This is a genomic window from Oricola sp. (assembly GCF_022763245.1).
Classification (GTDB): domain Bacteria; phylum Pseudomonadota; class Alphaproteobacteria; order Rhizobiales; family Rhizobiaceae; genus Oricola.
In genome coordinates this window covers 280,460-337,850 of the sequence record NZ_JALEGV010000043.1, presented here as the reverse complement: position 1 = coordinate 337,850, position 57,391 = coordinate 280,460, and the positions used below count along the sequence as shown (strand labels likewise).

Sequence of the window (57,391 nt, the reverse complement as noted above, 5' to 3'; positions counted from 1 at the left end):
CGTGACCGTCTTCTCCGTTTTCGCGAAGAGTGCGTAGAACTGATAGAGTTCGTTGGCGGTCAGGCCGGTCAGCGCCGCCACTTCCGGCACATGCAGGTCGAGCGTCCGTTCCACAGCATCGACGAAGCCGGTCGTGTGCTTGACCATGTAGTCCATGTCGACCGCGCCGACTTCGGCCAGATAGGCCAGAAGGCCGGCAAACAGGGCAATGTCGCCGTCGGGGGCGATTGCGAGGTGCATGTCGGCGATGTCGGCGGTCATGGTGCGGCGCGGGTCGATCAGCACCACCTTCATTTCGGGCCGCTTCGCCTTGGCGGCGGCGATGCGCTGGTAGAGAACCGGGTGGCACCAGGCGAGATTGGTGCCGGTGAGGACGATGAGATCGGCCAACTCCAGATCTTCATAGGTGCCGGGCACCGTGTCCGTGCCGAAGGCGCGGCGGTGGCCGGCGACCGACGACGCCATGCAGAGTCGGGAGTTGGTGTCGATGTTGGCCGACCCGATGAAGCCCTTCATCAGCTTGTTGGCGGCGTAATAGTCCTCCGTCAGGATCTGTCCCGAGACATAGAAGGCGACGCTGTCGGGCCCGTATTCGGCAATAGCATCGGAGAAGCGGGACGCGACGAGGTCGAGCGCCTCGTCCCAGCCGGCCTGGCGGCCGCCGATCTCGGGATGCAGCAGGCGGCCGTCGAGATCGACCGTCTCGCCGAGCGCCGAGCCCTTGGAGCAGAGCCGGCCGAAATTGGCCGGATGCGCCTTGTCGCCCTTCACGGTCACGGCGCCGTCATCCTTGCGGGCGACGACGACGCCGCAGCCGACGCCGCAATAGGGACAGGTCGTGCGCACCCCCTCCGACATCACCGGATTCCGATCGCCAGAAGCACGGCATCGCCGTCTAGCTTCACCGGAAAGGTCGCCGTCGATCCTTCGTCGGCGCCCTGCGCCTCGCCGGTTTCCAGCGAGATCACCCAGTTGTGCAGGGGGCATGTGACACATCCGTCATGGACAATGCCCTGGCTGAGCGGGCCCTGCCGGTGCGGGCACTTGTCCTCAAGCGCGAAGACCTTGTCATTGGCGGTGCGGAAGATGGCGATCGTCATCTCGCCGTTGCGGACGCAGCGCGCCCCGCGTCGGGGGATGTCGGCCAGCGTGCCGACCTTCACCCAATCCTGAACCTGAACATTCATTCGGCCGCCTCCAGCGAAAGCGTCGCCATCGGCTTGAACTCGTGCTTGTCCTTGCCGGAGACGCGCTCCGACCACGGATCGACCTGGGCGAATTTCTGGGAGAAGACGAAACGGTCGAAATAGGCCTTGCGGCGCTCCGGATCGTCGACGATCTGGCGGCGCACCTCGTCATAGCCGATGCGTTTCGCCCATTTGTAGATGCGCTCGAGATAGCGGGCCTGCTCGCGATACATCTGGGTCAGAGCCACGATGTATTCGAGCGCCTCGTCCTCCGTGCGGACCTGGCACAGGACCTCGGTTCCCTTGATCTCGAGGCCCGCGGCTCCGGCGAAATGGATCTCGAAGCCGGAATCGACGCAGACGACGCCGACATCCTTGCAGGTCGCCTCGGCGCAGTTCCTCGGGCAGCCCGAGACGGCAAGCTTGACCTTGGCCGGCGTCCACGAGCCCCACATGAACTTCTCCAGCCGAACGCCGAGGCCGGTGGAATCCTGCGTGCCGAAGCGGCACCAGTCAGTCCCGACGCAGGTTTTCACCGTGCGCAGGCCCTTGGCGTAGGCATGGCCGGACACGAAGCCGGCCTTGCCGAGATCGGCCCAGACCGCCGGCAGGTCTTCCTTCTTGATGCCCAGCATGTCGATGCGCTGGCCGCCGGTGCATTTGACCGTCGGGATGTCGAACTTGTCGACGACGTCGGCGATGGCGCGCAGTTCGGTCGAAGAGGTGACGCCGCCCCACATGCGCGGCACGACCGAATAGGTGCCGTCCTTCTGGACGTTGGCGTGCACGCGCTCGTTGATGAAGCGGGACTGGTAGTCGTCGGCATATTCGTCCGGCCAGTCGCAGACGAGGTAGTAGTTGAGCGCCGGGCGGCATTTGGCGCAGCCGCAGGAGGTCTTCCACTCCAGCTCCTGCATGACCGCGTCGATCGACTTCAGTTCCTTGGCGACGATCAGCCGGCGCACGTCGTCATGGCCGAGATCCGTGCAGCCGCACATGGGCTGGACGGCGGCGGGGTTGTATTTGTCACCAAGCGTCAGGACCATGAGCTGCTCGACCAGCCCGGTGCAGGTGCCGCAGGATGACGACGCCTTGGTGTGCGCACGCACGTCGTCGAGCGCCGTCAGGCCCTTGTCGTTGATGACATTGACGATCTTTCCCTTGCAGACGCCGTTGCAGCCGCAGATCTCTGCCTCATCCGGCAAGGCTGCAACGGCCGCCATAGGGTCCAGCGGTTCGCCCCCCTGGTAGGCCTGACCGAAGATCACCGTGTCGCGCATGTCGGAAATGTCCGCGCCCGACTTGATCATGTCGAAGAACCACGGGCCGTCCGCCGTTTCGCCGTACAGGACAGCGCCGACGATGCGATTGTCCTCCAGGACGAGGCGGCGATAGACGCCCGCGGTCGCGTCGCGCAGCACGATTTCCTCGCGGTCGTCGCCCTGGTTGAAGTCGCCCGCCGAATAGAGGTCGACACCGGTCACCTTCAGCTTGGTCGCCAGTTCCTTGGGAACGAAGGAGGCTTCGCCGCCAAGGAGATTCTCCGCCAGCACCGCGGCCTGGTCGTAGAGCGGAGCGACCAGCCCGAACAGCGCGCCCTGAAATTCAACGCATTCGCCGACCGCGAAGACGTCCTTGTCGGAGGTCGCCATTTGGGCATCGACGACGATGGCGCGGCCGACCTCGATCCCGGCCTCCCTGGCCAGTTGCGCGGCCGGACGGATGCCGACGGCCATGACCACCAAGTCCGCCCTGATCGTCGTGCCGTCCTGAAGCTCGATCCCCTCGACGCGTCCATTGCCGACGATGGCCTTGGTCGAGGCCGAGGTCAGCACATCGATGCCGCGGCGTTCGAAGTCCTTCCTGAGCAGGTAGCCCGCCGACTCGTCGAGCTGGCGCTCCATCAGGTGGCCGGCGAGATGAACCACCGTCACGTCCATGCCGCGCAGGCGCAGGCCCGCGGCGGCTTCGAGGCCGAGCAGGCCGCCGCCGATGACTACCGCGCTGGCGCCGGGCTTGCCGGCCGTCTCGATCATGGCGTTGGTGTCTTCCAGATCGCGATAGGTGATGACGCCCGGCAGGTCATGTCCATCGACGGGGATGATGAAGGGCGCGGAGCCGGTCGCGATGATCAGCTTGTCGTAGGGGACCTCGCCGTTCTCGCCGATGACAACCTTGCGGGCGCAGTCGATCGCGGCGACCTTCTCGCCGAAGCGGCAGGTGACGTTGTGCTGCGCGTACCAGGCATCGTCATGGATGACGATTTCCTCGTAGCTCTTCTCGCCCGACAGGACGGGCGACAGCATGATGCGGTTGTAATTGCCGCGAGGCTCCGCGTTGAACAGCGTCACCTCGAAGGCGTCGGGATCGCGTTCGAAAAGATGCTCCAGCACCCGCCCGGAGGCCATGCCCGCACCGATAACCACCAGTTTCTTCATGGTCATTCCCCTCAGCAATACCAGGCGACGACATGGGCGATCGTGTCGCCGTGATAGATCGGCAGGGCGACCACGGTGTCGTAGCCCGGTCCGATGCCGGCACCGCCCTGCTCCACGACCGGCAGCCCCGTTCCGAGGACCTTGCCGATATGGCCCTGCCAGGCGGCGATGCGCTTCGGATTGTCCTCGTCCCAAAGCGGGCCTTCCCTGGCGCAGATGCCGTCAGCCAGGACGGCTTCCTTGTTGACGCCGACCCTGGAGGCGCGCGCGTCCCACAATTCGAAGCGTCGGGCGATCGGCGTCCCGCGCGCGGACAGCAATGTCAGGACGTAGGTCCGGCCGCCCGGAACAGGCACGGGCAGGCCGAGACCCGTCGTCAGGCCGGCGCGTCCGGCGCTGTCGGCGCGGATGAACTTGTAGCCGGATCCGAGGTCGCGCATCAGCATCGGCGTGTTGGCCGCCCAGACGCCGCCGGGCAGGCCCTGACCGCGCGGGAAATGCGTGTGCTGGGACACCCATTCGAAGTGGCGCGCGGCGCCGTAGTAGCCGTCCTCCAGCATCAGCAGGCCGTCGGTTTCCGCCCAGACCTCGATGGCGCCGGTGCGCACGTCGTCGTCCGAGCACAGCAGGACGAGGACCGCCTTGAGCGTCTCGGCGGCGAAGACGGGGATGGCCACGGCGCTGGTCAGGCCGGCGGCACGGGCCGCCTCGGTGCGCTTGAAATAGGAGCCGTCGAACTGCTTGAGCACGACCGGGCGGGCTTCCTGCCACGCCTTGCCGGGCAGGCCCTCGCCCTTGGCGAAGCTCTCGCGGCCGGAGGCGGCGGCGAATTCGCCGTAGCCGCCATAGTTGCCGCCCGCCTGCACCAGCCTGTCGCCTTCCGGCACCCAGATTTCGGAGATTTCGATGAATGTGCGGATCGGTTCCGCCAATGCAACGTCCATCACGCGGCCTCCTTCGCCGGCTTGGGTTCTTCTTTCGCGAGGGCCTTGTCCTTGCCGGCCATGCCCTGCTCGTATTCCTCCAGGAAGTTGAGCAGCTGTTCGCGGTAGAGGTAGTAGTCGGGGTGTTCGAGAAGCGCCTTGCGGCTGCGCGGCCGGGGCAGATCGACGCTGAGGATCTTGCCGATGCGGGCGTTGGGCCCGTTCGACATCATGACCACCCGGTCGGCGAGAAGGATCGCCTCGTCGACGTCGTGCGTGACGCAGATGGCGGTGACCTCGCTTCGCGCCCAGACATCCATCAGCACGTCCTGGAGTTCCCAGCGCGTCAGGCTGTCCAGCATGCCGAAGGGCTCGTCGAGCAACAGAAGCTTCGGCGACAGGGCAAACGCACGGGCGATGCCGACACGCTGCTTCATGCCGTTCGACAGGTCGACGGCCGCCTTGTGCATGGAATCGGCGAGGCCCACGCGTGACAGATAGTATTCGATCACGTCGTTGCGTTCGGCCGCGGACGCATCGGGATAGACTCGGTCGACGCCGAGCGCGACATTCTCGTAGGCCGTGAGCCACGGCATCAACGACGGCGCCTGGAACACGACGGCGCGGTCGGGACCGGCCTGCGTGATGTGCTTGCCGTCGAGGATGATCGTGCCTTCGGAAATCGGGTTGAGCCCGGCTGCCATCGACAGGACCGTCGACTTGCCGCAACCCGAATGACCGATCAGCGTGACGAACTCGCCCTTGTGCATGATCATCTCGAAGCCGTCGACCACGGTCAGCGGGCCCTTCGGCGTCGGATAGATCTTCTTCAACTGGCTGAATTCGAGGTAGCGCTCCTCGGTCACGGTTTCCGACGCGCGGACATAGGCATCCGGCAGATCGCGCTTCTGCGTGATCGGCACGATGTTCGGCAGGACGATGTCGTTTTCGACATCGACGTCGCGCTCGGCCGCGATGTTCATCAGGTACTGGGTGACCGCGCCGCGCAGGCCGATGAACGCCTCGTCATGGTTCATCTCGGCACGATTGCGCGGGCGGGGAATGTCGACCGTGAATTCACGCTCCAGCGTGGCGTTGGGCGCCGGCGTGAGCGGGATGATCCGGTCGGCGAGCAGGATCGCTTCGTCGACGTCGTTGGTGATCAGGATGATGGTCTTCTTTTCCTGCTCGCAGATCGCCGCGAACTCGTCCTGCAGCTTGGCGCGCGTCAGTGCGTCGAGGGCCGAGAGCGGCTCGTCGAGCAACAGCACTTCCGGCTGCATGGCCAGCGCCCGGGCGACGGCGACGCGCTGGCGCATGCCGCCGGAAAGTTCCGCCGGCTTGCGGTCACGCGCATGGGACAGGCCGACCATGTCGATATATTTGTCGACGATGGCCTGGCGCTCCGCCCTCGGCTTGCCGGCGAAGACGCTGTCGACGGCGAGCGCGACATTGCCGGTGACCGACAGCCACGGCATCAGCGAGTAGGACTGGAACACGACGCCGCGTTCCGGCCCGGGTCCCCGGATTTCCTTGCCGCAATAGACGACGCCGCCCGCATCGGGCTCGATCAGCCCGGCGATCGCCGAGATGAGCGTCGTCTTGCCGGAGCCGGAAAACCCGACGATGGCGATGAACTCGCCTTCCGCGACCTTGAGATTGACGTCGCGCAGGACGTCCGTGCGGTCCTTGCCCTCGCCGTAATGCTTGGCGAGGCCGGTGACTTCGAGAACAGGATTGGTCATCGTTCGTCCCTCACCGGTTGGCCGAGAAGGTGAAGGCGCGCTGAAGGGCGTACATCAGACGATCCAGCATGAAGCCGATGATGCCGATGGTCAGAACCGCGACCATGATCTTGGCGAGCGACTGCGAGGAGCCGTTCTGGAACTCGTCCCAGACGAACTTGCCGAGGCCCGGGTTCTGGGCCAGCATTTCGGCGGCGATCAGCACCATCCAGCCCACGCCGAGCGACAGGCGCAGCCCGGTGAAGATCAGCGGCAGCGACGACGGCAGCACGATCTGCGTGACCGTCTTGTGCGTCGGCAATTGCAGGACGCGGCTGACATTCATCAGGTCCTTGTCGACGGAGGCGACGCCGAGCGCCGTGTTGATGAGGGTCGGCCAGAGCGAGCAGAGCGTCACGACGATGGCCGAGATCAGCATCGATTTGGGCAGGGCCTCCCAAGCGTCCACATAGGTCGCGGAAACGACCATCGTGACGATCGGCAGCCAGGCGAGCGGCGAGACCGGCTTGAAGATCTGGATCAGCGGGTTGATCGCGCCGTTGACCGTTTGCGACAGACCCGAGGCAATGCCGAGCGGCACCGCGACGAAGGTCGCAAAGAGGAAGCCGAGACCGACGGTGATCAGCGACGTGCCGATCTGGTCGAGATAGGTGGGCTTGCCGGTGTAGGAACGCCACTTGACCTTGTCGGACTTGCCGGCGGCCTCCAGCTTGGCGTTGCGCTCTTCCTGCCGCTCGTAGAAGGCGTCCGCCTTTTCGCGTTCGCGGGCATGGTCTTCCCACAGATTGACGGTCTGTTCCCAAACCTGGGCCGGGCCGGGCACGGCACCGAGCGAGGTCTGAACCTGGGGAGCGAGGAAGCCCCAGGCGAGCAGGAACGCGATGATGCCCATGAGCGGGATCACCAGGACGCGCTTCAGTTCGCCCAATTGCTCGCGCGGATTGTCGCCGGCGGCGATTTTCAGGAGCGGAACGAGCCAGGAAAAGCCCAGCGCGTCGAGCCAGCCGCTCGCCTTGTTGATGGCGGTGAAGACGCGCTCACGGCGCGGCATGCCGCCTGTTTCGATGACATCCGTGGCGTTGGCCATGGTGGTGATCCTCGATCAGCTTGAATTCGTCTTGGGAAATGGCCGGCGCACGGTCGGCGCCGGCCTGGAGGTCGCGCGCGTCAGCCGCCGACAACCTCGCCATTGTCGACGATCTGCTCGCCCTTCAGGCCGATCTCGAGCGAGTCGAGATAGGCGTTGGGCGTGCGGCCGTCATAGGCGACACCGTCGATGATATCTTCCGCTGGGGTCGGTTCGCGGTAGCCGTCCGTATCCCAGGGGAAGTCGGCTTCATCGACGAGACCTTCCTCGACCAGCATCTTCGCGGCCTGCAGATAGATGTCCGGGCGGTAGACCGACTTGGCAACGTCGTCATACCACGCGTCGTCCTTGGCCTCCGGGATCTGGCCCCAGCGGCGCATCTGGGTCAGGTACCAGACCGCGTCGGAATAGTAGGGGTAGGTCGCGTAGTAGCGGTAGAAGACGTTGAAGTCCGGAACGTCGCGCTTGTCACCCTTCTCATATTCGAAGGTGCCCGTCATCGAGTTGGCGATCACTTCCGCGTCGGCGCCGACATATTCGGAACGCGACAGGATCTCGACGGCTTCCATGCGGTTGGCGTTGTCGTTTTCGTCAAGCCACTTGGCCGCGCGGATCAACGCCTTGGTCAGCGCCAGCGTGGTGTTCGGGTTTTCTTCGGTGAATTCCTTGGTCAGGCCGAACACCTTCTCCGGATTGTTCTTCCAGATCTCGTAGTCGGTGATGACCGGAACGCCGATGCCCTTGAAGACGGCCTGCTGGTTCCAGGGTTCGCCGACGCAGTAACCATAGATCGTGCCGGCCTCCAGCGTCGCCGGCATCTGCGGCGGCGGCGTCACGGACAGGAGCGCGTCGGCCTTGATCTGGCCGGAGACATCGGTCGGCGAATAGAAACCCGGATGGATGCCGCCGGAGGCGAGCCAGTAGCGGAGCTCGTAGTTGTGGGTGGAGACCGGGAAGACCATGCCCATGTTGAAGGGCTTGCCCTCGGACTTGAACTTCTCGACGACCGGCTTCAGGGCGGCCGCGCTGATCGGGTGCTGAACCTTGCCGTCGGCATCGACCGGGATGTTTTCCTTCATCATTTCCCAGATCTCGTTGGAAACGGTGATGCCGTTGCCATTGAGGTCCATGGAGAACGGAGTGACGATGTGGGCCTCGGTGCCGAAGCCGATGGTCGCGGCGAGCGGCTGGCCGGCCAGCATGTGCGCGCCGTCGAGTTCGCCGGTGATGACGCGGTCGAGAAGCACCTTCCAGTTGGCCTGCGGCTCGAGCGTGACGAAGAGGCCCTCGTCTTCGAAGTAGCCGAGCTCATAGGCGACCGCGAGCGGCGCCATGTCGGTCAGCTTGATGAAACCGAATTTCAGTTCGTCTTTTTCGACATCCAGCATTTCGGCCTGCACGGCGCCGATGGCCGTCGTCGTCGAAAGCATCGCGACACCCAGCGCGATGAGGGCGTGCCTGCGGAGAAGGGTCGAGGTCATTTGTGTCACTCCTGTCATGACCGCTTTTCTTGCGGGAGCTTGAAAACAAAAAAGCCGCCAAATCCTGCGCCCGGGAGGTGGACGGTGGATCTGGCGGCTTTGCCTGGAAGTGCGCCCGACATTGGACGCGGAAACTGTAGCCTTCGATGGCTGACGATGAGGAAGCACGAAGCGTGCCAGTTTGATGGCGATCATCCTTTTCTTTGAAATTCAACTACTTAGAAAAAGACGTCTCCTTCAACGCGCGGAGGCGCGTGTTTGCTTGTTGTGCAAATGAGCAGATGGCGTGTCGAAAATTTCAGCAACTCGGCAATACGCTCACCGAGTAGGCAGAGCGAAAATGCCGGATCCACGCGTCAATCCGCGTCTTCGGACAGATAGGCGTCGAGCCTGTCCGGATCGAAGATTCGCCCGTCGAAGAAGCCGTCCGGGCCGAGCCGCAACGCGCCGGCTGTCGCGCCCACCGGTTCGTTGTCCGTGAGCGCGCCTTCGACCTTCGCATTGGCCGCGGGGATGGGGACGCTGAGCGAGCGCAACGCGGCGCGGTAGAGATCCGGGCGGTAGCAACGGCGCGCCTTGTCGGCGTTGGCGGGCGTGTGTTCGATCTGCCCCCAGCGCACCATCTGGCTGTAGAACCAGAGCGCGTGACTTTGCCACGGAAAGGTCGCAGCACGGGCGAAAGGCTCGAAGAACCACGCCTTGTCGGCGACCGAAAGCCCCTCCACGACCTGGCCATCCAGGCCGCGGGCGATGAGCGATGCGGGCTGCCCGACATATTCCGGGCGCGCCAGAATATGGGCGAGAGCGGCGTGATTGGCCGGATCGCCGCACCATTGCGCCGAGCGATAAAGGGCGCGCAGCAGTTTCGACAGACCGTGCGGATTGTTGCGCACCCAGTCGGCGCGCACGCCCAGCACCTTCTCCGGGCTTGATTTCCAGATCGCGGATTTCACGGTGGCGATCCGGCCGGCTCCCTGCGAAACGGCGACCGAGTTCCAGGGTTCGCCGACACAGAAGCCGTCGATCTGGCCGGAGGCGAGCGCATCCGGCATGAAGGGCGGCGGGACGATGACGATGTCGACATCCGTTTCCGGATCGATGCCCGACGCCGCCAACCAGTAGCGCAGTTCGAAATTGTGCCCCGAATGCGGATGGACGACGCCGAATTGCAGCGGCGGGGCTCCCTCGGCCTTCCGGGCGGCGATGACGGCTCTCAGCGCGAGGCCGGAGCCCTGCGGATCCGGGGACACGAAGGGCGCCAGCTCCTTCATCTGCTCGAAGAGGCCCGTGCCGACCGTCACAGCGTTGCCGCCAAGCCCCATGGCCATCGGAGCGACGACCTCCAGCGACAGCGGGGTCAGCCCCAGTTCGAAGGCGATCGGCATCGGCGCGAGCATGTGTGCGGCCTCGAACTGGCCAATCGCCATGCGGTCTCGGATGTTCGCCCAGGACGTCTCGCGCAGAAGCGTCAGCGCGATGCCCTCGTCCTCGGCGAAGCCGCATTCGCGCGCGGCGACGAGGATGGCGCTGTCGGTGAGAGGAATGAAACCCGCTGCGATCTCGATCTCAGCCATCGGAGCCACCCTTTCCCAGCATGTCGGCCGCAAGGACGAGGCCTTGCGCGACCTCACTGATCTTCCGGTTCTGGTTCATCGCCGTCTTGCGCAGGAGCGCATAGGCGTCTTCCTCGCTCATGCCGCGCGACCGCATCAGAAGGCCCTTGGCCTGATCGATCACCTTGCGCGACTGCAGCGCGCTGCGTGCATCCTCCAATTCGCGCTCGAGCCGCGAATAGGCGTTGAAGCGGCTGATCGCCATGTCCAGGATGGGCTTCACCCGCTCGCGGCGCAGGCCGTCGACGACATAGGCCGAGACGCCGGCCTCGATCGCCTGTTCGATGGAATCCCTGTCGGAACGGTCGACGAACATGGCGATCGGCCGCTTCACCGCGCGCGACAGCTGGAACATGTTTTCCAGCATGTCGCGGTTCGGGTTTTCCAGATCGATGACGATGACGTCGGGTTCGAGCGCGGCGATCTTTCCGGCAATGCCGGCGATCTCCGTGATCACCGTGACCCGGTCATGACCCGCCTCTCGCAACCCCGCCTCGATGATGGCGGCGCGAACGGAATTGTCGTCAATGACGAGAACGGAAGGCAGGCGGCCGGACATGCCTCCATTTTGCGCATGCGAAGAAATTGTGCAATGCAAAATCGCTGCAACGCAGACCCGCGCCTGCCGGGACCCGGGACGCTCACCGCTGGCTGGTGACGACGGTGAACACGGCGACCTGAAGGGCGTCAACCTGCGAAATGACATCGGCGATGTCCTCGACGGTCGCGGCCTTGAGCGGTCGCTTGTGGTTGTCGGCCAACAGCGTTTCCAGACGCGGCATGGGGCGGTCGCTCGCCACCGCGACCAGTTTCGACACCCCGAACGGAGCGACGACTTCAACATCGCCGTTCGTCATGAATGACGGAAGACGGTCGAGGGGCAGGAATTCAGAGTCGTCCCCGAAGGTCGCCATGGGGAACATGTGCTCGATCGTTCCGAGGCTCGATATTCCGAAGAGGAACAGGTGCGGATAGTGACGGTTCTCCAGCCTGAAGCGGACCCGAAGGCCATCCGTCCAGCGCTCGGAGGTGTTGAGGGCGTCATCGGCGAGCAGCGTCATGTTGCTCGATGCCGCGACCTCCGTCAGGAAATTCGACAGGCGGATGCCCTGCACCACTTCGGAAAGCTCTGAAGGCTGGCGGAATTCGCGCTTGGAGCGCGGATCGACATAGAGCGCGTCTCCAAGGCCGGAACACAGCGTTCCGGTGGGGCGATGCCAGATGAGATCCGCCGGGACGGAGCGATCGAGACTGAACTCCGCCCAGCGCCCGAGGTCTCCCATCTTGGCTGCCTCGCCCTCCTCGGCGGATGCCAGGAACACGCGGGCCTTGTGCAGCGTCGGGCGGCTTGAAAGGGCTGTGCCGATGATCGGCAGGCGAAACGAGCTGTCGGCGCCGACGGACCGGACGGGGAACTGGCGGCGATGGGTGGTGGCGATGATGTTCGGCGCCAGATAGTCCCAGAGCTCCTGACCGGATACAAAGCCGTCCTCGTCGATGTCCGCCGCGCCTTCCAGCGCCCGGGCGAAATAGAAGGACAGGGCACCGCGATCGCGCCCGCCGATCGCGACCTCGGGCACGCGCTTGTCGGCAGCGACCCCGGCGAACAGCGACACGCGGGCAGCGACGCTCTGTTGCACTTCCTTTTTCTTGGGAAGTTCGACGACGACATCCGCCGGCGGCGTGAAACTGCGCACCTGACCGGTCGCGCCGCAGATCTTGCTGATGGAGCGGGAGAGGCCGCCGGCGTGGCAGTTGTCGGCGATGAAGACGAACTCGACGCCGGCCGCGGACGCGCGGTCCTGGATTTCCCGGAGCCGCGTGTCGGAAATGAGCTCGGTCGGCTCGCGCGGCGGCGCCAAGTTCGACAGGTGGAGAAACTCGTAGTCGACGAACTCGCCGTCGCGGCGCACATGTTTGCGGCTGCCGTGACCGGAATAGGTGAACAGGACGACGTCGCCTTCGCGGGATTCGTCGACATACCGGTCAAGCGTTTCGAGAATGTGCGCCCTGGAGGCCTCTTCGTTCAACAGCATCGACAGTTCGGTGAGCGGCAGTTGCGACAGGACGCCGTGGACGTCATGGGCGTCCTCGACCGCGCCGTAGAGCCTCGGCGCGCCCTCATATACGTCGATGCCAACGACAAGGGCGCGGATGTCGGCGGCCGACGCGGCGCCGATCGCGGCCACGAAACCGGTCAGCGCGATCAGGCAGGCGGCGGCCTTGCGGGCTATTCCACGCATTCTTCCGAATCCCCGTAAAGGTCGAGCACGACGCGCCGGCTCAACTGATGGATCTCGTCTTCCGAAAAGGCGTCGTAATAATCCGGATTGTCCTTGTTGATCGGCGCGATCTCGCCCGCCGACCTCGCCGAAATCGTGCCGCTGAAGCCCTTCTCGTCCCGCAGGATCTGCGCGACTTTCCTGGCCCGTTTCAGCCCGAGCGCACAGTTGTAGCCGTCGCTTCCGATCGGATCCGTGTGACCGACAATGGTAATCTCGGTCAGCCCGGTGGATTTCAGGAAGGCGCCGAGATCCTCGACATATTTGTCGCCGTCGTCGGTCAGGACGTCACTGTCATATTCGAAGGTGATCGGCAGCGGCATCTGCACGGCGGAAGCGTTGCGCGACGCGCCGACATTGAACAGGCCGCCGAACCCGTCGCTTCGCGTGCGCTGAGGCTGGACGTGCTTGCCGGCCAGCGCGGTGTAGGCATAGGAAATAGCCATCACCTGCTCGACATAGCCCTTCTCGGTCTCGCCGAGGTCGTCGAGTGTCTTCTCCCCGTCCAGCCCGTATACCTCCGAGATGTCGTTGACGGCCTTCTGCGCCAGGATCGCGGCCTCTTCCAGCTTGCCGTCCTCGCGCATTTCCTGCGCGAGCGTGATCAGCAACTGCCAGGGCGACGCCCCCAGTTCGTTGGCCTGGTTGAGAAGCCGGCGATACTCGCTCTTGTCCAGACCGGCCTGCTGCTGGGCGACGGCATATTTGTAGTAGACGAGCGCCAGGCTGCGGAACGCCGCGTAGAAGTCGATCGTCGTGCACCGCTCCTTCGTCGCACCGCGCACCAGCATCTGGCGCAGGGCAGGCACCTTGTCTGGAGAGAAATCCTCAAGTGCCGCGAGATAGGTGCGCTCGAGCGCGTCGCATTCGGAGGACGCATAGGCCGCCGAGGCGGGAAGGACGGCCAGAGCCAGTCCGAGAATGCTCTTCGAAACCCAATGCATTGCGCGACTCCGTCTCATTGTTTCCATCATGATCAGTCGATGACCCGGTATTCGAGCGAGGCGATCGACCACTCCGGGTTGCGATGCCTGCCGTCGCCGGTCTCGTCGAGCTGCGTGGTCGTCAACTGGTCGATCAGGAACGCCGTGTAGTCCTTCGGGTTTTCCACGACGACGATGTCTCGACTGTCACCGGACAGCATGTCGCCGAAGTCCTTGAGCGGCTGGTCCGTGACCAGGGCATAGAGCCTCGCCGTCCCCAGCGTATCGGCACGAAAGCCGCAGCCCCAGGCGAGATCCGGCATGGCGACCTTCTGGCCGGCCTGGATCTCCCCGTCGGCATTGCCGCAGGGAAAGAGCCGGGCGAGACTGCCGTCCGGGCGGCTTGTCAGCACGGTCAGGAAGCCCGATTTCTTCGCACTGACATAGATGCGGAAGAAGCCGGCATTGGCCGAGCGGGATATCTCCGTCGTCTTCAGTTCGATGGCGACTTCATGGGCGTTTGGACCGGACAGGATGGTCTCGACCGACGATGGCTCCGGCTCCTCCGCCTGATCCGCCGCCGGCGTCGCCAGCAGGTCGCGAGACGTCTTGTAGAGTTCCGGCGCCTCCAGCGACGGGGCGAGCGACTCGCAGTCGGCCAGCGAGTCGCAGGTCTCCTTGGACACCTGGTCGATATAGGAAATCAGCTCGGCCGGGGTGATCTTTCCGTCGGCGTTGAAATCGGCGAGCCTGTCTTCCAGCCCCTTCTGCAAGGCGTAGGTGAAGACGCCACGCGGTTTCGACTTGTCCTCGCCGAAGGTTGTTTCCCATGCGAGCTGAAAGGGTGCGGCGGCAGTCCACACGGCGACGTTCTCGCCGCCTTTGGCAAGAACGGCGTCGAGCGACATGGAACGCCGGGCGCCTCTCGAGCGCGTCGGCGGCGTCTGGTCCAGAAGGCCGACAGTCCTCGACTGGGCGTAGAGATCGCTTCGCGCACCGTGCCGCTCACCCCCTCGGGTGATCGTCTCGGAATGGCAGGCATCCACCCAGAACGTCACGTCGCGTCCGGCCAGACCTTCCAGCCAGCCATTAATCTGGTCGTCCAGAATGATGCCGGTGAACTCGTAGCGCCCGCCGGTCGGCACAGGCCGTGTCTCATAGGTGGCGATCGCCTCGTCGAGCCCGTCATTATAGGCGTCGTTTGCTTCGTCGCCGTCGATGTCCCTCGTCTGCAGACCGTGGCCCGAGAAATAGACGAAGACGCGATCGCCCGGTTCGGTCCCGGCGATGAGCCAGTCCTCGAAACCTTCCCTGATCGCCTCGGGCGTCGCCTGGCTGTCCTTCAGCACCCGGATCTGGCTCTCCGGAAGATGAAAGACGCTCTGGAGCAGCGTGGTCACGGCGTCGGAATCGAATTCAGGGCCGCGCAGATTCGAGATCTTCTGGGGCTCGAGAAACCGGTCGTCGGTCCCGAACGCGTATTTCGAGACGCCTATGACGAGAGCGCGGTCTTCGGCAGAGGCCTCGTGCGCGCCCATCGCGACGATCGAAGTCGCGATAACCAGCGGCAGGGCGCGCATGTGGCTTGTAATGCGTCTCATTTTCCTCTCTCCCGACGAACCCGCCGCAAACTACTGGATCCTCGCGAGAACCGCGTCATGCACATATCCGATTTCCTTCCCGTCGCGGGCAATGAGGCTCCAGCCGTTTTCAGAACGCAGCAACCGCACGGCGCTGCCGGGCGCAAGCGCGACCACCCTGGCACCCCCCTCCTTCGCCTCGGCGAGAACGTCGGCGGGCTGGATGATGACATGGGTCGGCTCACTGGCGATGACGGGCGCGGCGGCCGCCTCGTCGAGCACCGCGGTGGCCCTGGCCAACGGGAAGGAGTTGCCGACCAGCTTCATCTGCGGGACCTGCGTGAAGCCGAAGGCCGCCTGGCTCAATTCCGGCAGGCGCCGGTCCAGATAGCCGGCCAGTTCGGTGACATCGACGGCGCTGTCGGCGTTGCCGTCGGCATGCGCAATGGCGTCGAGCAGCGTGTAGGTGAAGATGCCGTGGCCGCGAAAGCCCTCCAGCGCCGGCGTCGTGGCGGTCGATGCGGTCAGCGTCGTGCGCCCGACCGCCCGGTTCAGGCGGCCGATGGCGGCAAGCTGCTCCGTACCGCGCGCGGCAAGGGCCCCGTCCCCGGTCAGCGACCCGCTTTCGCAGGTGTCAAACAGCAGAACCGACTTCTGCGCCCGGATGCGCGACAGCCAGTCCTGCAGGGTCGCCTGCCCGATGCCGGCGGTCTCGAAGGAGGTCTCGTCGCGGTACCGGAAATCATGCGGGATGAAGTAGTAGCGCCCGTCTTCGGTCTTGCCGTGTCCGGCGAGGAACAGGACGAAGACGTCCCCCGGACGCACCTTGTCCGACAGGTCCTCGAAAGCAGCCTCCAGCCCGTCGCGGGTGACCTGGCCGTCCAGAAGCGTTTCCACGACGATGTCGGCATAGATGTCGCGGCCGGCCAGTTCGAACGCCGCGCCGATGGCGCGGGCGTCGGACGCGGCATAGGCCAGGTCCAGCCGGCTGTCGAAGTAGTCGTTCACGCCGACGGCCAGCACGAAGAGCTTCGGATCGGAAATCTCCTGCGCGTCATAGGTGACGGTGAAGGTCAGCGGCTCCGACGCGATCAGCCCGGCCGCGTTGTAGGCGATCACCTGGATCGTGTTTTCGCCCGGCGCCAGCGGCAGGCTGGCGGACAGTTTCTCGCTCTCGCCGCTCCCCTTGGCAGGCGCTGCGGCGACCTCCGCGGCGGTGTCGGTGCGGCCGAAACCGCGGCTGTCGAGATCCTGGAGGACGCCGTTCACGAACCATTCGACCTTGCCGACGCCGCCGGAGCCCGCTTCGGCCCCAACCTCGACATCGAGCATGCCGGCCCCCGCCGCATCGCCCTTCAGCGAGGCGCCATCGGACGGCGAGATCAATCTGAGGCGAGGCGGAAAGCCGCTCTCGACGACCTTGTCGAGATCGAGTTCGGCCGCGGCGGCCGCGACCTTGCCGTCGGGATCGCCGGCCAGCGCCTCGCGCACAAGATCGGGCCTGAACAGCGCGTCATAGACCTGGTCGACGGAAATCGCCTCCAGCCCGCGCACGACATTAATGTGCCTGGCGCCATCTTCGGAGGCGTTGAAGAACCCTTCCGGCGTCATGACCACCCAGGAGCCGTCGGAAAACGACACGAACTGCGCCCGCTCGCGGCCCGTCGCGACGTCCCACAGGCGGGTGGTGCCGTCGGTTGACGTGCTCGCGAACACCGCGCCGTCGGGGCGATAATCCAGCGACGTGACGATCCCGCCATGGCCGGCAAAGGTCTTTACTCGCCGATTGTCGGCCCAGTCCCACAAGGATATCGAGTGATCGTCCGCGCCGATCAGCAGATCCGCACTGTCGGGACTGAAACTAACCGCGCGATGCCACCAGCGGGTGTCGCTCGCAAAAAGAGGATCGTTCTTTCCCAGGTTTCCTTCGGTGCTCCAGACATGCGTGCCGTTGTCGCCATGCACGGCGACGTGGGCGCCATCCGGGCTGAATGCCAGATGATACGCCGTATATTCCTTGTCGAAGATGCCGATCGTCCGCGTTCCCACCGGATCCCGGATCGCCTTCGCGAGATCGGTCGTGTCGTGGAGCCAAACGGTGGTGCTCTCGCGGCCAAAAGGCCCCGACCTTTCATACGTCGCGAAGCCACCGGTCTTCGTATCGTAGGTGGGGCCCAGACCCGGCTCGCCCGCCGACTGGGCGAGTTTCTGGCCCGTTGCGGCATCCCACAAAATGATGCCGTTGGCAGCAGATTGGAATGTGACAACCCTGCTGTCGTTCTTGGCGAACACAGCGTTGGTCATCCATTCGTCGGCGATGCCTTCGAAACGGCGGATCGATGTTTGCGCGTCCACGTCCCACAGCATCGCGACACCGCTCCAGGACGCGGTCAGCAGCTTGCTGCCGTCCGAGTTGAAGGCGACGCTGTCAACGAGGTTCCTGTGACCGCTCAGCGGCGGCAGGCGCTCGCCGGTCTGCAGGGTCCAGACATAGGCGTTGCCGTCATCGGCGGCGACCGCCAGCCGCGCGCCATCGGGCGCAAACGACACGTCGCCGTTGCGGATGATGCCCGAGGGGAACGGATTGGGCTCGTCACCATAGATCGTGACGTCCTGCGAACCGGCAGCGAGATCGACCATGAAGTCGTCTCCATAGAAATCCGCGCCGAGCAACAGGTCGCCAGAAGGCGACACGGCAAGCGCCGTGGGCATCTCACCGCCCCTGACGACGGTGCGGATCCTGCGCCCGCTCTCGACCTCGAAGGCCGTCACCGACAGCGAGAAGCTGTCATCGACAAGGAAGACGGCGTCACCGCCGAAGAAGGCCGAATTGCCGTCGAACGGCATGCCGATCTGCTCGCTCCAGAGGAGCTTGCCGTCCCGTACGCGCCACATCTTCGTCACGTTCGAAGACCGGGTGACGACATGCTCGCCGTCGGCGCTCACCGCGATGTCGGCGATGGTTTCCCCATGATCGCCGATCACACGCGTACCGGTTCCGCCCGACGCCGACCAGGCGACGACCCGGCTGTCCTGCGCACCGACGACAACCGCCGCGCCCGCGGAACCGGTGGAGAAGCCTGCTGGAAGCAGGTTTTCGATCGTTCCGACAATGCGTTCCAGGTCGGACGTCCACACGCGGGTCGATCCGCCCTCGAGATGGACGGCGAGCAGCGTTCCGTCTTTCGACGCGAAAACGCGCTGCGGCTGTTCGGCGGACTTCGCGCTGGCGAGTTGCCTGCCCGTCTCCCCTTCCCAGATGCGGATCGTCGAATCCCAGGAGATCGTCGCGACGTTGCTCGACCCCGGCATGAACACGGCGTCGCGCAGCGCGTCGTCATGGCCGGCCAGCGTCCTGATTTCGCGCCCCGCCCGCGCGTTCCAGATCCTGGCCGTGCCGTCCTTCGAGGCGGTGACGACGAGCCGACCGCTGTCGTCGAAGGCGATCGTCGCGATCGTGTCGGTGTGGCCGAACGGTGCGGAGACGGTGATGTCCTGTGCGAAGGACGCGGCGAGTGACGCGATGGAAAAGAGGAACAGGGCTGTGAGCCTGGCGACGTTCTTTCTCATGAAATCACTTCCTTCCCATCTGATGACGCCGTGGCGAGACGGCTTGCGTCTCGAAGACACGGACCCGGCCTGCTGCGGACCTATTTCACCGGTTCCGGCTTCAACGGAGCCGGCTTGGATTGCTGCGCCTGGGTCTGGCGCAGCAGCGCCAGGATATCCAGGATCGCCTCCGACTTGCCCTTGCGCATCGGAACGCGGTCGAGAACGGACCAGAGAGACTGTTCGCCCAGCGTGTCGGCGAGGGTCTTGTTCGACGGCCGTCCGGCGGCGGCCTTGCAGGCCAGAGCATGATAGAAGCGCTCGTTCAGGAAAGACGCGATCTCGACCGACAGGCCGCTTTCGGCCAGGCTGTCCTTGAAGGCTGTCTCGACGAGTTCGATTTCCTGCGGCGTCACGGCGCCGGGTGTGTCGAAGGCCCCGCACGAGATCGCCAGTCCCGCCTGCGCGGGCGGCTGAACGAAGAAAAACGCGACGATGGCCGCGCCGGCCACTCCGAAATTTCGCATCCGACAGAACATGTCCCCTCCCCCACAGCGTTCCTGGCAGCGTCACTTGAACCGTTGCCGGCCCTCGCATGGGAAGGCCGGCATGAATGTCATCGTCAGACGACCTCGCTCAGAAGGCCGAGCGTATAATAGGTCAGATATCCGGTCTGCGGGAGATTGTAGGCTGCCTGGAACGCCCGGATCGCGGCGCGGGTCCGAGACCCGAAGATGCCGTCGGCGACGCCGGGGTTGAAGTTCAGCTTCTGCAGCGCGACCTGCACGCGCCGGCGATCCTCGCGGGTCAGGCCGAGGGCGGCCTCGATGCCTGCGTCGTTGTACCAGACCTGCGGCGGGGTGGTGTCGATCCACAGCACCTTGTTGTAGACGGCCCACTCGCTCTGGCTCGGCACCTGGCCGATCACCGCGGTGGACGGGATCGGCGCCGTCGCCACGACAATGTCCTTGGCGAAGGAACCGGCATTGTCGGACAGAAGGCGGTAGGGCTCGTTGCCGGCGCCGCCGGCCGACCGGTATGGCGGGGTGGCGGCCGTGGAGGCGAAGACCTTGACGAGTTCGACGCCGGCCGGGCCGCTTGCCTCGAAGCGGAAATCCGCATTCGGCGCCGGAATGGCGACGACCTGGCCCGCGCGGACGAAATTGCCGCCGGAATAGGCGTTCGGGTAGATTTCGCTGACACGGCCCGAGGTGCCGACATTGACCATCCAGACATAGGCGTCCTTGGAGGTCTGGACGTAGATCTGGATCGGCTCGCCGGGACGGTAGGTCAGATCCTTCTGGTCGACCCAGGCGGTGACCCGAAGGCCGTTGCGGGCCGGCGTGGAGACGTAGATCCCGCCCTTTTCCTGCAGGGCTCCGGCTTCCGCGACCGCGGCCTGCGCCGGGGTCAGCACGTTTCTGAGGTTGAGATCCTGGGCCTGGGCCGACGGCGCGAGAATTCCGATTGTTGCGCCAACGGTGATTGCCAGTGCGGCGATCGCCCGATTGAGGTGTTTGAGAAACATCGTGATATCCTCACGGTTACGGGTTTGTCGGAGACAAACGTCCTGATTGAGGGTGGCGACGGCGCCCTCTTTGCGGGGCGCCGTCGCGGCATATCGGCTTAGCGATGCAGGATCTGCACGGCGGAGAGCATCTCCGACGGGCCGACAAGGGCCGGATCCATCTGACCCTTGGTGACTTCGCGAACGCGGCGGTCGGTCATGTCGAACACGTCCATCAGGCTGTTGACCTGGCGGTCGGCGAGCGCTTCGACCAGCTGCAGCGTGAAGATGCCGCCATCCTCGCCTTCCAGGGCGTACTGGTTCTCCTGCACGGCGGCGATGACGACGCCCTTCATGCCGTGCGCCCCGCCGCTGTCGAGGCCGCCGCCGATGTCGTTTTCCTGCACGAGGACGTCACGGCTGCCCGTGGACTTCCTTGCGCCCGACACCTTGACGTAGCCCAGCGACTTCGGCTTCGCGCTGAGGACGGTCTGGCCAACGGCCTTTCTCAGTCCGCCGGAGTGGCAAGCGTCGATGAAGCTCATCACATTGTCGGTCGGCAGGCTGTTGACCCATTCGGCGAACAGGTCGTCACGGATGATCGTCTCTTCCGTGATGCCGCCTGCCTCGATGTCCATCGGCACGAAGAACTCGTCGACGCCGTCCTTCTCGTCCCCGTCATCGTCATCCGTGTAGGCGCCATGCCCGGAATAGAAGAACAGAACCTTGTCCTGGCTGGTGACACGCTGGTTCAGCCAGACGAAGGCGTTTTCGAAGTCCTTCTTGTAGGCATCCTCGTCCAGAAGGATGTTGCTGCCCGGGACGTTGTAGAGCTGCTGCATGGTGCTGACGAAGCGCCGCGCGTCGTCGTCGGTCTTGGTCAGTCCGTCGGCATTGGCGGCCATCGCCACGATATAGACCTGACCGCTCGACTGAATGTAGTTGTTGATCGGCGGATAGGTCGTCGTCGCGGGCTGGTTGCTGTCGATGATCGTGTACTGCACGGCCGCGGTCTGCCAGGCATTGCCGCCCTGGTTGGTCTGGACGACCGAGATGTCCCGCGACAGGGCGAACGGATCGTCCGTGACCTTCGGATGCTGCTCCTGCGTGGCCGTCCACACCAGGGCCGAGGATTCGATGCCGGCCGGACCGCTGACGGTCAGGTTGAAGCCGTCATCCGGCCCCGGCACGCAATGCCGCGTGTTCGCCCGGACATATGCGGGGTTCGGCCCCTGGAAGGGATAGATGCGGGCGATGCGACCAGAGGTGCCGCGGTTGTAGAGCGAGACGAAGCCGTCCCGGTCCGAGGTAAAGCAGAAGGCTACGTTCTCGCCGATCCGCGGCGTCTGGTTGCTGATCGTCACATCGAGCTGGGCTGCTTGCGACGAGGTGCTGTGCGGCACGGTGACGACGACATCGCGGATGTCGGCGGCCTGGGCGCCGGCTGCGGAAAGGACCGTGATGGACGCGCTGCCGAGCAGTGCGAGGAGAGTGTTGTGGTGCTTGAACATGATCATTCCAATCGTGAATCTGAAGTCAGTTGGCTTGATTTCGATGGTGACGCCACCGGTCGGCCGATCAGCGGCTCCCCTGGACCTGGATGACGATGTGGGCCTCTTCCGCGTTGTTCTTCGGCGGCGCGAAGATCCGGCTCAGGTCGCCATTGGCGAACATCATCGGCTCGGTCGTCGGAATGATGCGGACCGGCTCCCCGCGGAACGAAAGTCCCGCCGCGATGGGCTCCGACACGTTGGACGGGATCGACGTGATGATCGCCCTCAGATCGACGCTCTCGGTTTCCTGCGAAAGCTCGAGGTAGCCGCTCGCCGGGAAGCGATAGATCTCGCCTTCCTGCACGAAATTGGCTTCCATGCCCTTGGTCGGGAACAGCCGGTCGATCGACCCGTCGGAATTGACGGAGAAGAGCGAGACATAGCCGGAGGCCGTCGCCTTGAAGTTGACCGCGAATTGCGAGCCGTTCGTGAGCGGGCCGCCGTCCTTGACGTCCAGCCACATCTTCAGGTTGAACGGACCGGCTTCGCCGTCCGGGATCGGCATATGGTCTTCCAGGAAGGCCAGAAGCGGAGCTTCCAGCGAGCCGATGTCGGCCGGATCGACGAGCAGCCTGGTCTCGGCGACCTTCTCGCCTTCCTCATCGTAATTGCCTTCGCTGACAAGGCCGAGAAGGGTCAGCTGAACCTCGATCCTGGGGTCGCCGACCAGAGGTACCGACCGCACGAATTCGGGCCCGATGAAGCTGACGAGCCTGTAGGCGGCGCGGACCTTGCTCGGGTCGGCGATGTTGCTGGCTTCGTGAGGCTGCTGTGCCTGGGCGAGCGGGCGGTCCCGGTCGACGAGCGCCAGTCCGTTCTCGGATCCGATGATCCGGGACATCGCGCTCAGCACTTCAAGCTTCATCTCTTCGGGCACGACACCTTCGGCAGCGGCAGCGGCACCGGCTGCGTCCTTGTCGCCGGTGTCTTCGGCACCGGCCGTCGTGTCCTGGGTGTCCGCGGCCGCCCCGTCGCCCTGCGCCGTGTCTTCGGCGGCTGGCGTCTCGGTATCGGGGACCACGATCAGCTTTTCCTTGTTGGCCACGATCTCCATCGGCAGCGCAGGACCGTTGCCCGGCACCTTTTCAGCAGCCGCATAAACGGGCAGCGCACTTGTCATGAGGATGGAACTGGCAAACAATGCGCCGACCAGTCTGTACCCTGTTCGCTTGGTATTCATTTCGTCCTCCACAATGGAACGGCTTGAGAAAAGCGGCCGAAAGATCGGCGATGCATCGGCAAGGTGTCAGAGCCTTGGGAAGTGAGCAAGTATTCCACGAACAGAGAGTGGGTGCTTAATCGTTGGACGCCTCCGCAAAATGAGGAAGCTCCCGCACAATTCGGAGACGGGTGGGCTTTTCTTGAAGCCCGAACTTGCATAGCCTTCGTTGCGGGACGAGGCCGGCGATGCCTGAATTCATGCAAACGCCCGTATTTCCCGGAATATGAGGATGACGTGTCGGTCGCCCACACGTCAAGCCGTCACCTTGCAACGCGACCTTCAAGAATTGCGGGACAGTAATGTCGAATCTGGATTTATCGACCCTGGAAATCATACGGAAGTCGCGCCTTGGCTTCTTCGACGACATATGCGCGGCCTCGTCATTTACCGATCGCGTCGATGTCGCCAAGCTGCGCTCGGATCCGGTTCTCTATGTCAGCGAATTTCTCTACATGATCTCGCAGTTCGACTTCTCGGATCGAGAGTTCTTCTCCCTCTTCGTCGAGAACCACAACGCGTATCTCGTCGACCTCGCGTCCGACGAAGAAAAGTACAAGTCACGGCTCGGGCTGACACGGGAGCGCATCGAGTTCGGCCGGTTCACGGAAGGCGCACTGCGCAAGAGCCTCGCGAACTTCAAACTGTCCGAAGGCGGGCTCGACCAGTCCGATCTGAGCCGCTTCATGACCACCGTTCTCGCGCCAGAGACGACACGGCGCACGGTCAAGACGCTGGAAGAGGCCCAACTCGTCGATCGCGTGAATTACGGTTTCGGCTCGATCGTCATTCGATCCAAGGGGATCCTGGAACAGGCCGTCGAAACATATCTCGTGAATGTCCGGCAGGGAATTCTGGGCCTGACCGAGAGCGCGGCCGCCTGAACCTGTCACCCACCCGTTTCTTATCGTGCAGCTTAAGCACTGACGAGGAAGACATGAAGATGAAGATGCGAATACAAACGCTCGCCGCGACGGCGTTTCTGGCCTGTCTGGCTCTCGGAGGGACGGCGCAGGCGGAGGTTGCCATGTCATGCGAAGCCTTCGACACGCCCGGCACGGTGACGATGCAGGACGTCGAACTCACGGAGATGGCCTTTCGGGACAGCCTTGCCGAGAACGGCTATTCGCCGGAGATCGCGTCGTTCCTCAATGACCGTTTCTATCGCGCATTGGCCTGCAAGGCGTCGTTCGCGCTGCCCGCCAACACCAGGCTGGCCGACGCTTTCGCTGAGCGGACCATCTGGGAACTCCTGGACGGCGTGCCGAAACGCAAGGGCAAGTCGGAGGCGATCCTCGACATCCTCACCTTGCTGCGGCAGACCCAGGCGCAGCAGGGCAAGCCCGCATTCGGGAAATAGGCCGCTTCGGCGCTCCTTCCCCAAGATGGGGAACCGCTCCCGTTGCCGGGATGGATTGAGCTTCTCGGGAAGCCCGGCTTTAATGGCGGAGAGATGCAATCGACCTCACAGGGAAGGCTGAACGATGGTTGCCAGATGGTCCTTCACCGCCGCACTGGGTGCGGCCTGTCTTCTCGCGGTCGCACTGGCGACCTCGCCTCAAGGTTTCGCGGCCGAGGACACGGACACTGCGGAAACACAATCTGCGGACGAGACGCCGCCGGCCCCAGCGGAAATAGCTGAGGAAGCGACCGAAAAAGCCGCCGAGGAGGCCTATGTCGTCAGCGACGTGCTGGTCAGCGTGCAGGCGCTCTCCAAGATCGCGGTTCCGGAAAACGCGGTCCTGGTGATCGAATTCCGCAGGCAGGACGGGCTGGCGGGGCGCCTGCCGGCGCGAACGGATTTCGAGATGGCCTATCGGCATGACGGCCAGTTCTCGCTCGTGGTCACGGTCGACCGGCAGGCAACCTACGACATCACGGCAACCGTGGCCCTGGACGGAAACACCTTCCTGTCCGGCCAGAGTGCGCTCACCGGCGACGAGATCACCAATGGATTTGAGCTAACCTTGCGCTGAACGGAACCGGCCGGTTCCACGGTCGAAGAGCAAGGCGGCATTCGAAGGACAATACGGAGGGGTTTCCATGTCTCTTGAAACGCGTTCCCTGTCGATCCTGAAATCGACCAGCCCATTCTGCCTCGCGGCATTCGTCGCTGTCGCGGCCCTTGGCCCGGCTCCCGCGGTCGCGGATCCGACGTTCAAGGGCTTCGTGGCAGGCGATCGCGACCAGCTGATCGCCTTCAGCGACCAGATCGGATTGGAGGACCGTTCAGGGCTCAGCCGCCGCAAGGCCGGGCCCTCCGGCCTCGTGCGCCGATCCGTGGGCAGCAGCGAACCCGCATGGTTCGAGGCCGGCGAGCGGATCGACGTGAAGAGCGGCGATTACCTCGTCTTGTGTTTTCAGCCGGACGAAGAGGCCGTCTTCCGCATCGACGTGACCGCCGTCAGCGGGGCATCCAAGACGATCTTCCCCACGGATGAGCACAAGGGCGATTCCGACGTCCTGATCGCCAAGGGCGGCTACGAGTACTGCATTGGCGACGCGCAATCGCCCGTCACGCTGAAGTTCCAGTCGAATGGCGAATTGGGCGAAGGCGTCGTCAGCATCACCGCCAACACCGACCTCGATGCGGGGCTTCCGGAACTGCAGCAGTCGCTGGAGGCGGCCAAGCACATCGTGCCGAAGGCCGGCGGTGTGGCGCGCAATGATTCCCTGATCTATTTTCGGATCAACTACAATTTGAGCGAGTGACTGCGTCAACGGGGCAATCGAGGAGAGGGCTGATGAGGTTTTGCAAGGGTTTGGCGTCTTTCGTTGTCGCTGGCGCGATGACTGCGCTTTGCACCGGCTGGGCGGGCGCCCAGGAGTTCACCTGCTACGACAACGCGGCCAAGAGCATGACGGCCAAGATCGTCGGCGGCACGCGTGTCCGTGGCGACAACTATCCGTGGATCGTCAATCTCGACATCGGCAATGACGGCTACAAGAATTGCGGCGGCACGCTTGTCGCCCCGGATCTGGTGGTGACCGCCGCCCACTGCGTGAACCGAGACCCGTCCGCGTCCAACTACACCGTGCGCCGCACGCAGGATGACGGCTTCTGGAAGGGCGAGACGAGTTCGGTGCGCGAGGTGGTGGTCCACCCCGACTATGACCCGGAGAGATCGACCAACGACATCGCCCTGTTGAAGCTCTCGACATCGATGTCCGTCGCGCCGGCGCGCCTGCCGCGCCTCCTGAGCGATGCCAACAAGGATTACTGGGCAAAGCCCGGGCACTGCGCCCAGGTGATCGGCTGGGGAACCACGTCCTCCGGCGGGAGCGCGACGGAATATCTCGAATCGGTCTATGTGCCGATCTGGAAGAACCTGGAGTGCAATGCCGCGATCGGCGACATCAATCGGGCGATGATGTGCGCCGGCTATGTCGGCGGAGGCTACGACTCCTGCCAGGGCGACAGCGGCGGCCCGCTGATCATTGAGGGCGGCGCCACGGGCACCATTCTCGCCGGCGTGGTCAGCTGGGGCTATGGCTGCGCGGAACCGAACCAGCCGGGCGTCTATGCGCGCGTGTCGGAGTTCGAGGCCTGGATCCGCGCCAACTACTGACGCGATCGAAGCCGGCCGAATGGCGCCGATGTCGTTGCCTTCACGAAGCCACGCGCGCGAACGACACGACGAAACGCAGGGATCCGTCGATGCGCGTTCCGTCGGTCTCGAAGCTCGTGCGGGGCAAGGCTATTCTCGGCAGCTGAAGTTTCGCGGACAGGCGCACCAGGTTCGCCGTCACGTGATTGGCGTCCGCGAAATGTGAGCTCACCCGCCCGGAGACTTGCAGGACCCCGTCATTGGTGATGCCGCCCGCAAAGTCCGAAAACGGGTCGTCCGGCACGATCGTGTAGTAGTGGTAGTCCTTCACATAGAACTGGCCGTTGCGGTGCTCAAGCAACACCGAAGCGATGAGATTGACGGTGCCGATCGTGTCGCTCGAGTGCGTGTCATTGACCAGCCATCGCCGCGATATGGTCATGCGCCATTCGCCGTCATAGGTCTTCGGCGCACTCTCCAGCACGCTGAGCAGCGCGTCGATGGTCTTTGCGTCGAGATAGCCCGACTGCGGAATGCGGTTGCGAAGCTGAAACAGTGCCAGCGCCTTGCGTGACTTGGGGCCGAACGCGCCGTCGGCGGTTCCGAGGCCGTAGCCCAGCGTGTTGAGCGCAGTCTGGATGCGGACGACTTCCTCTTTTTCCAGTCCGAGACCGGCTTCGACCTGCTCCGGCGTCGCCGCGGCCTGGACTTCGGCATTGGAAGACGCTGCGAGCGCCTGCTCCACATCGAGGGAACTGAGGAGTTCGCGATCGAAGGTCTCGACCGTGATATCCTCCTCTTCGACTGCGGCTTCCGGCATCGACGCGACCTTGTCCTGGCCGTCGGTGGCCGCCGTCTGCGGCGCGGGCTCATCGCCGGAGGGCTCTTTCGCCGCCTCCGCCGCGGCCAACGCCGCCCGCTCCGCGCCGATCAGGATAGCCGCCATCTCCGCGACGCCGGTGTCGGGGAAGCGTCCGCGCACGAGTTCGAGCGCGGCTATGCGCGCCTCGCCGGCAGGCATGGTGCGCGCAACCGCCATCAATTCGGCCGCGGCCGCCTCGTCGCTGCGCTCGGTGGTGACGTGGAGGTCGCCTTCGACATTGATCTCCTGTTTGACGAAATAGAACTCGCGCGTCATCGACGCCACGATCTCGGGCCGCTGCTTGCCGCCCGTCGCTCCCATCACATCGTTCGTCACCCGCTTGAGCATGACCGAGACTTCGAGCCCGGGCTCATCAAGATGCTCCAGCAGCGCCTGGGTGAACGGCGAGTTCGGCTCACTGCCGTCCAGCGCGATCTGGCCGGGCGCGGTCGCGAAGGCGACGAGGCTGTCGTTGCGTCCCGGGGTGACCCGCGCCAGCCCGCGAGCAAGGCCGAAGGAGCGGCCGGCATCGCGCGAGCCGTCCAGCAGGGCGTCCACAAGCGGATTGTCACGACAGGCGTCGATGATCGCGATCGACACGTCGGCCTTGCGCTCGATGATCCCCAGAATGCTGTTCAGCCGAATTCCGTCCTGATCGATCAGGTAGGGGTTGGACACCGTCGCATTGGCGGAGAGCAGGTAGTTCTGGTCCGCGATCTGCATGCCGTGGCCGGCAAAATAGAACAGGCCGACATCCGCCCCTTCCAGTTCACGTTCGAACTCCAGCAGAGCCTTGCCGAAGGAGGCCTGATCGACGTCGAGTTCCAGCAGGACCGTGAAACCGAGTTTCTCCAGCGCATCGGAGACGGCTTCAGCATCGTTCTTCGGGTTGGAGAGCGTGGTGGCGTGCTCATAGGAGCTCACCCCCACAACGAGCGCGACCCGCTTGTCTGTCGCCGCATATGCCGATGCGGCACTCGCCGTCATGAGGACGAACAACACAAGAATGGTCCGGAGCATCTCGATACACCTCCTTCTCTTGAACTTCGCGTGCGCCGGTCGCGGCGTCAGGACGCCTTCCACGCCGCCAGCACCTCATCAAAAACCCGCTGGCCCGTGTCGCCCTTCTCCAGCACGATCAGTGCGCGCCGGCCGCTGACATATTGCATCGGGATGTCGATCCACTGCCTGCCGCGCATCAGATCGAGATTGGCTGTGGTCGCTGCCGACGCACGGGTCAAAGCGATCAGGAAGACATTGGTGTCGATCGGCGCGGCAACACCGACCAGTGCATTTCCGGGTTCCTGCTCGGTCTCCTTGAAGGTGATCCGTTGAACGTCAGCGATTCCGAGGCCGTTGAACGTGTCCGGCACGCGAAAGAACAACTCGATCACATGGCTCGCAGGCAGGCTCTCATCGACATTGCGCCGGATGGTCATTTCCATCGTCAGGCCGTATTCGGGAATGGTCGTCTCGGCCCGGATCGCAGGCTCCGCAGGCGCGCTCCCACCGGGTGATTCCTGCACGATGCTCCAGACGGTCGCTCCGGCCACGGCCGTGCCGGCTTCGGAACCCGAACGCTCCTGATAGAATATTGCCTTCTGGCGCATGACCGGGATCGGCACTCCGGCGTCGGCGGCCGGGCTCTGAGCCGCACTATCCAGCATTGCCAGCCTGTCGCCGCCGCTTGAGGCTCCCGAGTTCCCCTTACCTTCAGCGCGATTCCTCTCGATCTCACGCCAGCGGCGCACATTCGTGTTGTGATCCGACAATGTCTTCGCAAAGACATGTCCACCGTCGCCGTCCGAGACGAAATACAACTCGTCATTCGCCGACGGATTGGCGACAGCCTCCAGCGAAGCGCGGCTCGGGATGGCGATCGGGCCGGGAGGCAGGCCCTGGACCTTGTAGGTGTTGTAGGGCGTGATCTTCTCGAGATCGGAGCGCTTGAGAACATAGTCCGCCGGCCTTCCCTCGCCACCGAACAGACCGTAAATGAGCGTCGAATCGGACTGCAGCTTCATGCCCTTGCGCAAGCGGTTGACGAAGACGCCTGCCACGCGCGGCCGTTCTCCCGCGATGGCCGTCTCCTTCTCCACGATGGAGGCGAGCGTCACGAATGCATTGATGTCCTTCAGCGGCAGGTCACCGCGCCGTTTGGCCCAGATCTCCTCGACCATCTCTCGCTGCTCGGCCTGCATGGCGGCGACCAGCGCTGATCGACTGGCGGCGCCCGGAAATTTCCGGGTGCCCGCTGCGAGCATGCCTTCCTTCGGCGTGTCTTCTGGCATCGCGCCTGTGAGGAACTCATTCTCCCTGATGCGCTTTAGCGCCTGTGCGACCGTCATCCCCGCATCCACGGTCACCGAATGAATGGCGACCGTGCCGCTCCCCTCTTTCCCCGCTCTGGACACCGCCTCGATCCGTCGCATGGCAAGGGTGTCGTAGTACGGATTGTCGGCGCCGTATTGCTGGCGAAACGCTTCGAGCAGCGGGATGTCGTCCGTCCCTTCCAACGTCGCCCAGACCGTTTCGACGGAATGCGGGGGTGGATTGCCACCGCCGGAGTCCGGCGGAATGAGATAGATCGCCCTGCCTGGCAGAGAGCCGTATTCCGCCGGCCTCTGGCGTTTCGCCTGCCGGCTCGTGCGTTCAAAGACGGTATCGCGCACCTTGCCGAAGAGCAGCCGGATTTCCAGCCCGGGCTCTTCGAGATGCTCGAGCAGGGCTTGCGTATAGGGGCTGTTGCGACCATTGCCGTCATCCGCCGTGGTACCGGCCGCCGCCGAATAGGCGATCAGCGTGCCGCCATCGTTCGGTTCGACACGCTTGAACCCCCGCCCGATCGACCGGCTCTGCCGTGTCAATTCCATCTGCACGGCAAACGGATTGTCCCGGCAGGCGTCCAGGATCACCAGCTTGAGCCCGTCGGCGCGGGACACGGCGTTGACCACCGTCTCGATCTCGAACGCCTCGTAGTCCAGATCCAGATCGGTGGCGAGTTCGGCATCGGTCGGGATCAGGTAGTTGCGCCCACCGACCTCCATGCCGTGACCGGCGAAGAACACGACGGCCATGTCGGCACCGGCCGCGTCGCGGGCGAACGAACGCAGCGCCCGGCGCATGCCGGCAAAGGTCAGGTCATGGTGTTTCTCGACCGCGAAGCCGAGCCTTTCGAAAGCAGCGGCGACATCGTCGGCATCGTTGCGCGGGTTCCGGAGCCGGGCTTCGCTGCGGTAGTCCGCATTGCCGATCACCAGCGCGACGCGACGATCCGCCTGGGCCGCTGCCAGGAACAGGCCAAGCAGGAGCGCAAGGCCAATGATCTGTTTCAAGAGGAACCCTGTAAAACTCATGGCTCAGGGTCTCCCAAGCCGTCTCAAGAGCATTTTCGCGGCAGCATCGCCTTGGGAAGCCGCTAGTCTGTAGAGCGCTTCCGCCTTGTCGATATCCTTCGGAACGCCAAAGCCTTGTTCGTACATGAGACCGAGACTGATCTGGCCGTCCTTGTCACCTTGTTCCGCCGCCTTTCGGTACCATTTCACTGCCTCCGCATGATCTTGCACCACACCACTACGGCCGTCCGAATAGAGGCTCCCCAGAACCACCTGACCATTCGAGTAACCCTGCACGGCAGCTCTGCGGATCCACTTCAACGCTTCAGCATCATTGTGCTCAACGCCCGCACCATTCGCATAGATGAGACCGAGTTTGAGCTGGCCGACCACATTGCCTTGCTCTGCGGCCTCTCGGTAGAGCTTCGCGGCCTCCGAGAGATCCCGACTGACGGCGAACCCCATTTCGAAATACTCACCGAGAACGACCTGTGCCGCAGCGTATCCACCGGCCGCGGCTATACGGAGTTCCTCCAGAGCTTCAGAGTCTTCGAAATTCACGCGATATGAAAGGCCAAGCTGATACCGGGTTGTCAGATCGTCGGGAAAGGCTTTCGACGCCAGACTGCAGGCCTCGATGGCCTCGCGTGCATGATCTCGCAGCTCATCGAAATCCTTGCCCGCACCTCTCGCTTTCCGGTCATGCTTGTCAGCTGCCAGACGATCACACGACGCCCTCTTGGCAATCGCCTCGATCCGCTGCATGGCCAAGGTGTCATAGAAGGGGTTCGCTTCTCCGAACTGACTGCGAAACGCCTCGAGCAATCCGACTTCGTCACTCTTCTCGACGATGTCCCAAGCCACGGCGACGGTCGCGGAAGAAGCATTTGGAGCCGAAGTGTCGGTCTCAGTTGAAGGCGCCGATACTCGGGGGGCGCTCAGAAAGATCGCGTTGCCCGGCAACGACCCATACTCGGCTGGCCGCTGCTGCCCTCCGGAGTGTTGCAGGATGCTGTCCCGAACCTTGCCGAACAGGATACGGATATCCACCCCTGGCTCCTCGATGTGTTCGAGCAGGGCTTGCGTATAGGGGCTGTTGCGACCATTGCCGTCATCCGCCGTGGTACCGGCCGCAGCGGAATAGGCGATGAGCATGCCCCCCGCAGCCGGCTCGACCCGCTTGAACCCTCGCCCGATCGCGCGGCTTGAGGAAGTAAGTTCCATGGACTGTGCGAATGGATTGTTGCGACACGCATCCAGGATCACGAGCTTCAACCCTTTCGCATCAGCGACCGCTTCCGTGACCTTCTCGATCTCGAACGCTTCATAGGAGAGGTCCCGATCCGTGGCGAGTTCGGCATCGGTCGGGATCAGGTAGTTACGTCCGCCGACCTCCATGCCATGACCGGCGAAGAACACGACGGCCATGTCGGCACCGGCCGAATCGCGGGCGAATGAACGCAGCGCCCGGCGCATGCCGGCAAAGGTCAGGTCGTGGTGTTTCTCGACCGCAAAGCCGAGCCTTTCGAAAGCGGCGGCGACGTCGTCGGCGTCGTTGCGCGGGTTGCGGAGCCGGGCTTCGCTGCGGTAGTCCGCATTGCCGATCACCAGCGCCACGCGACGGTCCGCCTGGGCCGCCGCCAGGAACAGGCCAAGCAGGAGCGCGAGGCTGGCCAGGATCGTCGACGGGAAGCGCGCGCCACTCATCGCGTCAGGTCTTTCCAAGCCGGGCCAGGCTTTCCTTGGCGGCTTCGTTGCCCTGCGCCGCGGCCTTCCTGTAGAGTTCGACGGCCTTGTCGATGTCTTTGGCGACACCGAAGCCTTGTTCATACATCGAGGCCAGGTTGGCCTGGCCGAACATGTTTCCCTGGTCGGCCGACTTGCGATACCACTTGGCGCCTTCCGCGTTGCTCTGCTCCACGCCCAGCCCCTTGCGGTACATGTAACCGAGGTTGACCTGAGCGTCCGAGTCGCCCTGGGCCGCCGCCTTGCGGTACCATTTAACGGCCTCCGCGTAATTGCGCCCGACCCCGCGCCCTTCCCGATACATCGTGCCGAGATTGGACTGGCTGCCCGAAACGCCCTGCTCGGCAGCCAAGCGGTACCATCTGACGGCTTCTGTCTCGCTCTTCTCGACGCCGTGGCCCTGCTCATACATCCAGCCCAGATGAAATTGGGCGTAGGGATGGCGTTGTTCGGCTGCCTTGCGGTACCAGATCACCGCCTGCGCGTCGTCGCGCCTCAAACCCTGGCCGTTCGCATAGGCGACGCCGAAATTGAATTGTGCCTGCGCGTTGCCCAGGGCAGCGGCGACCCGATACCATTTCACCGCTTCCACGTCGTCCTTCTCGACGCCCAGCCCCGCCGCATACAGCGCCCCGATATTCGTCATAGCCGCGGCATATCCACCCGCGGCAGCGACACGGTATTCCTGCAGCGCGGCGGAATAGTCCTTCTTGGCATGATAGGTTCGACCGAGCTGGTAGCGCGTGGTGAGGTCGTTCGGAAAAGCCTTCGCGGCGCGCCAACACGCCAGCAGCGCCTCACCGATGTCTTGCTCGAACTCCTCATAGTTTCGACCCGGAGCCCGGGCGCCCTTGTCAACGGGCGAAGCCACCAGGCGATCGCAGGTGTCTCGGGCCGCCATGCCCTCGGCCTTTTCCGCGCTTTTCTCCTCATCCTTGGAAAGCGCATCGATCCGCCGCATGGCGAGGGCGTCATAGAAGGCGTTCCTTTCGCCGAACTGTTTGCGAAAGGCCTGCAGCAATCCGACGTCGTCGCTCTTCTCCACCATGCTCCAGGCCGCGACGACCGTCTCGACCGAAACGCTGGGAGCAGGCGTCCGGACGATGGGCACCGGCGTGGGCGTGGGCGACTGCGTCGCACTGAGGAAGATCGCGGTGCCCGGCAGCGACCCGTATTCGGCCGGCCGCTGCTGCCGCCCCGTGTGTTGCAACACGCTGTCGCGGACCTTGCCGAACAGGATGCGGATTTCCACGCCGGGCTCTTCGATGTGCTCGAGCAGGGCCTGCGTATACGGGCTGTTGCGGCCGTTGCCGTCGTCGGCCGTTGTTCCGGCCGCGGCGGAATAGGCGATGAGCATGCCGCCGCCTTCCGGTTCGACCCGCTTGAAACCCCTCCCGATCGACCGGCTCGGCGAGGTCAGTTCCATCGCCTGGGCGAACGGGTTATTGCGGCAGGCGTCGAGGATCACGAGCTTGACGCCGTTCGCGCGGGCAACCGCGTCCATCACCTTCTCGATCTCGAAGGCCTCGTAGCTGAGGTCCAGATCGGTGGCCAGTTGCGCATCCGTCGGGATCAGGTAGTTCCGGCCGCCGACTTCCATGCCGTGACCGGCGAAGAAGACGACCGCCATGTCGGCACCGGCGGCCTTGCGGCTGAATTCACGCAGGGCGCGGCGCATGCCCGCAAAGGTGAGATCGTGATGCTTGTCGACGTCGAATTGGAGGCGCGAAAGGGCGGCCGCGACATCGTCGGCGTCGTTGAGCGGGTTTTGAAGGCGCGCTTCCTGGCGGTAATCCGCATTGCCGATCACCAGCGCGACGCGGCGTTCCGCAAACGCGGACGCTGCGCACGACATCGCGAGAACGATCGCCGCCAAGAGGACGAAAGCTCCAGCCTTGGCGCGCGACAAAGTTACGGACATCCCCCTCGACCCCCCATGTTTCCCGGCTGATCCGACGCCAGACCAAAGGACATGCCGGATTGCTCCGAACGCTAACGCATGGAGAGAATTCGAACAAGCAACCCAATGCAAAGCCCCCTTCCCCACATTGGGAGACCTTCCCAACCGCCCGGAAATACAGTCACGGGTTCGCGGACCGACGAGTTTGCTTGCACTTGCGGACTGAACCGCCGGAATACGGTGCAATTCGCCCGATCGTTCGGTCATCACGACCGTTTGACCTCATTGACGATTGTCAAGACGGGCATAGTAATGTCCAAGGGGCTTGAAACGATTTGCATCGCAATCCCGGAGGCACCATGCGCGGAGACTGGCTCGTCGAAACGAAACGCTTGCGGGGAATAAAGCGATTGCTCGCCTCCGCGCTCTTCACGGCCATGGTCGCTGCCCCGGCAGCCGCGCAGAACGCGCCGGCCGACGAGACAACGACCGACACCGCCGAAACGCCCGGCGTGATCGATCTCGCTCCGAATGCCGACACGGAATGCGTGCAGGGCGCAAGCTGCCTTCTGGACGTGCGAATCGAGAATCTCGGCGATGCCGCATTTGCCGGCGCGGCCGGCCTGCGGGGCCGGTTCGATCCGGCGGTGACCGTTGAATCGGTGGACGGCGAAGATCGCGGCCTGCGATGCGAGACCACCGGCGAAGGCTCCTACGAGTGCCTTGGCAGCGCGCTGTCGATCGCGGCCGGCGATGCGAGCCATATTCAACTCGTCATTGACGTTCCGGCCGACATGGACGCGACGACCATCAGCCACACCAAGGAAATGATCTGGCCGGACGATGCCGTGCGTGACAAGTCGCCGCTCAATGACCGGCATGTGTCGACCATCGCCATGATCGATCCGGCCATGCTGCCCGCGATCGACCTCTCGATCGCCAATGCCGCCAGCGAAGACGAATGCGTCGCCGGGATCGACTGCCATTTCACGCTGACGGTGACGAATAACGGCCCGGCGATCTATGACGGTTCGATCGTGATCGCCGGCGAGGCAGACCCCGCTACCGCCACATTGACGAAAACAGATCCGGCGGACTGGACGTGCGGGTCGGCCGATGGCCGTTTCTCCTGCACGTCTGCGCGCCTCTCGCTGCTGCCCGACGACACGCGGTCACTGGAGATCGATTGGCTGGTCGAAGACGCAACCGGTGACACGCTGACCAGTTGCGCGACGGTCAGCCGTGCAGTGAAGAGCGATGTCGCCGCCGTGCAGCGCGCGCTCAACGAGGCCGGCTTCAATTCCGGCGTCGCGGACGGCATTGCCGGGCGCCGCACGCGGGCGGCGATCAGCGCCTATCAGGAAGCCAATGGCCTCCCCGTCACCGGCGCAATCGATGCGGCGCTGCTTGAAAGCCTGCTCGACGCCGAAGCGCCGGGCGACCTGGTCGCCGGGAACGATCGCGCCTGCACGACCGTGCAACTGGCCCCGCCACCGGCCGACGAGGCGGTCCAGACATCGGCCGAGTAGTCTCCCGGGCCGACGACCGGGAAACAGGGTCAGGGCGAGTCCGCTGACGCCGGATCGAAGCCGTTCGGCGGTTCGCCCACCGAGAGCGCGACGATGTCCAGGCGAAGGAGATGCTTCGCCAGATAGACCGGTTTTCCGTGGCGGCTGAGAACGGTGGTCAGGCTGGTGACCGGGTGATCGGCACGGGTGCGCGTGAAGCCCTTGCGCGACCCGCCGCCCGATGACGCCGCGGCCAGACGCCACAGCGTGGCCGTGCATTTCGAACGGAACTGCGGTCCTAGTGCGTTGAGAAGGGTCTGCGCCTCTCCGCCGCCATTGCCGTTCGCGAGCTGCGGCGGCATGCCGTCTTCGGTGCGCGGGATGATTTCCAGCGCCGAGACCGCCGGTTCGCCGCCGACCGAAAACAGGCACTCGCGATACAGAAGCGGCGTGGCCTCGTCGGTGAGTTCGAGCAGGGCCATGCTCCAGCTTGTCGGCTTGAGTTCGTCGCTTCGCACGATCTGGATGTCGAACGGAACCGCTGCGTGCAGCATGTCCTCCAGTGGCGCGTTGAAGGACGGCGGACGGGCAGACGGGCGCGCAAGCTGGCGGCGGCGCGGATCGACCCCACGCTCGATGAACCCATCTTCCTCCAGAAGCCGAAGCGCCTCGCGCAGAACCGTGCGGCTGACACCCAACTCGTTGGCGAGCTCGATTTCCGGCGGAATGAGATCACCCGGCCTGCCCTGCTTGCGCAGCGCCTCGACCAGCTGGTCGTAGACCTGGACCGACAGGGGGCGCCTGTCGCGAAGCGGTTTCATGCGCAATGGGGTCTCGACGGACATTCTATGCTGCCGGTGGTTGCGGAATGGAACGATGGCTGCCTTGGGGAGCAGACTGAAACGGAAGCGGGTTCAGCGCCATTCCTTGATCCTGCCGGTTCCTCCTCGCCAGTGTGCGGAAGCCCAAATTACGGCGGAGCGTGCGCGAATACAATCGTTTCAGCGGGGCTTTCAACCGATTATCCATTGTTGAACAATGAAATCTTATATGCTTTGCTCGTCGAAGTCTCAACCCGCCAAGCGCGGCCAACCGGACAAGGATTTCCGATGGAAATGAAAAGACTGGGTGCGACAGGCCCGATGGTATCGCGTTTCGGCTTCGGCACCATGTCGCTGCTCACCTCCCAGAGCCCGGCGGACGCCGCAAAACTGGTGCACAAGGCACTCGACGCCGGCATCAACCTCATCGACACCGCCGACATCTACGACAATGGCGCAGTCGAGAAAGCGCTGGGCGAAGTACTCGCGGGACGGCGCGACAAGGTCGTGCTGGCGACCAAGGTCGGACTTCCGATGCATGGCGACCTGAACCAGTCCGGCGGATCGCGGCGCTGGATCATGCAGGCGGTCGATGACAGCCTGCGCCGCCTGAAGACGGACTACATCGACCTCTACCAGTTGCACCGCCCCGATCCGAGAACGCCGGTCGAGGAGACAGTGGCCGCCTTCGACGCGTTGATCCGCGCCGGCAAGATCCGCCATGCCGGTTCGTCGGTGTTTCCGCCGGAACTTCTGGTGCAGAGCCAGTGGGCAGCCGAAAAGCTGGGCGCGACCGCATTCGCGAGCGAACAGTCGCCTTACTCCATCCTCGTCAGGGGCATCGAGCGCTCGGTTCTGCCGGTCTGCCAGCAATATGGCATGGGACTGCTTGCCTGGAGCCCGCTCAACGGGGGCTGGCTGACGGGCAAGTACCGGCGCGGCGCTCCGGCGCCCGAAGGATCGCGCGCCGCGTCCGGCAACCCGTTCGTGCGCGCCGATGACGCGGCCAAGCTGGACGCGACGGAGGCCCTGACGGCCATAGCGGAGACAGCCGGCCTGAGCCTCATGCAGATGAGCCTGGCCTGGACGCTCGAGCATCCGGGCGTCACCGCGACACTCCTCGGACCGCGCACCGCCGAACAACTCGACCAGCTCCTCTCGGCCGACGGCATCACGCTGGACACTGAAACGCTTGATGCGATCGACGCCGTGGTCGCGCCCGGGGAGTATGTGGATCCGCGCAATGCCGGCTGGGCCTGGCCGGGACTGGCGAAGGACCAACGTCGGTCACAGCGCGGCTGACCTCCTCGACACAAGATGATGATGCTCAAAGAGCGCGGGTCGGAACCCGCGCTTTTTTTGTATCCGGGTCGGTGTTTTCCACCTTCTCAGGAGCGGTTTTTCCCAGCGATTTCCGATGCCTGCACGAAAAATCCGGACGGCGAGTTTTATTGTTGGACAATGGACAATTCAGGTGTTTAAATCATGGGCATCCGAGAAACTGCACAATGATTGTGCAGCCTCTTTCATCGCACCAAAGAGACCCGATGCCTCCGCATTCCGCCAAACCCGTGCTTGCCGTTGCCGGCTCCTTCAGCATCGACGCGGTGCTGACCCAGGACGGGCGGCATGTCGTCGACAAGGTCGGCGGCAATGCGCTGTGGTCGGCGCTCGGGGCGATGATCGCCGGCAATGCGCCGAGGATCGTCACGGTGGTCGGCAACGACTATCCGCAGGATGTGCTGCGGGCGCTTGGCGACACCGGGATCGACACGAGCGCCGTTCGCCGTATCGAGCGGTCGCATCCGGTCCGCGTGACCTTTGCCCACCTGCCGGACGGTTCGCGACTGCAGCCCGTGCCGCAGGAGATGCTCCAGGCGCTACCGGAAGCAGACCGCGCGGCTTTCGTCGACACGACTTCCATGCCCGACGTGCTTCCGCTCGGCGCGCCGATCGAGTCCGACATTCCGGACGCATGGCTGCAAGAGGTCGATCACTGGCACATGCCGCTCCTCCCGCTGCAGCGCCATCGCTGCCTCGTTCACCGCCTGAAGGGCGGGCGCGGCAAGCTGCAGTCGGACTGTCCAGCGCGGTCAGACCTTCTTGGCGACGCGTTCTCGCGCCTCGCGGTGACGCTCGACGATCTCGATTTCTTCCTCCCCAGCACGTCGGATTTCGATGTGATCGCGCCCGGCGTCAGCGTGCACGAGATCCTGTTTCGGCTGAAAGCGCAGGGCGCGCGTGCCGTGGCGCTGAAGGCCGGCGGTGATGGCGTCTACATCCAGCGGCGCGGTGAGTTGTTCCACATGCCCGCGCATGAGGGCACGGTCGTCGATCCGACAGGCGCGGGCGACGCGTTCTGCGGCGGCTTCATGACCGGAATGGCCGCGACAGGCGACATGCTCCACGCCGCCGCACTGGGATCAGCCGCGGCATCCTTTGCGATCGCGACGGAAGATCCGCTCGCCCTGATCGGCGTGGATCATGACGAAGTGCGGCAACGGGCTCTGGACCTGCAATCCATGGCCCGGCGGATCGATGCCGAAACGCCGGCGACGCAGCGCGCCGGGGCCGGCGCCCCTGCCGCGATCAACGAGTAGAAAGCGAGAACGCGATGCTGACCATCGGAGTGATCGGACGCAGCGCCCGCCCAGGGGAAACACTCCCCGAAGCCGTGTCGAAGGCCGCCTATGAAGTGGGGCGCGGCATCGCGGAGGCCGGTGCGGCTCTCGTCGGCGGGGGCACGGGCGGCGTCATGGAGGAATCCTGCCGCGGCGCGCGCGACGGCGGGGGCCTGACCGTCGGGTTCCTGCCCTATGCCGACAAGAGCAAGGCCAACCCCTATGTCGATCTCGTCTTTCCAACCGGCATGGGAACGGTGCGCAACATCCTGACCGCGCGCGGCTGCGACAGCCTCATCATGATCGGCGGAGGCGTCGGCACGCTGAACGAAGTCACCATTGCCTATGATTCCGGCGTACCGCTCGTTGTTCTGGAAGGCACGCTCGGCTGGGCCGACCGCCTGCGCGGCGCGATCGAGGACGGCAAGTGGCTCGACGAACGCCGCGTGGTCGCCATCAGCTTCGCATCCACGCCCGAGGAAGCGGTCTCGATCGCGCTCGCGCGCGCCACAGAGCCGCGGCAGGGCACGCGCCTGGAGGCGCATACGGGGTGGGCCGGACAATGAGCCGCACCGCAAGGCATCCGATTTCGCATATCCCTCTCCCTCACCAGCCCAGGAGCACATGACCATGACTGCACCTACGAAAAGAACGACACTCTCGACACGCAGGCGCTTCGGAGCCCTGATGGGTTCGGCTGCGCTCGTCGCGCTGAGCCTCGGCGCGTCCAATCCGGCTTCGGCCGAGGACTACATCTGGTCGATGGTCACCAATACGGCCGGCCTCGGCGACCAGGGCTTCAACGACCTGGCCAAGATCGGCGTCGAGGCGAGCGTCGAGAAACTGGGCGGCAAGGAGCTCGTCATCCAGTCGGCCAACAAGTCGCAGCTGGTCCCGAACCTGAAGCAGGCCATCGACAGCGGCTCGACCGTGACCACCGGCGTCGGCTTTGGCATCCGTGACGCGCTGACCGAGGTCGCCATCGCCAATCCGGACGCGAAGTTCACGCTGATCGACGCCGTCGCGGTCGACAAGGACAAGAACCCGCTGCCGAACGTCGCCAGCGTCACCTTCCGCGAGCATGAGGCCGCGTTCCTCTCCGGCATCGCCGCCGCGATGACCACCAAGGGCAGCCGCGTCGGCTTCATCGGCGGCATCGAAACGCCGCCGGTCGTCCGCTTCCTGTCCGGCTTCGAGGCGGGCCTGCGCTACGTCAATCCCGACATCCAGGTCTCCGTCGCCTATGTCGGCTCCTTCACCGAGCCGGCCAAGGCCAAGGAACTCGCGCTCGGCATCTACGACCTCGGCGCGGACCTTATCATGGACGTCGCCGGCGGCGGCGGACGCGGCATCTTCGACGCCGCCAAGAGCATGGGCGACGGCTACTGGGTTATCGGCGTCGATACCTGCAAGGGCCAGTTCGCGCCCGACAACTTCCTTACCTCCGCGGTCAAGGACGTGTCCGGCGCGGTCGTCTTGGAGAACACCAAGGCCGCCGAGGGCAGCTTCGAGGGTGGCGCCGTCAGCCTCGGCTTGAAGGAAGGCGCCGTGGGGCTGTGCCAGGACAATATCGACACGCTGTCGGCCGACATCATGGCAAAGGTCGAAGCCGCGACCGCATTGATCCTCGACGGTTCGATGACCGTGCCGTCGAACGAGGAAGAGCTGAAATCCTTCCAGCCGGCAGGCGACTGATGAGTGCGGGCTTCGAGGCGATAATGACAAAAGACGACGCCTCGCGGTCCGAGCTCACGCCGGCGGCCATCCGGCTCTCCGGCGTGAGCAAGCATTTCGGCCCGGTCAAGGCGAACCGCTCCATCGACCTGACGGTGCAACCCGGATCGGTCCACGGCCTGCTCGGCGAGAATGGCGCGGGCAAGTCGACGCTGATGAAGATCCTCTTCGGCATGATCCGCCCCGACGCAGGGCGGATCCAAATCGCCGGAGAGGAGGTCATGCTCAGGTCTTCGGCCGATGCGCTGGCGCATGGCATCGGCATGGTACAGCAGCACTTCAGCCTGATCGGCAAACTGACGGTCGCCGAAAACCTGATCCTCGGTCGCGGCAGCAAGGGGTTCGCGGCGCGATGGTTGCGTCCGCTCGACCTGGAGGCGGCGAGCCGCCGGGCCGTCGACCTCTCCGAACGGCTCGGTTTCGGGATCGATCCGTCCGCCCGCTGCGAAACGCTGTCCGTCGGCGCGCGGCAGAAGGTGGAGATCCTGAAGGCCCTTTGGGGCGGCGCGACGACGCTGGTGCTCGACGAGCCGACGGCGGCGCTTTCGCCCCCCGACGCCGAAGAACTTTACGCGCTTTTGCAGAACCTGCAGCGCGACGGCACGACCATCGTGCTGATCAGTCACAAGATGCCTGAGATCATGCGCCTGTGCGACCGCGTCACGGTGCTGCGCGACGGAGCGGTCGCCGGCGAGGCCGAGATCCCGCGCGCATTCGCCGATGCGGAACAGAGACAAGCGCTCGAGGCGCGGCTGGTGCGGCTGATGATCGGCCGCAACAAGCCCGAAGTGCCCTCGCGCTCGCATCACATCTGGCCGACTGTACTCTCTGTCCGCAAGCTTTCCGACGGCGACCGGTTCGGGCCGGTCGACCTCGACGTGCATGGCGGAGAGATCCTTGCCGTCGTCGGTGTGGAGGGCAACGGACAGTCGCAATTCGTGGACCTGCTGATCGGTCTGACGAAAGCGAAGCAGGGCGGCATCGCACTCGACGATTGCGACATCACCGGCATGACGACGCTCCAGCGCTTCCAGTGCGGCATCGCGCATATTCCGGAGGATCGCCACCGCCTTGCGGTCGCCGACGCGATGAGCGTCATCGACAACGCTTCCATCGGCTTCATCGACGGCGCCCCCTTCGCGCCGACGCCCTTCTGGCTGTCGCGCAAACGGCGGGGTCGTTTCGCGACCGGTATCGTCAAACGCCAGCGGGTTCGCGCCTCCTCCGTCGAAGCGCCTGTCGCCAGCCTTTCGGGCGGCAATCAGCAGAAGCTGGTGGTCGGGCGCGAATTGTCGCGCGCGCCCCGACTGATGATCGCCGCCCAGCCGACCCGCGGTCTCGACATCGGATCGACCGCCGCCGTCCACGAGGCGCTGATCGGACTGCGCGACGCTGGCGGCGGCGTTCTGCTGCTCAGCCTGGACCTGAACGAGGTCTTCACCATCGCCGACCGGATCGTCGTGTTCCGCCAGGGCCGCATCGTCGGCGAAACGACCACCGCCAATGCCGACATCGACCAGATCGGCCGCTGGATGTCCGGCGTCGATCAGGAAAGCAAGCCATGACGATCGACACCACAGCCCCGACATCCGATCTCGCTTCCAGGCGCCAGACGCGCATGGACCCGGTCGCCATGGCCGACGCGATGGGCACCGCCGGCGATGAGACCCGGTCTCCGGCGCCGCAACAGGTGATGCCGCGCCTGATCGCGCATTTTCACCGGGCCTCCGGCCATTTCGGCGGCCAGGTTCTGACCTTCATTCTCACCATCGCTGCGGCGCTGGTCGCCTCCGTGCCGATGATCTGGCTGGCCGGCTCCGACCTCTGGCTGACGACGACCGCCTTGTTCGGCGGCGCGCTCGGCAGCGGCCCGGCGATCGCGGAAACGATGGTGCAGATGATCCCGCTCCTGATCGCGGGCCTCGCCGTGGCCGTCGCCTTCCATGCGAGCCTCTTCAACATCGGCGTGGAAGGACAGCTTCTCTTCGGCGGCCTTGTCGCCGGCATTGTCGGCGCCACCGTCAATCTGCCGCCTGTCCTGCTGATGATCGCCTGCATCCTCGCCGGCATGATTGGCGGCGCCTTGTTCGCGTTGATCCCGGCGCTGCTGAAGGCCTATCGCGGCGCGCATGAGGTCGTCACGACGATCATGATGAATTTCGTCGCGGTCGCCGTGTCCGAATATGCCGTGGCCCCGAGCGGTCCGTTCGTGGCGTCCGACCAGCCTTCGGCGACGGACCGCGTGCCGGAAGGCACGCAGTTGCCGATCATCTGGGACGGCACGCGGCTGCATGCCGGCCTTCTCGTCGCGCTCGCGGCCGTGGCGATCGTGACATGGGTTCTGTACCGGACGCCGATCGGCTTTCGGCTGCGGCTGATGGGCGCCAACCAGGGCGCGGCGCGCGCCAGCGGGGTCTCCATCGAACGCATGACCATTCTCGCGCTACTCGCCTCCGGCGCGCTGGGCGGACTGGCGGGTGCCGTTCAGGTTCTCGGCGTCTATGGCCGCTTTTACTCGGCCTTCTCGCCGGGTTACGGCTTCGACGCGATCGCGGTCGCCCTTCTCGGCGCACTCTCGCCGATCGGCGTCGTCGCTTCGGGCTTCTTCTTCGCCGTTCTGCACGCGGGTTCGGTGCCATTGCAGGCAATCGCCGGGATCAGCCGCGAGATGGTCGGTGTCGTTTCCGGACTGGTCGTCGCCTTCGTCGCCGCCCAGCCGGCGATGCTCAGGCTCTGGTCCGGCTGGCGCAAACCGGCCGTCGACGACAGGGCCATCGAAACCGGGGCCGAGACGCCGCCGGCCGCTGAAAAGACCGCAAGCATGGAGATGCCGTCATGAGCCACCTTCTGACGATTTCGCTCGTGATCAGCGCGCTGCATCTCGCACTGCCGATCCTGATGCCAATGCTGGGCGGCCTGATCAGCGAGCGCAGCGGCGTCATGAATATCGGCCTCGAAGGCATGATGCTGATCGGCGCCTTCTCGGCCGTGCTGGTGACCTATTTCACCGGCAGCCCCTGGCTCGGCCTGGTCGGCGCACTTTGCTCCGGCGTCCTGTCGGGCAGCGCATTGGCGCTGATGACGGTGACGTTGCGCGGCGACCAGGTCGTGGCCTCGGCGGCCATCAACCTGATCGGGGCGGGCCTGACGGCGGCGCTCATCCCCGTGATCTGGGACATTGACGGGCTGACGCCGAGCGTCGCGAAGATCCCCTCGATCCATGTGCCCTTTCTGGAGGACCTGCCCGCGGTCGGCCGCATCTTCCGGTCGCTCAGCCTGGTCGATTACATCTGCTTCGCGCTTGTCTTCCTCGTCTGGTGGGTGCTGTTCCGCACCGATGCCGGGCTGCGCATCCGGGCCTGCGGCGAGTCCGCCGAATCCGCCGATGTCGCGGGCATCGCCGTTGTGCGGACGCGCTTCTTCGCGGTCGTATCCTCCGGTGTTTTCGGCGCGCTGGGCGGTGCCTATCTGTCGATCGTCACGCTCGACATGTTCCAGGCTTCCATGACCCAGGGACGCGGCTTTCTCGCGCTGGCGGCGATGGTGTTCGGCAAATGGCGGGTCTGGCCGGGTGCGCTCGCTTGCATCGCCTTCGGCTTCGCCGACGCGATCGCCCTGCGCGCGCAAATTCTCTGGCGCGGCATTCCGCATGAATTGCTGATCGCCCTGCCCTATGTCCTCGCTCTCTTCGCGCTTGCGACCTTTGTCGGCCGCGCGTCGGGACCCGCGGGTGTCGGCAAGCCGTTCACGCGAGCCTGACGTGGCGTCGCCCATGAGACCCAACACGTTCAAAGACAGGAGCATGCCATGCTGGTAAGCGAAGTCCCCGCCTTCAAGGAGTACTGGTATCCGGTCGCCTACTCGGCGGACATCGCCGACAAGCCCCGCGCCGTTCGTCTGCTCGGCGACAACTACGTCGTCTGGCGCGGCACGGACGGCTCGCTTGGATGCGCGGTCGACGAATGCCCGCACCGCGCCGCCCGGCTTTCGCAGGGCTGGCTGGAAAACGGCGAGATCGTCTGCCCCTATCACGGCTGGGCCTTCAACACGTCGGGCGCATGCACGCGCATTCCGCAGCAGGACGACGACATGCCGATCCCGCCTAAGGCGCGCACGCTGTCCGTTCTGATCGCCGAGCGCTACGGGCTGGTGTGGATCTGCGCCGGCATGCCGCGCGCCGACATTCCGCATCTGCCGGAAGCGGACGATCCCTCCTTCACGCTGATGCACGAACTGATGGAAGTCTGGACGACATCCGCGCCGCGCGTCATCGACAACGCCCTCGACCTCGCGCATGTCGCCTGGACGCATCGCAACACCATCGGCGACACGTCGAACTCGAAGTTCCTCAGCTACGAGATCCAGCGCGACGGCCACAAGCTGACGTCGCGCGTCAGCTACAAGGCGCGCCTGACCGACGCGCTGAAGGCCAATACCGGCCTGACCGGCGAAGGCTTCACGGTGCGCGTCACCAACAACGAACTGGTCCAGCCCTTCGTCTACAAGGACGTGATGGAATATGAGAACGGGCTTCGGCACGTGTTGTTCAAAACCGCAACGCCGGTCGACGACACGCACACGCTGTTCTGTCAGTTCATCGCGCGCAATGACGATCCCGACGAGTCCAAGAGAGCCGGGATCATCGCGCTCGACCGGCAGATCCAGAGCGAGGACCGCGAGTTGCTCAACAACATTCGTCCGGAATTCCCGCTGGACACCCGCACGGAGATGCATACGCGGGCGGACCGGATGACCGTGGAATACCGCAAGATCCTCGCCGAATTGGCACGCGAGAACTCTTCCGTCACGCCGGACGCCGAGTGGGCGCGCCCGTTCATGCGCAAGCAGGCGGCCGAATAGGCTGCCGCCTTTTCGGCGCCCGGTCAGACGGCGTTGCGACAGACAGGGTCCGGCTCGGCCAGCTTGCCGTCGGCCAGGCGCAAGGTGCGTGTCGCGATCTTCCGGCGAAAGTGCGGATCGTGCGACACCACCACCATGGCCTGGGGCAGCGCCAGAAGGATTTCCGTCAGGCGATGCTCGTTGGTTTCGTCGAGCGCATTGGTCGGTTCGTCGAGGAGCAGGACATCCGGCTCCATCGCGAGAACCGACGCCAGAGCGATCAGGCGCTTTTCGCCGCCGGAGAGCTTGTGGGTGATCCGGTCGCGAAACGCCAGCAGGTCGAGTTGACGCAGCACCGTCTCGACGATCTCCAACGCCTCCTCGCGTGACTTGCCGAGATTGAGCGGTCCGAAGGCGATGTCTTCGGCCACAGTCGGACAGAAGAGTTGATCGTCGGCGTCCTGGAACACGAGGCCGGCGCGCCGGCGCACCTCGTGATAATCCGCTTCCGCCCTACGCTCCTGCCCGAAGGCGATAATCCGGCCCGCCGACGGCGCCAGCAAGCCGACCATGATCCGGAGGAGCGTGGACTTGCCCGCCCCGTTATGGCCGGTGATGCAGAGCCGCTCACCCTCAGCCAAGGCCAGGGCAGCACCGTCCAGCACCGGCGGATGACCGGGATAGGCGAAGCGGATGTCGGAGAGTTCAAACAAGGACATGCGCGAGCTCCATTGCGGCGAGCATGACAATCACGCCGCCCATCGCCACCGCGAACGCGGCGTCGCGACCGGTCAGTTCGAATTTCGCGAGCAGCGGGATCGTTCCCGTGAAGCCGCGGCATTTCATGGCGTCGAGAATGCGCTCGGAACGCTCAAGCGCGCGAACCAGCATCATGCCGACCAGATAGCCGAAGCTGCGATAGGTGTGCATCGAACTGGTTGGCCGAAACCCGCGCGCCTTCATCGCCATGCGAAGCCGGGAGTATTCCGCGTGCAGCACCTCGATGTATCGAATGGTGAACAGGAGCAGGTGCACCAGCGCGGCCGGCACGCGCAGCGCATGCAGCGCGTGGCCCAACGTCACGGGTTCCATCGTGCCGACGAGGACCATCAGCATCAGGATGACGGCATTGGCCTTGAGCGCGATCGCGATCGCCTTGAAGAGCCCTTCCCAACTCGCTTCCAGGCCCCACAGCGTGAAGACCGGCTCGCCGGGCATGGTGAAGGGCAGCAGGACCAGCATGAAGATGATGAAGCTGTCCATCGCCGCCATGCGTTTCAGCGTCCGGCCGACCGGCAGTTGCATCGCCAGCATCACGCCGACGGAAACGGCGAGCCCGAGGATCAGCACGGGCATCCAGTTGCAGGCGACAACAACGACCGCGAAGGCCGCTGCGGCGACGATCCGCAGCCGCGGATCGATCGCGCCCATGAAACCGGCCGCGGTCGAGACGGCGCTTGCGCCCAGTGTCTTTTCGCTGCCTGTGAGGACGTGGCCCATGTCTCAGCCCTGCACCTTGCGCCGCGCGGCGAGATAGAAACCCAGCCCGAACAGCCCGGCGATGTAGCCGATCCCGCCCAGGATCGTCTGGAAGTCGTTCTTCTCCTTGTAGGCGGCGATCTCGCGACGCAGCGACCGCGTTTCGTCGCGCACGGCTTCGGCGATGGCCTCGCGCTCCTCGTCGGTCAGCGAGGCGACCGTGACGGCGCCGGCGAGCGCATCCGGCGCAGGGTCTTCGGCCGCGACCCCGGCCTTCGCCGGTTTCTTCTCCGGCGCGGCCTTGCCCATGATCCTGGCGACTTCGGCTTCCTCCATCGCCACCTCCGCGACATGGCCGGCGCCGAGATTGGCCTTGAAGACATGCTTCACGTCTGCCGCCGGCCTGTAGGTGAAGAACCCGTCTTCGTCGGTGCGCGTTTCACCGAGCCGATTGCCCTCGCCGTCGAACACCTCGACCAGCGCATCGACGGCCATGTCGCCGTTGGAAAAGCCGATCTCGCCTTCGATCACGTCACCGCTGGCAAAGACCGACGCGATGACCTTGTGGGCATGCGCCGGCGTGACGAGAAGCAGCATCGTCAGCGCGAAAAACGGAAAACGGGACTTCATGACATACCTCCCGGCGCGTCGAGCACGCCAAACAGTTCCGGCTTGACCCTGCGGGCCAGATAGACGGCGGCTGCCGTAAGCAGCGCTTCGATGGCCATCACCGGGATATGGGCGAAGAAGACGAGCTTGGCCGCCGGCAGGAACTCCTCGCCAGACAAGGCGAGCGCGATCGCGACAGCCCCGGTGGTCAGCGCGATCGCGAGACCGCCCCCAATGCCGCCCCAGATTGCGGCCGCCATCGGAGAAACAGACCGCACGCCGGCCCGGCAGACGAAATGCACGATGACGGCGGGCAACGCGATGTTGAGCGTGTTGACGCCGAGCACCGTCAGGCCGCCGAACCCGAAGAAGACCGCCTGCAGCAGCAGGCCGACAAACAATGCGGGAAAGGCGGCCCAGCCGAGGACGAGCCCGGCAAGGCCGTTCATGATGAGATGGACGGAAGACGGGCCGATGGGCACGTGAACCAGCGAGGCGACGAAGAAGGTGGCCGAAAGCACGCCTGCGGCCGGGATCTTCTCCATCGGGAGCTTGCGCAGCCCCAGGGCGATGCCTCCGACGGCAAGGAGCGTGCCGCCGATGACCACCGGGCTTGAAAGCGCGCCGTCAACGATATGCATCGGCCCCGCCCCTATTCGATGTCGTAGGCGCGGATCCAGATCACCGCGTCCTGGCTGAGTTCCTTGCCCTCGTATTCCGTCCGAGGGCCGGTGCCGAGCGCAGCGAAGCCCCAATAGCCGGCCTTCGGAATGCCGAAGGTGAAATAGCCGTCATCATCCGACATCGCGACGACCGTTCCCCCCGGCATCGGGCTGGCGACCGGCTCCTTCGGCGTGTTGGCCGCCATGTCCGGCTCGGCGGCCATGTACTCGATCTCGATTTCCGCTCCGGCGACAGGTTCGCCATTCGACAGAACGCGCCCGGTGAAAGTGGAACCAGTGATGATGTTGGTTGGCCTGTTGAGCGGCAGGATCTCCGTCTCCAGCCCTTGCGGCTCCATCCAGTCGGTCGGCAGTTCGTTGCGGTTGAGATAGGCCTTCGTGACCTGCTGGATGTAGAGGTCCTCGCTTTCCTCGTAATAGGGCGCGGGATTGAGAACCAGCACGTAGTCGCCGGACCGCTTGACCGGGACAGAGGCGTCGTAGGCGGCGGCTGCATTCTGTGCGCCGGTGAAGGTCGCCTCCTTCAGCGTGTCCATCAGGTCGATCTTCTCGCCGCGATGCACGGCGAAGAATTCCAGCGGCGTTCCCATGTCCATGACATGGCCGTTTTCGAAGGGATGCCAGAAGATCAGCTTCAGCGGCACGTCGCCGGCGGCTTCGATCTGCGGGGTCTCCGCGTAGACAAGCTGGAAATGCGCCTGTGCGGCCGAGGCCGTCAGGCAGACTGCGGCCAACGAAGCCGCCATTTTCTTTGGAAGTTGCATGTGTCGTCTCTCCAGTATTCCCGCCACAGCGGGGTTTTCGGAAAGGACAACAGGGAAAGTTGGCGCCAAGCCGGGCCTGAGCAAAATGAGATTCCGCCTGCCCGTCTTACCGCCAGACGCTCACCCCGGCGTCCGGTCACGGTTGTGGATGCGGCAAAGCATCCGTTGCGAGGGCAGGTCTCCTGGCTCGCGGGTCAACGCTTTCGCCCACCTTCCCGGCCGCAAGGCCAGTGGCTTTCGGGCGATCGCTCTCCGCTTACAGTTGCGGGGGCAGCCACGGTTTTGGTCCCTAATGGGTACGCCTCACCGTGTTCCCTTTTAATGCCTGGCGTTCAACGCCCGGCAACCTATCGCGCAGTTTGTGTCCCGCATTCGGGCCGCGCTTGTCAAGCGGTTTGCTGACCGGCGAACATGCCGCATTGCCACGCATGCGTGTGCCGGGCACATGACAAGCGCGCGGCTGGAAGCGCTCGTTTGATCGAGATCATGGGACGCGTTGGCAACGGGATTATTGATGTATTTGAAATGCACCAATAAGACGTCACCCTGAATGAACGAGACCGAGGAAGAACGGAAGGCGAGAGGCGCTGCGCGGCTGGCCGCAATGCTTGCGCCGGTGCGCGGAAAGCTCGCGCTGGCCTCGTTTCTGTCGGTGCTTGCGGCCCTGCTGTGGATTGCCCAGGCGGGCATCGTCGCCATGCTGCTGGGTGCCCTGATCGCCGGAGAACGGGCCTTGCTCGGACCATGGGCGGAAAGCGCGGCCTTCCTGGCGATCGGCGTGCTGCGCGCGGGGCTTTCCTCCGTTGCCGGCCGCCTCGCCTTCCTCGCGTCCGAGGACGCGATCGCGCACGAGCGGGCCGCCCTCCTGTCCGCGCAAAGCCGCCGATCTCCGATCGCGACCGGGCGCTTTTCCTCGGCCGAGATCGCCAGCCTCGCCGCCGACAAGCTGGACCTCGTCGCGCCTTATCTGACACGCTACGCACCGGCGATGACGCGCACACGGATCGTGCCGCTGGCGATCCTCTCCGTGTCGTTCCCCTTCTCCTGGACGGCCGCTTTCATCCTGCTCGTCGCCGGACCGCTGATCCCGGTCTTCATGGCTCTCGTCGGCCTTGCAGCGCGCGACGCCAGCGAGAAGCAGATGCAGGAAATCGGCTCGATGAACGCGCTCCTGATGGAGCGCATTCGAGCGCTGACCGACCTGCGCCTGCTGGACGCGACGGGGCGCACCGTCGCCGATTTCCAGGCGTCTGCCGACAGCCTCCGCCGCCAGACGATGGACGTGTTGCGCATCGCGTTCCTGTCCTCGACTGTGCTGGAACTGTTCTCGGCAATCGGCGTGGCACTGATCGCCGTCTATGTCGGTTTCGCGCTGATCGGCGAACTGGGTTTCGGAGCCTGGGCGACGCCGCTGACCGTCAGCGAAGGCATCTTCCTGCTGCTCCTGGCGCCGGATTTCTTCCAGCCGCTGCGGGACCTCGCCGCCGCCTGGCACGACAAGGCCGCGGCCCTCGCCGTGGCCGGCGAGATCGCAGACCTGGAGGCAGAGGCGAAGATCGACATTGTCGGGGAAGGCATGGACGGCACACCGCTGCCCGGGCCGGCCACCTTGCGTGTCGCCGCGCTGCGCTGGACGACGCCGAGCGGCCGCGAGATCCCCTTTCCCGATTTCGAGGCCGAAGCAGGCGCGACCGTCGCTCTGACCGGCCCTAGCGGCAGCGGCAAAACGACGCTGCTGGCGCTCCTCGCCGGGTTGGCGCCGGCCGCAGGCGGCACGATCACCGTGGCGGGCGAATCGCTCGACGACGCAACCGCCGATGCATGGCGCGCGCGATTGAGCTGGATCGGCCAGACGCCGCATTTCTTCACCGAAAGCCTGCGCGCCAACCTCCTGATGTCCGCGACGACCCGCGACGATGAGCGCTTGCATGACGCGCTGGCGCAGGCTTCGGCCGACGGCATCGTGTCGGCGCTGCCACGCGGGCTCGATACGCGGCTCGGCGAAACCGGTCACGGCGTGTCCGGCGGCGAGGCGCGGCGCCTTACGGTGGCGCGGGCGCTCAATTCGCACGCCGACATCGTTCTCGCCGACGAGCCGACCGCCGACCTGGATGCCGAAACGGCGGCGGCGGTCACGGAAGGCCTTCTGGCACTGGCGGCGCGCGGCGCGACGCTCATCGTGGCGACGCACGACATGGCGCTGGCGCGGCGGATGGACCGCATCGTCAGCCTGGAGACGCCGCAATGAGGGCGCTGTTTCCGATCGTCCGGCGCATCTGGGCGCAGGAATGGTGGTCGCTACTCCGTGGCGCCGCGCTCTCGGTCGTCGTTCTGGTCGCCGGCATTGCCCTGCTCGGCCTGTCGGGCTGGTTCATCACCGCCGCCGGCATCGCCGGGCTGGCCGGCGCCGGGTTGATGTTCGACATGTTCCGGCCGAGTGCCGGCGTGCGGTTCCTCGCGCTCGGGCGCACGGCGGCGCGCTATGGCGAACGCATCCTCACTCACGACGCGACGCTGCGCAGCCTTGCCCGGCTTCGGGTGCAACTGCTGGCGGGACTGGCGCGTTCGCCTTTCTCGCGCCTGCCGGCGCTCAGGGCCTCGGAACAGCTCAATCGCATCACCCGCGACGTCGACGCGCTCGACGGCATCGCCTTGCGCCTGTTCATTCCGATCGTGGCCGCGGTAACGACACTCGTGGCGACGGCGGCCGTGTTGTGGTTCCTCGTGGATCGCGCGCTCGTGGTCTGGCTCATCGCGAGCTACGTTCCGGGGGCGGCCGCAGCGCTGGGTTTCGTGGCCTGGCGCTCGCGTCGCCCGTCGCGGCGCAGCCGTCTCGCGCTCAATGCGTTTCGCATGCGCGTGGTCGATCTCCTGCAGGCGCGCACCGAGCTTGCCGTGTTCGGAAAGATTGGAGCGCGCGCCGCGCATGTCATGACGGCCGAAGAGCGGATGCGCGACAGCCTTGGCCAGATCGACCGGATGGAGCGCGCCGGCGGCTTCGTTCTTTCAGTGACGGAGACGATCGCGACGGCCGGTGCGCTGCTCGTCGGCGCCCTGCTCGCCGAACGCGGCGTCATCGATCCGGCACTTGCGGCGCTCGGCTTCTTCGCGACGCTTGCGCTCGCCGAGACGCTGGCCCCGCTGCGGCGCGGCATGGCGGAGATCGGTCGGATGACGGACGCCGCCAGGCGCGTCGAACGTATGCTGCAAACTCCCGACGCCGCACCTTCGAACAAGGCGTCTGTCCCAGCCTCCGCGCCTGCCTCGGATGCCGCTCTGTCGATGGATGACGTCTGCTTCACCCATGATGGCGCCGCCGCGCCGATCGTGGACCATTTCTTTCTTACGGTCGCACCGGGCGAGGCCGTGGCACTGGTCGGGCCGAGCGGCAGCGGCAAGACGACGATCCTGCAACTCGCCACCCGCATGGTCGCGCCCGACGACGGATCGATCGCGATCGGCGGGTTTCCCCTGGAAAACTGGAACGAGCCGGAGCTGCGCGGGGCCGTGACGCTGCTGCCGCAACGAAGCGCGCTCCTGAGCGGCAGCATCCGCGAGGCGCTGGCGCTGGCGAGGCCCGGCCTTGAGGATCGCGACGCTTGGGCGGTGCTGGCCGCGGTCGCCCTCGACACGGTGATCGCGGAACGTGGCGGGCTCGACAGCCGGCTCGGCGAGGCCGGTGCCGGCCTGTCGGGGGGTGAAAGCCGACGCCTCGCCCTCGCACGGGCGTTGCTGCGCCATCCGACGCTGCTGCTGCTCGACGAGCCGACCGAAGGTCTGGACCGCACGACGGCGAAGCGGGTGCTGGAGGGGATGCGCCGCTATCTGCCCGACGCGGCCATTCTCCTCGCCTCGCATCGCGCCGCCGAACGCGAATTCGTCGACCGGATCCACACGCTTTCGCCGGTCGGAGGCCAGCGCCACGGGTCGGATTGATTTGTGTCAATGTTTCGTGCGCGCGCAGCTGCGATCAGACGAAATGAAAACATGCACTGAAGATGCATGTTTATTTTGAAAGGAATGCAAGATGGAGCTCGATGTCGTTGAGCTGTCTCGCCTGCAATTCGCGATGACGGCGATGTATCATTTCCTCTTCGTCCCGCTGACCCTCGGACTGTCGATCATCGTCGCCATCATGGAGACGGTCTATGTCATGACCGATCGGCCGATCTGGCGTCAGATGACGAAGTTCTGGGGCACCCTGTTCGGGATCAACTTCGTGCTGGGTGTCGCCACCGGGATCACGATGGAATTCCAGTTCGGCATGAACTGGAGCTATTACAGCCACTATGTCGGCGACATCTTCGGCGCGCCGCTCGCCATCGAGGGCCTGATGGCCTTCTTCCTGGAGGCGACCTTCGTCGGGCTGTTCTTCTTCGGCTGGGACAAATTGTCCAAGGTGTCGCACATGGTCGTCGCCTGGCTGGTGGCCATCGGCTCCAACTTCTCGGCGCTGTGGATCCTCATCGCCAATGGCTGGATGCAGAACCCGGTCGGCGCGGAATTCAATCCGATGACGATGCGCATGGAGATGACCTCCTTCTACGAGGTGCTCTTCAACGAGGTCGCCCAGGCGAAGTTCGTGCACACCGTGTCGGCGGGCTATGTCACCGCCGCCGTCTTCGTGCTCGGCGTGTCCTCCTGGTACCTGCTGAAGGGCCGGCATGAGGAACTGGCGCGCCGCTCGATCGCGGTCGCCGCGAGCTTCGGCCTTGCTTCGGCGCTCTCGGTCGTCGTGCTCGGCGACGAGTCCGGCTATTCGGCCACCCACTCGCAGAAGATGAAGCTCGCCGCTATCGAGGCGATGTGGGAGACGGAGCCGGCGCCGGCGCAGTTCACGCTGTTCGGCATTCCCGACCAGGAAGCCCGCGAAACCAAATACGCGATCCACATCCCCTTCGCGATGGGGCTGATCGGAACGCGCTCGCTGACTACGGTCATTCCCGGCATCGACGAACTCGTCGAGACGGCGGAGGAGCGCATCCGCTCGGGCATGATCGCCTATGACGCACTCGTCACCATCCGCAACGAACGGGACGAGGCGCCGCAGGAGATCCGCGAGACCTTCGAGGAGCACAGCGCCGATCTCGGTTTCGCCTTCCTTTTGCGCCGCTATGTGGACGACCCGCGCCAGGCCACCGAGGAACAGATCCTCATGGCGGCCAACGACACCGTCCCGACGGTCTGGCCGCTGTTCTGGGCCTTCCGCATCATGGTCGGCCTCGGCTTCTCCTTCATCGCGGTGATGGCCTATTTCTTCTACCTCGCCTCCTTCAAGCGGATGCAGTTCCCGCGCTGGGCGCTGTTCTTCGGGGTCGCGATCATCCCGACGCCGTGGCTTGCCGCGGAGCTGGGCTGGTTCGTCGCCGAATTCGGGCGCCAGCCCTGGACGGTGGACGGCGTCCTGCCGACCGCGCTGTCCGTCTCGCATCTGAGCGTCGGAGACCTGCTCATCACGCTGGCCGGTTTCGTCACCTTCTACTCGGTGCTGTTCGTCATCGAGATGGGGCTGATGATCAAATACATCCGCAAGGGACCCTACATGGACGTCGCCGAAACGGATGCATGGATGGCCCGTCACGAACATCGCCTGCGCACCCATGACGGCAATGTGCCGGGCGCCCTTCCTGCGGAGTAAGACCCATGATCCTTCATGAACTCATCAGTTTCGAACTGCTTCGCGTCATCTGGTGGCTGCTGCTCGGCGTCCTGCTGATCGGCTTCGCGCTGACGGACGGTTTCGACATGGGCGTCGGGGCGCTATTGCCCTTCGTCGCCAAAACCGACACGGAGCGCCGCGTCACCATCAACACCGTCGGCCCGGTCTGGGAAGGCAACCAGGTCTGGTTCATCCTCGGCGGCGGGGCGATCTTCGCCGCATGGCCGCCGCTCTATGCGGTGTCCTTCTCGGGCTTCTACCTGGCAATGTTCGCCGTGCTGGCCGCGCTCATCCTGCGGCCGGTCGGGTTCAAGTACCGCTCCAAGCGCACCAGCGCCGCATGGCGGTCCGGCTGGGACTGGGCGCTGTTCGTCGGCGGCGCCGTGCCGGCGCTGATCTTCGGCGTCGCGGTCGGCAACGTCCTGCAGGGCGTGCCGTTCCGGCTGACCGAGGATCTGTTCCCGATCTACGAGGGCGCGTTCTACGCGAAGTTCCTCGGTCTGCTGAACCCCTTCGCCATCCTGGCCGGCGTGGTCTCCTTCGGCATGCTGCTGATGCATGGCGCCGCCTGGCTCGTCGTCAAGACCGACGGCGCGATCGCCGCCCGGGCGCGCGCCATCGGCACGTGGATGGGCCTCGTCGCGATGGCCGGCTTCGCGCTCGCCGGCGTCTGGCTCGCCTTCGGCATCGACGGATACACGCTTGTGGGTGCCGATGTGGCGGGGCATTCCAACCCGCTGCATTCGGAAGTGATCAAGGGCGGCAGCTGGCTTTCGGCCTACGGCGCGCGGCCGTGGATCGCGATCGCGCCGGTGCTCGGCTTCGCCGGCATGGCGATGGCCGTTCGCGCCCTGCGCTCCAGCGGCGAGGTCTCCGCGCTCCTGTGGTCGAAGCTCGGCATCCTCGGGGTCATCTCGACCGTCGGGCTGACCATGTTCCCGTTCATCCTGCCGTCCTCGATCGATCCGCGATCGTCGCTCACGGTCTGGGACGCATCATCCTCTCATCTGACGCTGTTCGTCATGCTGGTCGTGACCGTCATCTTCATGCCGATCATCCTTCTCTACACCGCCTGGGTCTACAAGGTGCTGTGGGGCAAGGTGACGGAGGAAGACGTGACGGCCAACAGCGACAGCGTCTACTGATCGCAAGGAGACAAACACCATGTGGTATTTCGCCTGGCTTCTCGGCCTGCCCGTCGCCGCCCTTTTCGCAGTCGTGAACGCGATGTGGCTGGAGTTGCAGCAGGACCGCCTGCTGACCGAGGAGGATACGCCTTCGGATCGCTGACCCGGCGCCTGAAGGACTTCGGACAGATGAAAACCCCGGGGGCGGACGCCCCCGGGGTTTTCTATCATCAAGCGTGGGCAAGCGCCCCGGCGAGGCGGTCAATCGTCCTCGTGTTCGCCCGGCGCGGAGATGTGCTTGGCGACATAGGCCGGCTCTCCCATGCGCCCGATCAGGTCGAGCTGCAATTCGAGCCATGACATGTGGCCCTCCTCGTCGAGCACGATCTTCTCGAACAGGACGCGCGATCCGATGTCGCCTTCCTCGGCGGCCTGACTGGCCGCCTCGGTGTAGAACTCGATCGCCTCCTTCTCGTCGGCCAGATCGGTCTCGAACATGTCGATCAGCGACTGCGCGCGGGCCGGCGGCTTGGCGAAGGCCAGTTCCGGGTTGCCCTTCAGGAACATGATGCGCTCGATATAGCCGTCGGAATGGCCGAGCTCTTCCTGCATTTCCTCGCGCATCTTGTCGGCGAGGCGGTTGATGCCCCAGTCGTCGAGCACATGCGCATGCAACTGATATTGATGCGCTGCGCTCAATTCCATGCTCAGGGCCTTCTGCAGATTTGCTAGTGTCTTCGTGTGCGCCATGGCGCATCTCCTTCCTTTTCTGGGTCGATCGGGCCGCGAACCGGTCTAGTTGAACCGGTTCAGCGGGATTTTCAAATAGGCGGCGCCATTGGCTTCGGGCTCCGGCAGGCGCCCGCCACGAATGTTGACCTGAAGCGCGGCCAGCATCAGCTTCGGCAAGGGCAGCGTGGCGTCGCGCTTGTCGCGCGTCGAAACATAGGCATCCTCGCCGACCCCGCCTTTCAGATGGATGTTGGCGGCCTTGTGTTCGCCAACCGTCGCCTCGCAGCGGGCCTCCCGGCCATCCGGCCGATAGTCATGGCCGACGAAGAGCCGCGTC

General features: G+C 64.9%; 48 protein-coding genes and 1 riboswitch (2 of these 49 cut by a window edge). Of the genes, 19 read left to right on the top strand and 29 right to left on the bottom strand.

Annotated features, from left to right (window positions below):
- The 17 genes from MRY80_RS26875 to MRY80_RS26795 all read right to left on the bottom strand — a co-directional run.
- A protein-coding gene (locus tag MRY80_RS26875) for a nitrate reductase (RefSeq protein ID WP_293294904.1) crosses the window boundary here: on the bottom strand, window positions 1-858 show its 5' end (the start). It extends 1,806 nt beyond the left edge of the window; the window shows 858 of its 2,664 coding nt (coding positions 1-858); the start codon lies at window positions 856-858; its stop codon lies beyond the left edge, outside the window.
- On the bottom strand, window positions 858-1,187 hold the full coding sequence (nirD, locus tag MRY80_RS26870; protein ID WP_293294902.1) for a nitrite reductase small subunit NirD: 330 nt from the start codon (window positions 1,185-1,187) through the stop codon (window positions 858-860). The genes MRY80_RS26875 and nirD overlap by 1 nt, the downstream gene beginning before the upstream one ends.
- Window positions 1,184-3,631 carry a nitrite reductase large subunit NirB gene (gene nirB, locus MRY80_RS26865; protein ID WP_293294900.1) on the bottom strand — a complete coding sequence of 816 codons (2,448 nt, stop codon included), beginning with the start codon at window positions 3,629-3,631 and terminating at the stop codon, window positions 1,184-1,186. The genes nirD and nirB overlap by 4 nt, the downstream gene beginning before the upstream one ends.
- Before the next feature lie 5 nt (window positions 3,632-3,636).
- Window positions 3,637-4,569, bottom strand: a complete 933-nt coding sequence (locus MRY80_RS26860) for a GAF domain-containing protein (RefSeq protein ID WP_293294898.1) — start codon at window positions 4,567-4,569, stop codon at window positions 3,637-3,639.
- Entirely contained in the window at window positions 4,569-6,293 is a 1,725-nt protein-coding gene (locus tag MRY80_RS26855) for a nitrate ABC transporter ATP-binding protein (protein WP_293294896.1), read from the bottom strand. Before MRY80_RS26855 ends, MRY80_RS26860 begins: the two co-directional genes overlap by 1 nt.
- A 10-nt stretch (window positions 6,294-6,303) precedes the next feature.
- The gene (locus MRY80_RS26850; protein ID WP_293294895.1) at window positions 6,304-7,380 is read right to left on the bottom strand and encodes an ABC transporter permease; all 1,077 of its coding nucleotides are present in this window, start codon (window positions 7,378-7,380) and stop codon (window positions 6,304-6,306) included.
- An 80-nt stretch (window positions 7,381-7,460) separates the two neighbouring features.
- The gene (locus tag MRY80_RS26845; protein WP_293294894.1) at window positions 7,461-8,861 is read right to left on the bottom strand and encodes a CmpA/NrtA family ABC transporter substrate-binding protein; all 1,401 of its coding nucleotides are present in this window, start codon (window positions 8,859-8,861) and stop codon (window positions 7,461-7,463) included.
- A gap of 356 nt (window positions 8,862-9,217) precedes the next feature.
- The gene (locus MRY80_RS26840) at window positions 9,218-10,435 is read right to left on the bottom strand and encodes a CmpA/NrtA family ABC transporter substrate-binding protein (protein ID WP_293294892.1); all 1,218 of its coding nucleotides are present in this window, start codon (window positions 10,433-10,435) and stop codon (window positions 9,218-9,220) included.
- A complete protein-coding gene (locus MRY80_RS26835; protein WP_293294891.1) occupies window positions 10,428-11,033 on the bottom strand; it encodes an ANTAR domain-containing response regulator in 606 nt (201 codons plus the stop codon). The genes MRY80_RS26840 and MRY80_RS26835 overlap by 8 nt, the downstream gene beginning before the upstream one ends.
- 82 nt (window positions 11,034-11,115) lie before the next feature.
- Complete coding sequence (locus MRY80_RS26830; RefSeq protein ID WP_293294889.1) at window positions 11,116-12,717, bottom strand: caspase family protein; 1,602 nt, start codon at window positions 12,715-12,717, stop codon at window positions 11,116-11,118.
- Window positions 12,705-13,700 (bottom strand): OmpA family protein, encoded by a 996-nt coding sequence (locus MRY80_RS26825; RefSeq protein ID WP_293294887.1) that lies wholly within the window; start codon window positions 13,698-13,700, stop codon window positions 12,705-12,707. The genes MRY80_RS26830 and MRY80_RS26825 overlap by 13 nt, the downstream gene beginning before the upstream one ends.
- Before the next feature lie 32 nt (window positions 13,701-13,732).
- Window positions 13,733-15,280 carry a caspase family protein gene (locus MRY80_RS26820; RefSeq protein WP_293294885.1) on the bottom strand — a complete coding sequence of 516 codons (1,548 nt, stop codon included), beginning with the start codon at window positions 15,278-15,280 and terminating at the stop codon, window positions 13,733-13,735.
- Window positions 15,281-15,310: 30 nt separating this feature from the next.
- Window positions 15,311-18,829 carry a caspase family protein gene (locus tag MRY80_RS26815; protein ID WP_293294883.1) on the bottom strand — a complete coding sequence of 1,173 codons (3,519 nt, stop codon included), beginning with the start codon at window positions 18,827-18,829 and terminating at the stop codon, window positions 15,311-15,313.
- Between the two features lie 80 nt (window positions 18,830-18,909).
- Window positions 18,910-19,335 (bottom strand): hypothetical protein, encoded by a 426-nt coding sequence (locus tag MRY80_RS26810; protein ID WP_293294882.1) that lies wholly within the window; start codon window positions 19,333-19,335, stop codon window positions 18,910-18,912.
- Between the two features lie 95 nt (window positions 19,336-19,430).
- Window positions 19,431-20,336 (bottom strand): DUF4384 domain-containing protein, encoded by a 906-nt coding sequence (locus MRY80_RS26805; protein WP_293294881.1) that lies wholly within the window; start codon window positions 20,334-20,336, stop codon window positions 19,431-19,433.
- Window positions 20,337-20,434: 98 nt separating this feature from the next.
- Window positions 20,435-21,826 (bottom strand): caspase family protein, encoded by a 1,392-nt coding sequence (locus MRY80_RS26800; RefSeq protein WP_293294879.1) that lies wholly within the window; start codon window positions 21,824-21,826, stop codon window positions 20,435-20,437.
- A 67-nt stretch (window positions 21,827-21,893) separates the two neighbouring features.
- Window positions 21,894-23,048 carry a DUF4384 domain-containing protein gene (locus tag MRY80_RS26795; protein WP_293294877.1) on the bottom strand — a complete coding sequence of 385 codons (1,155 nt, stop codon included), beginning with the start codon at window positions 23,046-23,048 and terminating at the stop codon, window positions 21,894-21,896.
- A 341-nt stretch (window positions 23,049-23,389) separates the two neighbouring features.
- Here MRY80_RS26795 and MRY80_RS26790 point away from each other — a divergent pair, with 341 nt between their 5' ends.
- From MRY80_RS26790 to MRY80_RS26770, 5 genes are all read left to right on the top strand, one after another.
- Complete coding sequence (locus MRY80_RS26790) at window positions 23,390-23,971, top strand: hypothetical protein (RefSeq protein ID WP_293294875.1); 582 nt, start codon at window positions 23,390-23,392, stop codon at window positions 23,969-23,971.
- A 53-nt stretch (window positions 23,972-24,024) separates the two neighbouring features.
- Window positions 24,025-24,447: a hypothetical protein gene (locus tag MRY80_RS26785; RefSeq protein ID WP_293294873.1), complete on the top strand. Its 423-nt coding sequence runs from the start codon at window positions 24,025-24,027 to the stop codon at window positions 24,445-24,447.
- A gap of 124 nt (window positions 24,448-24,571) precedes the next feature.
- Window positions 24,572-25,063, top strand: coding sequence for a hypothetical protein (locus tag MRY80_RS26780; RefSeq protein WP_293294871.1), 492 nt, complete (start codon window positions 24,572-24,574; stop codon window positions 25,061-25,063).
- Window positions 25,064-25,130: 67 nt separating this feature from the next.
- Window positions 25,131-25,799 carry a hypothetical protein gene (locus MRY80_RS26775; protein ID WP_293294869.1) on the top strand — a complete coding sequence of 223 codons (669 nt, stop codon included), beginning with the start codon at window positions 25,131-25,133 and terminating at the stop codon, window positions 25,797-25,799.
- A 32-nt stretch (window positions 25,800-25,831) separates the two neighbouring features.
- Complete coding sequence (locus MRY80_RS26770; RefSeq protein WP_293294867.1) at window positions 25,832-26,656, top strand: serine protease; 825 nt, start codon at window positions 25,832-25,834, stop codon at window positions 26,654-26,656.
- Window positions 26,657-26,696: 40 nt separating this feature from the next.
- Here the strand turns inward: MRY80_RS26770 and MRY80_RS26765 are convergent, their stop codons facing one another.
- Genes MRY80_RS26765 through MRY80_RS26745 form a run of 4 tightly spaced genes read right to left on the bottom strand, consistent with a single transcriptional unit; the run spans window position 26,697 to window position 34,433 of the window.
- Window positions 26,697-28,517, bottom strand: a complete 1,821-nt coding sequence (locus MRY80_RS26765; protein WP_293294866.1) for a caspase family protein — start codon at window positions 28,515-28,517, stop codon at window positions 26,697-26,699.
- A 47-nt stretch (window positions 28,518-28,564) separates the two neighbouring features.
- Window positions 28,565-30,853, bottom strand: coding sequence for an endolytic transglycosylase MltG (gene mltG / locus MRY80_RS27300; protein ID WP_346433424.1), 2,289 nt, complete (start codon window positions 30,851-30,853; stop codon window positions 28,565-28,567).
- A gap of 3 nt (window positions 30,854-30,856) precedes the next feature.
- On the bottom strand, window positions 30,857-32,539 hold the full coding sequence (locus tag MRY80_RS26750; protein ID WP_293294865.1) for a caspase family protein: 1,683 nt from the start codon (window positions 32,537-32,539) through the stop codon (window positions 30,857-30,859).
- Between the two features lie 4 nt (window positions 32,540-32,543).
- Window positions 32,544-34,433 (bottom strand): caspase family protein, encoded by a 1,890-nt coding sequence (locus MRY80_RS26745; protein WP_293294937.1) that lies wholly within the window; start codon window positions 34,431-34,433, stop codon window positions 32,544-32,546.
- Window positions 34,434-34,837: 404 nt separating this feature from the next.
- On the opposite strand from MRY80_RS26745, the gene MRY80_RS26740 reads away from it, so the two are divergent.
- The gene (locus tag MRY80_RS26740) at window positions 34,838-36,007 is read left to right on the top strand and encodes a peptidoglycan-binding protein (protein WP_293294863.1); all 1,170 of its coding nucleotides are present in this window, start codon (window positions 34,838-34,840) and stop codon (window positions 36,005-36,007) included.
- Between the two features lie 29 nt (window positions 36,008-36,036).
- On the opposite strand, the gene MRY80_RS26735 is transcribed toward MRY80_RS26740, so the two are convergent.
- Window positions 36,037-36,807, bottom strand: coding sequence for a GntR family transcriptional regulator (locus MRY80_RS26735; protein WP_293294861.1), 771 nt, complete (start codon window positions 36,805-36,807; stop codon window positions 36,037-36,039).
- A gap of 288 nt (window positions 36,808-37,095) precedes the next feature.
- On the opposite strand from MRY80_RS26735, the gene MRY80_RS26730 reads away from it, so the two are divergent.
- From MRY80_RS26730 to MRY80_RS26695, 8 genes are all read left to right on the top strand, one after another.
- Window positions 37,096-38,109, top strand: a complete 1,014-nt coding sequence (locus MRY80_RS26730) for an aldo/keto reductase (RefSeq protein ID WP_293294859.1) — start codon at window positions 37,096-37,098, stop codon at window positions 38,107-38,109.
- 245 nt (window positions 38,110-38,354) lie between these two features.
- A complete protein-coding gene (locus MRY80_RS26725) occupies window positions 38,355-39,407 on the top strand; it encodes a carbohydrate kinase family protein (protein ID WP_293294858.1) in 1,053 nt (350 codons plus the stop codon).
- Between the two features lie 14 nt (window positions 39,408-39,421).
- Window positions 39,422-39,994, top strand: a complete 573-nt coding sequence (locus tag MRY80_RS26720; RefSeq protein WP_293294857.1) for a TIGR00725 family protein — start codon at window positions 39,422-39,424, stop codon at window positions 39,992-39,994.
- A 121-nt stretch (window positions 39,995-40,115) separates the two neighbouring features.
- Entirely contained in the window at window positions 40,116-41,123 is a 1,008-nt protein-coding gene (locus MRY80_RS26715; protein WP_293294855.1) for a BMP family ABC transporter substrate-binding protein, read from the top strand.
- A 23-nt stretch (window positions 41,124-41,146) separates the two neighbouring features.
- Entirely contained in the window at window positions 41,147-42,727 is a 1,581-nt protein-coding gene (locus tag MRY80_RS26710; RefSeq protein ID WP_293294853.1) for an ABC transporter ATP-binding protein, read from the top strand.
- Window positions 42,724-44,001: an ABC transporter permease gene (locus tag MRY80_RS26705; RefSeq protein WP_293294851.1), complete on the top strand. Its 1,278-nt coding sequence runs from the start codon at window positions 42,724-42,726 to the stop codon at window positions 43,999-44,001. The genes MRY80_RS26710 and MRY80_RS26705 overlap by 4 nt, the downstream gene beginning before the upstream one ends.
- A complete protein-coding gene (locus tag MRY80_RS26700) occupies window positions 43,998-44,921 on the top strand; it encodes an ABC transporter permease (RefSeq protein ID WP_293294849.1) in 924 nt (307 codons plus the stop codon). The genes MRY80_RS26705 and MRY80_RS26700 overlap by 4 nt, the downstream gene beginning before the upstream one ends.
- Before the next feature lie 48 nt (window positions 44,922-44,969).
- Entirely contained in the window at window positions 44,970-46,022 is a 1,053-nt protein-coding gene (locus tag MRY80_RS26695; protein ID WP_293294847.1) for an aromatic ring-hydroxylating dioxygenase subunit alpha, read from the top strand.
- A gap of 23 nt (window positions 46,023-46,045) precedes the next feature.
- On the opposite strand, the gene MRY80_RS26690 is transcribed toward MRY80_RS26695, so the two are convergent.
- From MRY80_RS26690 to MRY80_RS26670, 5 genes are read right to left on the bottom strand one after another with little or no spacing between them, the layout of a single operon-like run.
- The gene (locus MRY80_RS26690; protein WP_293294846.1) at window positions 46,046-46,720 is read right to left on the bottom strand and encodes an ABC transporter ATP-binding protein; all 675 of its coding nucleotides are present in this window, start codon (window positions 46,718-46,720) and stop codon (window positions 46,046-46,048) included.
- On the bottom strand, window positions 46,707-47,501 hold the full coding sequence (gene cbiQ, locus MRY80_RS26685) for a cobalt ECF transporter T component CbiQ (protein ID WP_293294844.1): 795 nt from the start codon (window positions 47,499-47,501) through the stop codon (window positions 46,707-46,709). The genes MRY80_RS26690 and cbiQ overlap by 14 nt, the downstream gene beginning before the upstream one ends.
- A 3-nt stretch (window positions 47,502-47,504) precedes the next feature.
- Window positions 47,505-48,110, bottom strand: coding sequence for a cobalt ABC transporter permease (locus tag MRY80_RS26680; RefSeq protein WP_293294843.1), 606 nt, complete (start codon window positions 48,108-48,110; stop codon window positions 47,505-47,507).
- Window positions 48,107-48,730, bottom strand: a complete 624-nt coding sequence (gene cbiM, locus MRY80_RS26675; protein WP_293294841.1) for a cobalt transporter CbiM — start codon at window positions 48,728-48,730, stop codon at window positions 48,107-48,109. The genes MRY80_RS26680 and cbiM overlap by 4 nt, the downstream gene beginning before the upstream one ends.
- An 11-nt stretch (window positions 48,731-48,741) precedes the next feature.
- Complete coding sequence (locus tag MRY80_RS26670) at window positions 48,742-49,536, bottom strand: DUF4198 domain-containing protein (protein WP_293294839.1); 795 nt, start codon at window positions 49,534-49,536, stop codon at window positions 48,742-48,744.
- A 154-nt stretch (window positions 49,537-49,690) separates the two neighbouring features.
- Window positions 49,691-49,902: riboswitch (cobalamin riboswitch) on the bottom strand.
- A gap of 184 nt (window positions 49,903-50,086) precedes the next feature.
- On the opposite strand from MRY80_RS26670, the gene cydD reads away from it, so the two are divergent.
- The 5 genes from cydD (at window position 50,087) to cydX (ending at window position 56,485) form a co-directional block, all read left to right on the top strand.
- Window positions 50,087-51,784 carry a thiol reductant ABC exporter subunit CydD gene (gene cydD / locus MRY80_RS26665; RefSeq protein WP_293294837.1) on the top strand — a complete coding sequence of 566 codons (1,698 nt, stop codon included), beginning with the start codon at window positions 50,087-50,089 and terminating at the stop codon, window positions 51,782-51,784.
- Entirely contained in the window at window positions 51,781-53,472 is a 1,692-nt protein-coding gene (gene cydC / locus MRY80_RS26660) for a thiol reductant ABC exporter subunit CydC (protein ID WP_293294835.1), read from the top strand. The genes cydD and cydC overlap by 4 nt, the downstream gene beginning before the upstream one ends.
- Window positions 53,473-53,563: 91 nt before the next feature.
- Window positions 53,564-55,174 (top strand): cytochrome ubiquinol oxidase subunit I, encoded by a 1,611-nt coding sequence (locus MRY80_RS26655; protein ID WP_293294834.1) that lies wholly within the window; start codon window positions 53,564-53,566, stop codon window positions 55,172-55,174.
- 5 nt (window positions 55,175-55,179) lie between these two features.
- Window positions 55,180-56,340 (top strand): cytochrome d ubiquinol oxidase subunit II, encoded by a 1,161-nt coding sequence (cydB, locus tag MRY80_RS26650; protein WP_293294832.1) that lies wholly within the window; start codon window positions 55,180-55,182, stop codon window positions 56,338-56,340.
- Between the two features lie 19 nt (window positions 56,341-56,359).
- Entirely contained in the window at window positions 56,360-56,485 is a 126-nt protein-coding gene (gene cydX / locus MRY80_RS26645) for a cytochrome bd-I oxidase subunit CydX (RefSeq protein WP_293294830.1), read from the top strand.
- 98 nt (window positions 56,486-56,583) lie between these two features.
- Here cydX and MRY80_RS26640 read toward each other — a convergent pair whose 3' ends face one another.
- Window positions 56,584-57,072, bottom strand: a complete 489-nt coding sequence (locus MRY80_RS26640) for a bacterioferritin (RefSeq protein ID WP_293294828.1) — start codon at window positions 57,070-57,072, stop codon at window positions 56,584-56,586.
- A 45-nt stretch (window positions 57,073-57,117) separates the two neighbouring features.
- On the bottom strand, window positions 57,118-57,391 hold the 3' end of the coding sequence (locus MRY80_RS26635) for an MBL fold metallo-hydrolase (RefSeq protein ID WP_293294826.1). 596 nt of this gene lie beyond the right edge of the window; the window shows 274 of its 870 coding nt (coding positions 597-870); the start codon falls outside the window, past its right edge — the gene reads right to left on this strand; the stop codon is at window positions 57,118-57,120.

What these genes read in the sequence shown, in the direction of transcription:
- MRY80_RS26815 (WP_293294883.1), bottom strand. Translation starts at nt 18,829, where the DNA reads ATGAGAAAGAACGTCGCCAGGCTCACAGCCCTGTTCCTCTTTTCCATC.
- MRY80_RS26715 (WP_293294855.1), top strand. Translation starts at nt 40,116, where the DNA reads ATGGGTTCGGCTGCGCTCGTCGCGCTGAGCCTCGGCGCGTCCAATCCG.
- MRY80_RS26830 (WP_293294889.1), bottom strand. Translation starts at nt 12,717, where the DNA reads ATGCGTGGAATAGCCCGCAAGGCCGCCGCCTGCCTGATCGCGCTGACC.
- nirB (WP_293294900.1), bottom strand. Translation starts at nt 3,631, where the DNA reads ATGACCATGAAGAAACTGGTGGTTATCGGTGCGGGCATGGCCTCCGGG.
- MRY80_RS26770 (WP_293294867.1), top strand. Translation starts at nt 25,832, where the DNA reads ATGAGGTTTTGCAAGGGTTTGGCGTCTTTCGTTGTCGCTGGCGCGATG.
- cydX (WP_293294830.1), top strand. Translation starts at nt 56,360, where the DNA reads ATGTGGTATTTCGCCTGGCTTCTCGGCCTGCCCGTCGCCGCCCTTTTC.
- MRY80_RS26690 (WP_293294846.1), bottom strand. Translation starts at nt 46,720, where the DNA reads ATGTCCTTGTTTGAACTCTCCGACATCCGCTTCGCCTATCCCGGTCAT.
- MRY80_RS26795 (WP_293294877.1), bottom strand. Translation starts at nt 23,048, where the DNA reads ATGAATACCAAGCGAACAGGGTACAGACTGGTCGGCGCATTGTTTGCC.
- cydD (WP_293294837.1), top strand. Translation starts at nt 50,087, where the DNA reads ATGAACGAGACCGAGGAAGAACGGAAGGCGAGAGGCGCTGCGCGGCTG.
- MRY80_RS26850 (WP_293294895.1), bottom strand. Translation starts at nt 7,380, where the DNA reads ATGGCCAACGCCACGGATGTCATCGAAACAGGCGGCATGCCGCGCCGT.
- MRY80_RS26745 (WP_293294937.1), bottom strand. Translation starts at nt 34,433, where the DNA reads ATGTCGTGCGCAGCGTCCGCGTTTGCGGAACGCCGCGTCGCGCTGGTG.
- MRY80_RS26820 (WP_293294885.1), bottom strand. Translation starts at nt 15,280, where the DNA reads ATGAGACGCATTACAAGCCACATGCGCGCCCTGCCGCTGGTTATCGCG.
- cydC (WP_293294835.1), top strand. Translation starts at nt 51,781, where the DNA reads ATGAGGGCGCTGTTTCCGATCGTCCGGCGCATCTGGGCGCAGGAATGG.
- MRY80_RS26640 (WP_293294828.1), bottom strand. Translation starts at nt 57,072, where the DNA reads ATGGCGCACACGAAGACACTAGCAAATCTGCAGAAGGCCCTGAGCATG.
- MRY80_RS26840 (WP_293294892.1), bottom strand. Translation starts at nt 10,435, where the DNA reads ATGGCTGAGATCGAGATCGCAGCGGGTTTCATTCCTCTCACCGACAGC.
- MRY80_RS26780 (WP_293294871.1), top strand. Translation starts at nt 24,572, where the DNA reads ATGGTTGCCAGATGGTCCTTCACCGCCGCACTGGGTGCGGCCTGTCTT.
- MRY80_RS26810 (WP_293294882.1), bottom strand. Translation starts at nt 19,335, where the DNA reads ATGCGAAATTTCGGAGTGGCCGGCGCGGCCATCGTCGCGTTTTTCTTC.
- cbiM (WP_293294841.1), bottom strand. Translation starts at nt 48,730, where the DNA reads ATGCATATCGTTGACGGCGCGCTTTCAAGCCCGGTGGTCATCGGCGGC.
- MRY80_RS26725 (WP_293294858.1), top strand. Translation starts at nt 38,355, where the DNA reads ATGCCTCCGCATTCCGCCAAACCCGTGCTTGCCGTTGCCGGCTCCTTC.
- MRY80_RS26730 (WP_293294859.1), top strand. Translation starts at nt 37,096, where the DNA reads ATGGAAATGAAAAGACTGGGTGCGACAGGCCCGATGGTATCGCGTTTC.
- MRY80_RS26825 (WP_293294887.1), bottom strand. Translation starts at nt 13,700, where the DNA reads ATGCATTGGGTTTCGAAGAGCATTCTCGGACTGGCTCTGGCCGTCCTT.
- MRY80_RS26680 (WP_293294843.1), bottom strand. Translation starts at nt 48,110, where the DNA reads ATGAAGTCCCGTTTTCCGTTTTTCGCGCTGACGATGCTGCTTCTCGTC.
- MRY80_RS26860 (WP_293294898.1), bottom strand. Translation starts at nt 4,569, where the DNA reads ATGGACGTTGCATTGGCGGAACCGATCCGCACATTCATCGAAATCTCC.
- MRY80_RS26805 (WP_293294881.1), bottom strand. Translation starts at nt 20,336, where the DNA reads ATGTTTCTCAAACACCTCAATCGGGCGATCGCCGCACTGGCAATCACC.
- MRY80_RS26695 (WP_293294847.1), top strand. Translation starts at nt 44,970, where the DNA reads ATGCTGGTAAGCGAAGTCCCCGCCTTCAAGGAGTACTGGTATCCGGTC.
- MRY80_RS26735 (WP_293294861.1), bottom strand. Translation starts at nt 36,807, where the DNA reads ATGAAACCGCTTCGCGACAGGCGCCCCCTGTCGGTCCAGGTCTACGAC.
- MRY80_RS26775 (WP_293294869.1), top strand. Translation starts at nt 25,131, where the DNA reads ATGTCTCTTGAAACGCGTTCCCTGTCGATCCTGAAATCGACCAGCCCA.
- mltG (WP_346433424.1), bottom strand. Translation starts at nt 30,853, where the DNA reads ATGAGTTTTACAGGGTTCCTCTTGAAACAGATCATTGGCCTTGCGCTC.
- MRY80_RS26785 (WP_293294873.1), top strand. Translation starts at nt 24,025, where the DNA reads ATGAAGATGAAGATGCGAATACAAACGCTCGCCGCGACGGCGTTTCTG.
- nirD (WP_293294902.1), bottom strand. Translation starts at nt 1,187, where the DNA reads ATGAATGTTCAGGTTCAGGATTGGGTGAAGGTCGGCACGCTGGCCGAC.
- MRY80_RS26835 (WP_293294891.1), bottom strand. Translation starts at nt 11,033, where the DNA reads ATGTCCGGCCGCCTGCCTTCCGTTCTCGTCATTGACGACAATTCCGTT.
- MRY80_RS26790 (WP_293294875.1), top strand. Translation starts at nt 23,390, where the DNA reads ATGTCGAATCTGGATTTATCGACCCTGGAAATCATACGGAAGTCGCGC.
- MRY80_RS26705 (WP_293294851.1), top strand. Translation starts at nt 42,724, where the DNA reads ATGACGATCGACACCACAGCCCCGACATCCGATCTCGCTTCCAGGCGC.
- MRY80_RS26750 (WP_293294865.1), bottom strand. Translation starts at nt 32,539, where the DNA reads ATGAGTGGCGCGCGCTTCCCGTCGACGATCCTGGCCAGCCTCGCGCTC.
- MRY80_RS26670 (WP_293294839.1), bottom strand. Translation starts at nt 49,536, where the DNA reads ATGCAACTTCCAAAGAAAATGGCGGCTTCGTTGGCCGCAGTCTGCCTG.
- MRY80_RS26855 (WP_293294896.1), bottom strand. Translation starts at nt 6,293, where the DNA reads ATGACCAATCCTGTTCTCGAAGTCACCGGCCTCGCCAAGCATTACGGC.
- MRY80_RS26800 (WP_293294879.1), bottom strand. Translation starts at nt 21,826, where the DNA reads ATGTTCAAGCACCACAACACTCTCCTCGCACTGCTCGGCAGCGCGTCC.
- MRY80_RS26655 (WP_293294834.1), top strand. Translation starts at nt 53,564, where the DNA reads ATGGAGCTCGATGTCGTTGAGCTGTCTCGCCTGCAATTCGCGATGACG.
- cbiQ (WP_293294844.1), bottom strand. Translation starts at nt 47,501, where the DNA reads ATGGGCCACGTCCTCACAGGCAGCGAAAAGACACTGGGCGCAAGCGCC.
- MRY80_RS26700 (WP_293294849.1), top strand. Translation starts at nt 43,998, where the DNA reads ATGAGCCACCTTCTGACGATTTCGCTCGTGATCAGCGCGCTGCATCTC.
- MRY80_RS26710 (WP_293294853.1), top strand. Translation starts at nt 41,147, where the DNA reads ATGACAAAAGACGACGCCTCGCGGTCCGAGCTCACGCCGGCGGCCATC.
- cydB (WP_293294832.1), top strand. Translation starts at nt 55,180, where the DNA reads ATGATCCTTCATGAACTCATCAGTTTCGAACTGCTTCGCGTCATCTGG.
- MRY80_RS26720 (WP_293294857.1), top strand. Translation starts at nt 39,422, where the DNA reads ATGCTGACCATCGGAGTGATCGGACGCAGCGCCCGCCCAGGGGAAACA.
- MRY80_RS26765 (WP_293294866.1), bottom strand. Translation starts at nt 28,517, where the DNA reads ATGCTCCGGACCATTCTTGTGTTGTTCGTCCTCATGACGGCGAGTGCC.
- MRY80_RS26740 (WP_293294863.1), top strand. Translation starts at nt 34,838, where the DNA reads ATGCGCGGAGACTGGCTCGTCGAAACGAAACGCTTGCGGGGAATAAAG.
- MRY80_RS26845 (WP_293294894.1), bottom strand. Translation starts at nt 8,861, where the DNA reads ATGACCTCGACCCTTCTCCGCAGGCACGCCCTCATCGCGCTGGGTGTC.